The sequence below is a fragment of the Shinella zoogloeoides genome, from assembly GCF_033705735.1.
In the GTDB taxonomy this organism is placed as follows: Bacteria; Pseudomonadota; Alphaproteobacteria; order Rhizobiales; family Rhizobiaceae; genus Shinella; species Shinella zoogloeoides_A.
Genome location: NZ_CP131131.1, coordinates 1,671,424 through 1,726,927, shown reverse-complemented (window position 1 = coordinate 1,726,927; position 55,504 = coordinate 1,671,424). Strand labels below are relative to the sequence as shown.

The 55,504-nt window shown below is 66.6% G+C and carries 50 protein-coding genes and 1 pseudogene (2 of these 51 running past the window's edge); 32 read left to right on the top strand and 19 right to left on the bottom strand.

Translation table 11 applies throughout. The annotated features are described in order from the left end of the window. Positions 1–969 carry the end of a methyl-accepting chemotaxis protein gene (locus ShzoTeo12_RS25690; protein ID WP_318913041.1) on the top strand. 978 nt of this gene lie to the left of the window's left edge, so only the last 969 of its 1,947 coding nucleotides appear in the window; its start codon lies off the left edge, out of view; the stop codon is at positions 967–969. An 87-nt stretch (positions 970–1,056) separates the two neighbouring features. Here the strand turns inward: ShzoTeo12_RS25690 and ShzoTeo12_RS25685 are convergent, their stop codons facing one another. The 3 genes from ShzoTeo12_RS25685 to ShzoTeo12_RS25675 form a co-directional block, all read right to left on the bottom strand. Continuing rightward, on the bottom strand, positions 1,057–2,079 hold the full coding sequence (locus tag ShzoTeo12_RS25685) for an LLM class flavin-dependent oxidoreductase (protein WP_318913040.1): 1,023 nt from the start codon (positions 2,077–2,079) through the stop codon (positions 1,057–1,059). 278 nt (positions 2,080–2,357) lie between these two features. Beyond that, a complete protein-coding gene (locus tag ShzoTeo12_RS25680) occupies positions 2,358–4,451 on the bottom strand; it encodes an NAD(P)-binding protein (RefSeq protein ID WP_318913039.1) in 2,094 nt (697 codons plus the stop codon). Between the two features lie 181 nt (positions 4,452–4,632). Beyond that, a complete protein-coding gene (locus ShzoTeo12_RS25675; RefSeq protein ID WP_318913038.1) occupies positions 4,633–5,529 on the bottom strand; it encodes a bestrophin family protein in 897 nt (298 codons plus the stop codon). Positions 5,530–5,732: 203 nt separating this feature from the next. On the opposite strand from ShzoTeo12_RS25675, the gene ShzoTeo12_RS25670 reads away from it, so the two are divergent. From ShzoTeo12_RS25670 to ShzoTeo12_RS25660, 3 genes are all read left to right on the top strand, one after another. Further along, positions 5,733–6,635 carry a J domain-containing protein gene (locus ShzoTeo12_RS25670; protein ID WP_318913037.1) on the top strand — a complete coding sequence of 301 codons (903 nt, stop codon included), beginning with the start codon at positions 5,733–5,735 and terminating at the stop codon, positions 6,633–6,635. A gap of 2 nt (positions 6,636–6,637) precedes the next feature. Continuing rightward, positions 6,638–6,919 carry a chaperone modulator CbpM gene (locus ShzoTeo12_RS25665; protein ID WP_245424752.1) on the top strand — a complete coding sequence of 94 codons (282 nt, stop codon included), beginning with the start codon at positions 6,638–6,640 and terminating at the stop codon, positions 6,917–6,919. A 65-nt stretch (positions 6,920–6,984) separates the two neighbouring features. Then, complete coding sequence (locus tag ShzoTeo12_RS25660) at positions 6,985–7,839, top strand: LysR family transcriptional regulator (RefSeq protein ID WP_318913036.1); 855 nt, start codon at positions 6,985–6,987, stop codon at positions 7,837–7,839. Here ShzoTeo12_RS25660 and ShzoTeo12_RS25655 read toward each other — a convergent pair. Next, positions 7,836–9,182 carry an amidase gene (locus tag ShzoTeo12_RS25655; RefSeq protein WP_318913035.1) on the bottom strand — a complete coding sequence of 449 codons (1,347 nt, stop codon included), beginning with the start codon at positions 9,180–9,182 and terminating at the stop codon, positions 7,836–7,838. The genes ShzoTeo12_RS25660 and ShzoTeo12_RS25655 overlap by 4 nt on opposite strands. Before the next feature lie 159 nt (positions 9,183–9,341). Between ShzoTeo12_RS25655 and ShzoTeo12_RS25650 the strand changes: the two are divergent. The 7 genes and pseudogenes from ShzoTeo12_RS25650 to ShzoTeo12_RS25620 form a co-directional block, all read left to right on the top strand. Further along, positions 9,342–9,638 (top strand): annotated as a pseudogene (locus ShzoTeo12_RS25650) (hypothetical protein); the annotation flags it as partial. 639 nt (positions 9,639–10,277) lie between these two features. Continuing rightward, the gene (locus ShzoTeo12_RS25645; protein ID WP_318913034.1) at positions 10,278–11,042 is read left to right on the top strand and encodes an amino acid ABC transporter ATP-binding protein; all 765 of its coding nucleotides are present in this window, start codon (positions 10,278–10,280) and stop codon (positions 11,040–11,042) included. After that, positions 11,039–11,683, top strand: a complete 645-nt coding sequence (locus ShzoTeo12_RS25640) for an amino acid ABC transporter permease (RefSeq protein ID WP_119255265.1) — start codon at positions 11,039–11,041, stop codon at positions 11,681–11,683. Before ShzoTeo12_RS25645 ends, ShzoTeo12_RS25640 begins: the two co-directional genes overlap by 4 nt. Beyond that, on the top strand, positions 11,683–12,345 hold the full coding sequence (locus ShzoTeo12_RS25635; RefSeq protein WP_119255264.1) for an amino acid ABC transporter permease: 663 nt from the start codon (positions 11,683–11,685) through the stop codon (positions 12,343–12,345). The genes ShzoTeo12_RS25640 and ShzoTeo12_RS25635 overlap by 1 nt, the downstream gene beginning before the upstream one ends. Positions 12,346–12,368: 23 nt before the next feature. Beyond that, positions 12,369–13,208 carry a transporter substrate-binding domain-containing protein gene (locus ShzoTeo12_RS25630; protein WP_318913033.1) on the top strand — a complete coding sequence of 280 codons (840 nt, stop codon included), beginning with the start codon at positions 12,369–12,371 and terminating at the stop codon, positions 13,206–13,208. A gap of 64 nt (positions 13,209–13,272) precedes the next feature. Then, complete coding sequence (locus ShzoTeo12_RS25625) at positions 13,273–14,007, top strand: aspartate/glutamate racemase family protein (protein ID WP_318913032.1); 735 nt, start codon at positions 13,273–13,275, stop codon at positions 14,005–14,007. Between the two features lie 26 nt (positions 14,008–14,033). Beyond that, positions 14,034–15,173 (top strand): aldo/keto reductase, encoded by a 1,140-nt coding sequence (locus ShzoTeo12_RS25620; RefSeq protein ID WP_318913031.1) that lies wholly within the window; start codon positions 14,034–14,036, stop codon positions 15,171–15,173. Between the two features lie 3 nt (positions 15,174–15,176). Here the strand turns inward: ShzoTeo12_RS25620 and ShzoTeo12_RS25615 are convergent, their stop codons facing one another. Further along, positions 15,177–16,100, bottom strand: a complete 924-nt coding sequence (locus tag ShzoTeo12_RS25615) for a LysR substrate-binding domain-containing protein (RefSeq protein ID WP_318913030.1) — start codon at positions 16,098–16,100, stop codon at positions 15,177–15,179. Positions 16,101–16,194: 94 nt separating this feature from the next. On the opposite strand from ShzoTeo12_RS25615, the gene ShzoTeo12_RS25610 reads away from it, so the two are divergent. The 3 genes from ShzoTeo12_RS25610 to ShzoTeo12_RS25600 are packed head-to-tail and all read left to right on the top strand — an operon-like array spanning position 16,195 to position 20,361. Next, a complete protein-coding gene (locus ShzoTeo12_RS25610) occupies positions 16,195–18,636 on the top strand; it encodes an FAD-dependent oxidoreductase (protein ID WP_318913029.1) in 2,442 nt (813 codons plus the stop codon). Between the two features lie 22 nt (positions 18,637–18,658). Next, positions 18,659–19,408 (top strand): electron transfer flavoprotein subunit beta/FixA family protein, encoded by a 750-nt coding sequence (locus ShzoTeo12_RS25605; protein WP_318910125.1) that lies wholly within the window; start codon positions 18,659–18,661, stop codon positions 19,406–19,408. Between the two features lie 23 nt (positions 19,409–19,431). Next, positions 19,432–20,361 carry an electron transfer flavoprotein subunit alpha/FixB family protein gene (locus ShzoTeo12_RS25600; protein WP_318913028.1) on the top strand — a complete coding sequence of 310 codons (930 nt, stop codon included), beginning with the start codon at positions 19,432–19,434 and terminating at the stop codon, positions 20,359–20,361. A 210-nt stretch (positions 20,362–20,571) separates the two neighbouring features. Here the strand turns inward: ShzoTeo12_RS25600 and ShzoTeo12_RS25595 are convergent, their stop codons facing one another. Further along, positions 20,572–21,030 (bottom strand): Lrp/AsnC family transcriptional regulator, encoded by a 459-nt coding sequence (locus ShzoTeo12_RS25595; protein ID WP_318913027.1) that lies wholly within the window; start codon positions 21,028–21,030, stop codon positions 20,572–20,574. Positions 21,031–21,151: 121 nt separating this feature from the next. Here ShzoTeo12_RS25595 and ShzoTeo12_RS25590 point away from each other — a divergent pair, with 121 nt between their 5' ends. Next, on the top strand, positions 21,152–22,435 hold the full coding sequence (locus ShzoTeo12_RS25590; RefSeq protein ID WP_318913026.1) for a cystathionine gamma-synthase family protein: 1,284 nt from the start codon (positions 21,152–21,154) through the stop codon (positions 22,433–22,435). Between the two features lie 61 nt (positions 22,436–22,496). On the opposite strand, the gene ShzoTeo12_RS25585 is transcribed toward ShzoTeo12_RS25590, so the two are convergent. Further along, on the bottom strand, positions 22,497–23,537 hold the full coding sequence (locus ShzoTeo12_RS25585) for a glutamine synthetase beta-grasp domain-containing protein (RefSeq protein WP_119255259.1): 1,041 nt from the start codon (positions 23,535–23,537) through the stop codon (positions 22,497–22,499). Between the two features lie 234 nt (positions 23,538–23,771). Then, positions 23,772–24,593: a helix-turn-helix transcriptional regulator gene (locus tag ShzoTeo12_RS25580; RefSeq protein ID WP_318913025.1), complete on the bottom strand. Its 822-nt coding sequence runs from the start codon at positions 24,591–24,593 to the stop codon at positions 23,772–23,774. Positions 24,594–24,657: 64 nt separating this feature from the next. On the opposite strand from ShzoTeo12_RS25580, the gene ShzoTeo12_RS25575 reads away from it, so the two are divergent. After that, a complete protein-coding gene (locus ShzoTeo12_RS25575; protein WP_318913024.1) occupies positions 24,658–25,605 on the top strand; it encodes a DMT family transporter in 948 nt (315 codons plus the stop codon). Positions 25,606–25,617: 12 nt separating this feature from the next. Here ShzoTeo12_RS25575 and ShzoTeo12_RS25570 read toward each other — a convergent pair whose 3' ends face one another. Further along, on the bottom strand, positions 25,618–26,511 hold the full coding sequence (locus tag ShzoTeo12_RS25570) for an aminoglycoside phosphotransferase family protein (protein ID WP_318913023.1): 894 nt from the start codon (positions 26,509–26,511) through the stop codon (positions 25,618–25,620). Positions 26,512–26,519: 8 nt separating this feature from the next. Continuing rightward, positions 26,520–27,506, bottom strand: coding sequence for a bile acid:sodium symporter family protein (locus tag ShzoTeo12_RS25565; RefSeq protein ID WP_318913022.1), 987 nt, complete (start codon positions 27,504–27,506; stop codon positions 26,520–26,522). An 89-nt stretch (positions 27,507–27,595) separates the two neighbouring features. Between ShzoTeo12_RS25565 and ShzoTeo12_RS25560 the strand changes: the two genes are divergently transcribed. The 5 genes from ShzoTeo12_RS25560 to ShzoTeo12_RS25540 all read left to right on the top strand — a co-directional run bounded on the left by ShzoTeo12_RS25560 (position 27,596) and on the right by ShzoTeo12_RS25540 (position 32,799). Beyond that, positions 27,596–28,489: a LysR family transcriptional regulator gene (locus ShzoTeo12_RS25560; protein WP_318913021.1), complete on the top strand. Its 894-nt coding sequence runs from the start codon at positions 27,596–27,598 to the stop codon at positions 28,487–28,489. Positions 28,490–28,690: 201 nt separating this feature from the next. After that, positions 28,691–29,800: a phytanoyl-CoA dioxygenase family protein gene (locus ShzoTeo12_RS25555; protein ID WP_318913020.1), complete on the top strand. Its 1,110-nt coding sequence runs from the start codon at positions 28,691–28,693 to the stop codon at positions 29,798–29,800. An 85-nt stretch (positions 29,801–29,885) separates the two neighbouring features. After that, the gene (locus ShzoTeo12_RS25550; protein ID WP_119255253.1) at positions 29,886–30,830 is read left to right on the top strand and encodes a sugar ABC transporter substrate-binding protein; all 945 of its coding nucleotides are present in this window, start codon (positions 29,886–29,888) and stop codon (positions 30,828–30,830) included. 71 nt (positions 30,831–30,901) lie between these two features. Further along, positions 30,902–32,023, top strand: coding sequence for an ABC transporter permease (locus ShzoTeo12_RS25545; RefSeq protein ID WP_318913019.1), 1,122 nt, complete (start codon positions 30,902–30,904; stop codon positions 32,021–32,023). Then, entirely contained in the window at positions 32,023–32,799 is a 777-nt protein-coding gene (locus ShzoTeo12_RS25540; protein ID WP_119255251.1) for an ATP-binding cassette domain-containing protein, read from the top strand. Before ShzoTeo12_RS25545 ends, ShzoTeo12_RS25540 begins: the two co-directional genes overlap by 1 nt. 179 nt (positions 32,800–32,978) lie before the next feature. On the opposite strand, the gene iolE is transcribed toward ShzoTeo12_RS25540, so the two are convergent. Then, the gene (gene iolE, locus ShzoTeo12_RS25535) at positions 32,979–33,878 is read right to left on the bottom strand and encodes a myo-inosose-2 dehydratase (protein ID WP_318913018.1); all 900 of its coding nucleotides are present in this window, start codon (positions 33,876–33,878) and stop codon (positions 32,979–32,981) included. Between the two features lie 153 nt (positions 33,879–34,031). Here iolE and ShzoTeo12_RS25530 point away from each other — a divergent pair, with 153 nt between their 5' ends. From ShzoTeo12_RS25530 to ShzoTeo12_RS25490, 9 genes are all read left to right on the top strand, one after another. Further along, positions 34,032–35,147 (top strand): Gfo/Idh/MocA family oxidoreductase, encoded by a 1,116-nt coding sequence (locus ShzoTeo12_RS25530; RefSeq protein ID WP_318913016.1) that lies wholly within the window; start codon positions 34,032–34,034, stop codon positions 35,145–35,147. A gap of 17 nt (positions 35,148–35,164) precedes the next feature. Next, a complete protein-coding gene (locus tag ShzoTeo12_RS25525) occupies positions 35,165–36,139 on the top strand; it encodes a Gfo/Idh/MocA family oxidoreductase (RefSeq protein WP_318913015.1) in 975 nt (324 codons plus the stop codon). Between the two features lie 128 nt (positions 36,140–36,267). Beyond that, complete coding sequence (locus ShzoTeo12_RS25520; RefSeq protein ID WP_318913013.1) at positions 36,268–37,704, top strand: NAD-dependent succinate-semialdehyde dehydrogenase; 1,437 nt, start codon at positions 36,268–36,270, stop codon at positions 37,702–37,704. Positions 37,705–37,715: 11 nt separating this feature from the next. Then, entirely contained in the window at positions 37,716–38,531 is an 816-nt protein-coding gene (locus ShzoTeo12_RS25515; protein WP_318913012.1) for an HpcH/HpaI aldolase family protein, read from the top strand. Beyond that, complete coding sequence (locus ShzoTeo12_RS25510) at positions 38,532–39,521, top strand: hydroxyacid dehydrogenase (protein ID WP_318913011.1); 990 nt, start codon at positions 38,532–38,534, stop codon at positions 39,519–39,521. A gap of 2 nt (positions 39,522–39,523) precedes the next feature. Continuing rightward, positions 39,524–41,032 carry a sugar ABC transporter ATP-binding protein gene (locus tag ShzoTeo12_RS25505; protein WP_318913010.1) on the top strand — a complete coding sequence of 503 codons (1,509 nt, stop codon included), beginning with the start codon at positions 39,524–39,526 and terminating at the stop codon, positions 41,030–41,032. Between the two features lie 5 nt (positions 41,033–41,037). Beyond that, positions 41,038–42,045: an ABC transporter permease gene (locus tag ShzoTeo12_RS25500; protein ID WP_318914371.1), complete on the top strand. Its 1,008-nt coding sequence runs from the start codon at positions 41,038–41,040 to the stop codon at positions 42,043–42,045. A gap of 38 nt (positions 42,046–42,083) precedes the next feature. Further along, positions 42,084–43,031, top strand: a complete 948-nt coding sequence (locus ShzoTeo12_RS25495; protein ID WP_318913009.1) for a substrate-binding domain-containing protein — start codon at positions 42,084–42,086, stop codon at positions 43,029–43,031. A 312-nt stretch (positions 43,032–43,343) separates the two neighbouring features. Further along, on the top strand, positions 43,344–44,255 hold the full coding sequence (locus tag ShzoTeo12_RS25490; protein ID WP_119255241.1) for a MurR/RpiR family transcriptional regulator: 912 nt from the start codon (positions 43,344–43,346) through the stop codon (positions 44,253–44,255). Between the two features lie 9 nt (positions 44,256–44,264). On the opposite strand, the gene iolG is transcribed toward ShzoTeo12_RS25490, so the two are convergent. Beyond that, positions 44,265–45,266: an inositol 2-dehydrogenase gene (gene iolG / locus ShzoTeo12_RS25485; RefSeq protein ID WP_318913008.1), complete on the bottom strand. Its 1,002-nt coding sequence runs from the start codon at positions 45,264–45,266 to the stop codon at positions 44,265–44,267. A gap of 99 nt (positions 45,267–45,365) precedes the next feature. Between iolG and ShzoTeo12_RS25480 the strand changes: the two genes are divergently transcribed. After that, the gene (locus ShzoTeo12_RS25480; RefSeq protein ID WP_318913007.1) at positions 45,366–46,556 is read left to right on the top strand and encodes a Gfo/Idh/MocA family oxidoreductase; all 1,191 of its coding nucleotides are present in this window, start codon (positions 45,366–45,368) and stop codon (positions 46,554–46,556) included. Positions 46,557–46,646: 90 nt separating this feature from the next. After that, the gene (gene iolD / locus ShzoTeo12_RS25475) at positions 46,647–48,488 is read left to right on the top strand and encodes a 3D-(3,5/4)-trihydroxycyclohexane-1,2-dione acylhydrolase (decyclizing) (RefSeq protein WP_318913006.1); all 1,842 of its coding nucleotides are present in this window, start codon (positions 46,647–46,649) and stop codon (positions 48,486–48,488) included. Positions 48,489–48,522: 34 nt separating this feature from the next. On the opposite strand, the gene ShzoTeo12_RS25470 is transcribed toward iolD, so the two are convergent. The 7 genes in view from ShzoTeo12_RS25470 to ShzoTeo12_RS25440 are tightly spaced (at most 28 nt apart) and all read right to left on the bottom strand, a layout consistent with a single transcriptional unit that may run on beyond the window. After that, positions 48,523–49,521: an ABC transporter ATP-binding protein gene (locus tag ShzoTeo12_RS25470; RefSeq protein ID WP_413251174.1), complete on the bottom strand. Its 999-nt coding sequence runs from the start codon at positions 49,519–49,521 to the stop codon at positions 48,523–48,525. Continuing rightward, positions 49,518–50,477 (bottom strand): ABC transporter ATP-binding protein, encoded by a 960-nt coding sequence (locus ShzoTeo12_RS25465; protein ID WP_318913005.1) that lies wholly within the window; start codon positions 50,475–50,477, stop codon positions 49,518–49,520. The genes ShzoTeo12_RS25470 and ShzoTeo12_RS25465 overlap by 4 nt, the downstream gene beginning before the upstream one ends. After that, positions 50,474–51,445, bottom strand: coding sequence for an ABC transporter permease (locus tag ShzoTeo12_RS25460; protein ID WP_119255236.1), 972 nt, complete (start codon positions 51,443–51,445; stop codon positions 50,474–50,476). The genes ShzoTeo12_RS25465 and ShzoTeo12_RS25460 overlap by 4 nt, the downstream gene beginning before the upstream one ends. Next, positions 51,445–52,461: an ABC transporter permease gene (locus ShzoTeo12_RS25455; RefSeq protein ID WP_318913004.1), complete on the bottom strand. Its 1,017-nt coding sequence runs from the start codon at positions 52,459–52,461 to the stop codon at positions 51,445–51,447. Before ShzoTeo12_RS25455 ends, ShzoTeo12_RS25460 begins: the two co-directional genes overlap by 1 nt. Before the next feature lie 20 nt (positions 52,462–52,481). After that, complete coding sequence (locus ShzoTeo12_RS25450) at positions 52,482–54,143, bottom strand: ABC transporter substrate-binding protein (protein WP_119255234.1); 1,662 nt, start codon at positions 54,141–54,143, stop codon at positions 52,482–52,484. Positions 54,144–54,157: 14 nt separating this feature from the next. Next, entirely contained in the window at positions 54,158–55,063 is a 906-nt protein-coding gene (locus ShzoTeo12_RS25445) for a proline iminopeptidase-family hydrolase (RefSeq protein ID WP_318913003.1), read from the bottom strand. A 28-nt stretch (positions 55,064–55,091) separates the two neighbouring features. Continuing rightward, positions 55,092–55,504 carry the end of a leucyl aminopeptidase gene (locus tag ShzoTeo12_RS25440; protein WP_318913002.1) on the bottom strand. Its footprint extends 1,093 nt past the window's final position, so the window shows 413 of its 1,506 coding nt (coding positions 1,094–1,506); its start codon lies off the right edge, out of view — the gene reads right to left on this strand; it ends in the stop codon at positions 55,092–55,094.

The following is a 55,504-nucleotide window of genomic DNA, read 5'->3' as shown; positions in this document are numbered from 1 at the left end:
TTCGAAGGTCTTCGCCGCGATTTCAACGCGGCCGTCACGCAGCTTCGCGAGACGCTCGGCGCCGTTGCCGCCGCAACCGCCGCCATCGATTCCGGCTCGCGCGAACTTTCCGGCAGCGCCGACGACCTTTCCAAGCGCACCGAGCAGCAGGCCGCCTCGCTGGAGGAGACCGCCGCCGCGCTCGACCAGATCACCGTCAACGTCTCCAGCTCCTCCAGCCGCACGGAGGAAGCCCGCGCCATGGCGGTGGCCGCGAACGAATCCGCCCGCCAGTCGGCAGGGGTGATGACCAAGGCGGTCGACGCCATGCAGCGGATCGAGGAATCCTCCTCGCAGATTTCCAACATCATCGGCGTCATCGACGATATCGCCTTCCAGACCAATCTTCTCGCCCTCAACGCGGGCGTCGAGGCGGCGCGGGCCGGGGAAGCCGGCAAGGGCTTTGCCGTCGTCGCGCAGGAAGTGCGCGAGCTGGCGCAACGCTCGGCCAAGGCGGCGAAGGAGATCAAGGACCTCATCCGTCATTCGGAGGAAGAGGTGCAGAGCGGCGTGCGGCTCGTCAGCGCCACGGGCGAGGCGCTTGCCGGCATCGAGGAGCGTGTCGCCGCCATCAACAGCCAGCTTGACGCCATCGCCACCTCCGCCAGGGAGCAGTCGGTCGGCCTCTCGCAGGTCAATGTGGCGGTCAACCAGATGGACCAGGTCACGCAGCAGAACGCGGCCATGGTGGAGGAAGCCAATGCCGCGAGCAGCTCGCTGGCGACGGAAGCCGACCGCCTTCGCCACCTGATCGCCCGCTTCCAGCTCGGCGACACACGGGACGCCGCGCCATTGGCGGCCCGTCCCGCGCCGGTGGCCGCTTCCGCGCGCCCCGCGCCCTCGCCGGCCCGGCGCATGGTGAACAAGCTGATGTCCACCTTCGGCGGACAGGCGACGGCCAACAGGCAGGACGACTGGGAAGAGTTCTGAGGCCGGCTGGGAATAGAACGCGCTGAATGCTGAATTACCGAGGCATCGCCCCCTTCAAGGGGGCGATGCCATTTCGTCTGCGCGGGTTTAACGCCAGCCGAGGGCCGGGGCGACGTGCTTCAGGATGGCCTCGATGACATGTGCGTTGTATTCGACGCCGAGCTGGTTCGGCACGGTGAGGAGCAGCGTATCGGCCTCGCTGATCGCCTCGTCGGCGGCAAGCTGCTCGATCAGCCGGTCCGGCTCGTCGGCATAGGAACGGCCGAAGATCGCCCGCGTCTTGTCGTCGATGAAGCCGACGGAATCCTGCTCCTTGCCGCCGCGGCCGAAATAGGCCCGGTCCCGGTCGTCTACGAGGGCGAAGATGCTGCGGCTGACCGAAACGCGCGGGCTGCGCGCATGGCCGGCTTCTTTCCAGGCCTCGCGATAGGCGCGAATCTGCGCGGCCTGCTGGACATGGAAGGGCTCGCCCGTCTCGTCGTCCTTCAGCGTGGAGCTTTGCAGGTTCATGCCGAGCTTGGCGGCCCAGGCGGCGGTGGCGTTGGAGCCGGCGCCCCACCAGATGCGCTCGCGCAGCCCCTCGGAATGCGGTTCGAGGCGCAGCAGCCCCGGCGGGTTGGGGAACATCGGCCGCGGGTTCGGCTGGGCGAAGCCTTCGCCCTTCAGCACGTCGAGGAAGACTTCCGCATGGCGGCGGCCCATGTCGGCGTCGCTCATGCCCTCCTGCGGCTCGTAGCCGAAGTAGCGCCAGCCGTCGATGACCTGTTCAGGCGAGCCGCGGCTGATGCCGAGCTGCAGGCGACCCTGCGAGATGAGATCAGCCGCGCCGGCGTCCTCGGCCATGTAGAGCGGGTTCTCATAGCGCATGTCGATGACGGCCGTGCCGATCTCGATCTTCTTCGTGCGCGCGCCGACGGCTGCGAGCAGCGGGAAGGGCGAGGCGAGCTGGCGCGCGAAATGGTGCACCCGGAAATAAGCGCCGTCCGCGCCGAGCTCCTCGGCCGCCACGGCAAGGTCGATCGACTGCAGCAGCGTATCGCCGGCCGAGCGGGTTTCGGACTGGGGGGAAGGAGCCCAGTGGCCGAAGGAAAGGAAACCGATTTTCTTCATGGATAATCTGCCTCGACGCGAAGCGTCCGTTGGGAGGAAACGTTGTCCCGCAAGATGGGTGATCGTGCCACGGTTGAAAAGAGCGATGCAGAGAACGGTGCATTCACGGTTTGCGACCGCAATGGCAACACGGTAACCGCATGGGAGCGATTGAAGGGAAGCCGTTTTCCCAGCCCCTTCTCCCCGACGGGAGATGGGAAGGCGGAGATGTCGAATTCCATATGCGTTAGCCAGTCTCCCGAGGGAAAGGCCGCATGCCCGTGGATTTCGCCGAACGCCTACGATGCGTGGCGTTCGTAGAGCCGTGCGATGTCCTCGCGCCGGAACGGGACCGCGTCGCGGTCGGGCTCCGTCTGGTAGCTGCGGGCATATTGGTGGCCGGAATAGACGGCGGCGGCGATGAGGCCGGGGGCGAGACAGTCGCCGAGGCGGGTGACGCTGCGGATGCCGGCATCGGCCCATTCGGCCTCGCGGGCCTTCAATTCCAGCCAGAGCGTTTCGTCCGGCAGGCGGGCGGTGACGGGCACGAGCGTCGCGCAGTCGATGGTCTCGATCCGGTCGCTGTAGATGCAGGCAAGGTCCAGCCGGTCCTTTGAGCGGCCGGCGAGCGCCTTTGCCGTGACGATGCGAACGCCCACTTCGATGAGGCGCTTCTGTACCCGGCCCTGCTCCAGCGTGTGCTGGCTCCAGGGGGAGACCTGGGATTCGGGCGTGACGAACGTCACCGCGCGGCCGGCCCTGGCGAGCAGTTCCGCCAGCACGCTGGCCATGTAGAAACAGTCGTCGTCGAAGACCACCACGGGGCCATCGGCGGATACGGCCTCAGCGCCCGCCGAGAGGATGGCGTCGGGCGAGACGACGGCCCCTTCCGCAAGGAAGGCGAGCGGCCGGCGATGGGTGCGGCCCGCGCCGTCGGTGCGCCAGCGCGCGCCGGTCGCGATGGCGACATGGGGGATGCCGTATTGCAGCACGTCGTCGGCGGAAAGCGGGCTGTGCAGATAGAGTTCCGCATTGGGGCGGACGCTGAGCTGGCCGACGCGCCAGTCGCGCACGCGGCCCCAGGTGGCAAGGCCCGGCAGGCGGCATTCGCGCGCCACCCGGCCGCCCCATTCGCCGCCGCCTTCGGCCAGCAGCACATCGACGCCGCGCTGGGCGAGCGCCCGCGCCGCCTCCAGCCCCGCCGGCCCGCCGCCGATGACGAGGGCGGGCTCGGGCGTTGCCGCCGCGGGTATGATCTCCGGGTGCCAGCCCTTGCGCCATTCCTCGCCGATGGTCGGGTTCTGCGTGCAGCGCATCGGCACGTTGGTATTGTCGCCGGAGGTGCAGATATTGCAGCCGATGCATTCGCGGATGTCGTCGATACGCCCCTCCTCGATCTTTTTCGGCAGGTAGGGATCGGCGATGGAGGGGCGGGCCGCGCCGATGAAATCGAGAATGCCTTGGCGGATCGCCCGTACCATGCTGTCCGGCGAGGTATAGCGCCCGACGCCGACCACCGGCTTGGTGGTAACGGACTTGACGAAGCGGATATAGGGTTCCTGGAATCCCTCCTCGGAGAAGCGGGCCGTCTGGCTGTCGTTCGACCATCCGGAGAGGTTGACGTCCCAGAGGTCGGGAAGCTCGGCAAGCGCGGTGACGATATCCCTGCCCTCGCCTTCGCAGGTGATGCCGGAGGGGCCGAGCAGCTCGTCGACGGCAAGGCGGATGGCGAGCGCGCAACTGTCGCCGACGGCCTCGCGCGTGTCGTCGATGATTTCGCGAAAGAGCCGTAGCCGGTTCTCGAAGGAGCCGCCATATTCGTCCGTGCGGTCGTTGTGGCGGCGCGACAGGAAGTGCTGCAGCACGCTCATGTCGTGGCCGGCATAGAGATAGACGATGTCGAAGCCGGCCTTTTTCGCGCGCAGGGCCGCGTTGCGGTACCAGCGGCGCATGTCGGCGATGTCCGTCTTGTCCATGGCGCGCGCCTGAACGGGATCGAGACAGTCGCTGATGACATGGGACGGGGCGAGCGGGATCATCCGGCTGAAGCGGTTGGCGACATGCAGGCCGTTGTGCACGAGCTGGATAGCGGCAAGGCTGCCATGGGCGTGGATGCTGTCGGTGACGGCGGCAAGCGCGGGCAGGTCGCCCTCGTCCCACAGCCGCGCCTCGTTGGCCGGCGTCAGGTCGGAGGTCGGGTGGATCTCCGCCTCCTGCGTGGAGACGACCCCCCAGCCACCTTCCGCCTTCATGCCGCGCAACTCGGCTTCCGCATTGGGATAGCGGTAGCCCATGCCGGAACAGTGCGGCACCTGGTAGAAACGGTTGCGCGCCGTGACCGGGCCGATCCTGACGGGTTCGAAGAGAATATCGAAGCGGGGGTCTCGCGACATGTCATGCCATCCTGAAGCGATTTGCTCCGCGCGCCACGCGGATGAGGCCACCATATCGGGAATGCCGGGACAGGCAAGAGAATTGTTATACGGATGTATAATACAGGCGCGCGGTCAGGTGGCTCGTTGCAGGAGTGCCGTCCCTCTGGGTTAAGCGATTGGGATTTTACGCTTTTCCGGCTCAGTCCAGCACATGGTTCCGCGGCTGGACGGGCTCGGGCAGCTCCGTTTCGCCGAGCAGGGAAAGCATGTCGCGCTCCACCGTGCGCAGCATTGCGCCGAGCGGCAGGGCGTTCGGCTCGAGGCCGAACGGGTCCTCGAGTTGGTGGCCGAGCGCTTCGAGGCCGAAGAAGGTATAGGCGACGAGCAGCACGGGCAGCAGCGTCCACCAGTCCAGCGAACCGGCCAGCGCGAAGGGCAGGGTGATGCAGAAGATCAGCGCCGTGCGGTGCAGCAGCAGGGAATAGGCGAAGGGCACCGGCGTCATCGCGATCCGCTCGCAGCCGCCCTGCACCCGGGCGAGCGCCGAAAGCTGGGTTTCCAGCACCGAATAGTGGATCGCGTCGATGCGGTGCGTCTGCATCAGCGTGATGCAGTGCCGGCCGATGCGGTCGAGCACCTCGTTCGTCGGGTTGGGGCTGTTTTCGCTCGGGGCCGTGTCGGACCAGCGGGCGATCGCGGCGGCTTCGTCCTCGCTGCGCAGCCGCGCGGCAAGGCCGGCGGCGAAGGCGCAGACATGGGTGAGCAGGAAACGCCGGTCGTCCTCATTGAGAAGCGCGGTCTGCCGGGCGAAGGAACGGGCGGCGATGATCAGGTCGCCCCAGAGCATGCGACCCTCCCACCAGCGGGCATAGCAGGCGTTGTTGCGGAAGCTCATGAAGACGGAGAGCGCGATGCCCGTCAGCGTGAAGGGAATGGCGCTGATCTTGACGAAGATGCCTGGATGGTGCTGGGCAGCGAAGACGGCAACGATGCTCAGCACCGCGACGGCAACGAGATGCCAGGCGATCCGCGGCAGGATCGAGCCGTTGATGGTGAAGAGAATGTCTTTGAAGCTCGGCTTCGAGCGCAGGATCATGGGCTTCTCTGCTGCGGCGGGCGATGCGGGCCGATCCGGCTCGCCGGCCTTTTCTTTCACCTTGCCTGGCGGGTGGCAAGCCTTCGGGCAATGGTAGCGGCCGGGGGTAGTGAGAAAAAGGCCAGGAGGCGGGCGCGATGCGTTGCCGAGCGCGCATTGCGGCCCAATATAGAGAGCAAGTTCAATCCATTCCGGAGCCCGTCGTGAGAAATCCCTATGAGGTTCTCGGCGTGCCGTCGACGGCGACGGCGGCCGAGATACAGAGCGCCTATCGCAAGCTCGCCAAGAAGCTGCACCCGGACCTCAACCCGGGCGACAAGGCGGCCGAGGAGAAGTTCAAGGAGGTCGCCGCCGCCTATGACCTGCTGGGCGACGCCGACAAGCGCAAGCGCTTCGACGCCGGCGAGATCGACGCGTCCGGCGCCGAGCGCCCGCCGCGCCAGGACTATTACCGCAACTATGCCGGCGGGCAGGCGGAGCACCCCTACGCGGATGCCTCCGGCTTTGCCGACTTCATGGATGGCGACGACATCTTCGCCGATCTCCTGCGCCGCGGCCAGAAGGCGCGGGCGAACCGTCGCGGCGAGGATCGGCATTACCATCTGGAGATCGGTTTTGCCGATTCCATCGCCGGTGCCACGAGACGCATCACCCTGCCGGACGGTGGCACGCTGGACGTGAAGATCCCGCCGGGCCTCGTCAGCGGCCAGACGATCCGCCTCAAGGGCAAGGGCGCGCCGGGTCTCGGCACGGGCGGGCCGGGCGATGCCTTGATCGAGGTGGAGGTGCTGGCCGATCCGCGCTTTTCCCGCGAGGGCGACGACATTACCATCGAGCTGCCCGTTTCCCTGAGCGAGGCGGTCCTCGGTGGGCGTGTCCATGTTCCCACGGCGACCGGCGCGGTGACGATGACGGTGCCGAAGGGCTCCAACACCGGCACGACGCTGCGGCTGAAGGGCAAGGGCGCGCCGAAGCGCGGCGGCGGCTTCGGCGACCAGTTCGTCAAGCTGAAGGTGGTGCTGCCGAGCCCGCCCGATGCCGAGCTCGAGGCTTTCGTGGCCGGCTGGGCGAAGGGGCAGGCGTTCAATCCGCGTGAGGAGGCCTGATCATGGCGATGAGCAAGGACGAGTTCCTCAAGACCTCCGGCCTGAAGGTGACGGTGCTGGAACTGTGGATCGAGCAGGAATGGCTTCTGCCGGAAAGGACGCCGTCGGGCCTGAGCTTTTCGGAAATCGATGTCGCCCGGGCGCGGCTGATCGGTGAACTGCAATCCGGCATCGGGGCGAACGAGGCCGGCATCGACGTCATCCTTCATCTGATGGACCAGCTGCACGGCATGCGCCGGGCGCTTGCCGAACTGCGGCGGGAAATGCAGCGGCCGAAGGATTAAAGGGCAAGCCCTGCCGCGTCGAATGCGCTATAGCTGCAAGAAAATTGCATCGAGCGGGGCTTTCCATGGATATCGACCGGGCGCGCACCTTTCTTGAGATCGTCCATACGGGCAGTTTCCTCAAGGCCTCGGAACGGCTGTACATCACCCAGACCACGGTGAGCGCGCGTATCCGCACACTGGAGGAGGCGCTCGGGCGCAAACTCTTCGTCCGCACCCGCAACGGTGCCGCGCTGACGCCGGCGGGGCGGGAATTCGAACGCTTCGCGCAGTCCTTCGTGCAGGTGTGGGAGCGGGCGCGCCAGCAGCTCACCGTTCCGCCCGGCCGCACTTCGGTCGTCGCGGTCGGCGGCGAGGTCAGCCTGTGGAACCCGTTGCTGCTCGACTGGCTGGTCTGGATGAAGGGGAACTGTCCCGAGATCGCCATTCACGCGGCGGTCGGTATTCCCGACCAGCTGTTGGAACAGCTGCGTACCGGCGTGCTCGACATCGCTGTGCTCTATGCGCCCAAGCTGATGCCGGGCTTCAAGGTGGAGCTGATCGAGGAAGAGGAGCTTGTCCTCGTGCGCAAGGCCGGCGAGGAGCGCGAGCCGGACTATGTGCATGTCGACTGGGGATCGCAGTTCGCCGGGCAGGGTGGCTATGGGCTTGCCGGCTTTGCCGAGCCGGCGTTGCAGGTGGGCTTCGGGCCGCTCGCCCTTCATTACATCCTGCGCGCCGGCGGCATGGGCTATTTCCGCAAGGGAACGGTGGCGCGCCATCTTGCGTCCGGCGAGCTCGAACGCGTCGAGGGCGCGCCCGAATTCACCTATCCCGCCTATGCCGTCTATCCGGAAGCGGCGACGGGGCGGCGGGACGTGGAGGATGCGCTGCGCGGCCTCAAGCAGATCGCGCATCAGGGGGATGGGCCGCGGCTCTAGCGCCGCAATGCCGCCTCCACCGCCCGCGCGTTGGCAAGGAGCGCGGCGTCCCTGCCGCCGGCGGCGGCGAGCATAAGACCGACGGGGGCTTCCCCCTCGGCATGGGCCGGCAGCGAGATGGCGCAGCCGTCCAGCATGTTGATCAGCGCCGGGTTGCGCAGCAGGGTCAGGTTGGTCTTCACGAAGAGATCGTTGTCGGCTTCCAGCGTGCCGATGGCCGGGGCGACCATCGGCACGGTCGGCATGGCGAGGACGTCATAGGCCGAGATCGCGCGGTTCGTCGCCTCGATATAGGCGCGGCGCAGGTGCAGCATATCGATATAGTCCGCAGCCGTTTGCTCCCGGGCGCGCAGGATGCGGGCGCGCACGCGCTGGTCGTAGGCCTCGCCGTGTTCCTCGAGGAGGTCGCGGTGCCAGGCGAGCGCCTCCGGGGCCGGGAAGCCGCCCCTGGCGTTGATCTGGCCGACCATCTCGAATTCCTTCAGCGCGATCTCGCTCACCACCGCACCGGCTTCGGCAAGGCGCTTGAGGGCCGCCTCGAAGGTTCTCGCCACATGCGGCTCGATGCCGTCGAAGACGACGGATTGCGGCACGGCGATGCGCAGGCCCGCGACGCCGCACTGGCTTTCCTGATCAAGCGAGGTGCCGCTCAGGATCTCGTGGAGGCTGGCGCAGCAATCGACGCTGTTTGCCAGCGGGCCGATGGAATCGAGCGTGAAGGAGAGCGGAAGCGCACCGGCAAGCGGCACTGTGCTGGCCGTCGGCTTGTAGCCGACAATGCCGCAGAGCGCGGCGGGGATGCGGCAGGAGCCGCCGGTATCCGAGCCGATGGCGGCCGCCGCCATGCCGTCCGCCACGCTGACGGCGGCACCGGAGGAGGAGCCGCCTGGAATGCGGCCGGTTGCCCGGTCGTAGGGATTGGCGGGCGTGCCGTAATGCGGGTTGATGCCGACGCCGGAAAAGGCGAATTCGGTCATGTTGTTGCGGCCGACGACGATGAAGCCGGCGGCCTTGAGGCGGGCGATGGCGGGCGCATCGCTCGTCGCAGGCGCGGCATCGGCCAGCACCGTGGAACCTGCCGGAGTCGGCTCGCCGGCAAGGTCGAACAGATCCTTCACGGCGATGGGAATGCCGGCGAAGCGCGAGGGGGCGAGGCCGGCCCTGCGCAGTTCGTCGGCGGCCTTCGCCGCGACGCGGGCCTTTTCGGCATGGACCTTCACGAAGGCGCGTGCGCCTTCTCCCGCCGGTTCGGCGATGCGCGCCAGCGACTCCTCGATGAGCTGCGCGGCCGTGACCTTGCCCGCCGCAAGGTCCCTCGCAAGGTCGTTCAGTGTTGCGCGCATTGCTTTTCTCCCGCCATGGCCGAATCAGACCGGATCAAAATAGTGGATTTCACGCGGCGCGCAGCCCTTCTTGACGCGAAAGAGTCATCCATGCGCCGCCTCTTGCAATCGGTCTTGAAGGCGGCAAAGTATCCGGGCGAAACCCGGAGGGAGTTCTCCATGCACAAGCCGATTTTCACTGCCGTTCTCGTGGCCGCGGGAGCGTTGTTCGCCTCTGCCGCGGAGGCAAAGGTTCCTTTCTTCAACGCCGCGTGTCCGGGCCGGGTGAGCGTGCATGCCGATGAAGGCGGGCCGGTCTTCATCAACGGCCGGGAGGCCCGGCTGAAGCGCTTCAACAACAATTACTACGAGGCCCGCCTCGGCCGGCTGACCATTTCCGTCTCCGTCAATCGCGACGGCAGCCCCGATGTCTCCTATACGGGACCGGGCGGGGCGAACGGCGTGTGCCGCGTCAAGGGCGACCGCGCCGCGCAGATGCAGGACGAGGACGGTGGCGGCTATGGGGAAAGCCGGCCACGCCGCCGCTCCGATGGCGTCGCGCTCGGTATGATGCCGGCCTATTGCCGCGGCGAAGTCTCCGCGCAGTTCCGCGTCCGGCCATCGCGCATCACGACGAACCGGCCCTTCATGAGCGGCCGGGGCTATGTCGTGCAGGGCAATTATCCTGACGGCAAGGGCACGGCTTTCTTCAATTGCTGGTTCGACAAGGGCGGCAATTTCGTCTCGATCAACTGAGATCTGCCATTCGCGGTGCCGGAGGCCGGAGGCTTCCGGCAATCCGCTGCCTGACGCCATGCTTTGCCGGCGCCATTCCCCATGACCAACGGCATAACTTCAGGTTTGGCGGGTGTGCAATTTTTTCTGCCTGCTCAGCATGTGTCAGAGTGTTAACATCCGTTGAAATAACAAGGGAACACGGCCGAAACGGATCATCCGGCGGCCATTTGCACGAAAGAGCGGTTCGGAGGCGACCAGCCCGTCAGGCTGGCGCGCGGAGGCCGCTTTATGGGGGGACATGATGGTCTGCTTGAAGCCATCCTTTATCTTCGAAGCGAAGGTCGGCCGCGTCGCGGACGGAGCGGGGCATAACCTGAAATGATGCCAGCCTCCGACAACGTGCTCATTCGCCTCACATCCCTCAGCAAGCATTACGGCAGCCATACGGTTCTCGACGGCATCGATCTGGAGGTGCGTTCCGGTGAAGTGCTCGCCATCATCGGGCCGAGCGGCTCGGGCAAGAGCACGCTCCTGCGCTGCATCAACTATCTCGAGCCGCCGGACGGCGGCACGATCTCCATCGGCTCCATGACGATCGACGCCGCGCGGCCGGTGGGGCGGCCGGAACTGTCGGGCCTTCGCCGCCGCGTCGGCATGGTGTTCCAGTCCTTCAACCTCTTCCCGCACATGTCGGTGCTGCGCAATGTCAGCCTCGCGCAGGAGCGAACGCTCGGCCGCAGCCGGGCGGAAGCCGGTGAGCGCTCCATGCAGCTGCTCAAGCGCGTCGGCCTTGCCGACAAGGCGGGGCAGTTTCCCGTGCGGTGTTCCGGCGGCCAGCAGCAGCGCATCGCGATTGCCCGTGCGCTCGCCCTCGATCCGGAGATCATGCTGTTCGACGAACCGACCTCGGCGCTCGACCCGGAGCTTGGGCTGGAAGTCCTCGCCGTCATGCGGGAGCTTGCCGAAAGCGGCATGACGATGATCGTCGTCACCCACGAGATGGGCTTTGCCGAGAACGTCTCCGACACGGTCATGATCATGGCCGACGGCAACATCATCGAGAAGGGGCCGTCCAAGGACGTCATGCGCAATCCGCGGGAGGAGCGCACGAAGCGCTTCCTGCGCGCGGTGCACGACCGATGAACGCGGCGGACTTCGTGCCGCTGCTGCGGGGCCTCGTCTGGACCGTCGCGCTCACCGGTGGGGCGTTCCTCATCGGCGCCGTGCTCGGCGTTCCCCTGCTCGCCGCGCGGCAGAGCCGGCTCTGGCCGGTCCGCTTCCTCGCCATGACCGTCATCCAGATCGTGCGCGCCATCCCGCCGATCCTCTGGCTCTTCATCATCTTCTTCGGTCTCGGCATGAGCGTCATGCCGATCAATCCCTTCAATGCCGCGCTGATGGGCCTCGGCCTGATCGCGGCCGCGAACATGGCGGAAATCTACCGCGGCGCCGTCGCCTCCATCCATCACGGCCAGTGGGAGGCCTCCGCCGCGCTCGATCTCGGCCGCTGGTCGACCTTCCGCGACATCGTCGCGCCGCAGGCCTTCCGCGTCGCGCTGCCCTCCGCGGCAAGCTACCTCATCGGCCTCATGAAGGAGACCGCGGTTGCCTCCACCATCGGCGTGGCCGAGCTTGCCTATCAGGGCAACCAGCTGTCGCAGCTCACCTTCCGGGGGCTGGAGGTCTTCGCGCTGGTCGGCCTGTTCTACGTGCTGCTGAGCCTGCCCATCGCCTGGCTCTCGCGCGTTGCCGATGGTTATCTCCGGGCAAAGGTGGCACGCTGATGTTTCCGACCCAAGACGAAATTGCCGCCTGGCTGCCGGACCTTCTGGGCGGCCTTTCCATCAGCCTCCAGGTGACGGCGCTCAGCCTCGCTATCGGCATTCCCTTCGGCCTCGTTCTGGCGCTCGGGGTGCTGGCAAAGAGCCGCTTCCTGAAGGGGCTCAGCCTCTTCCTGGTCGAGGTCGGTCGCGGCGCGCCGGCGCTGGTGCTGCTGCAGTTCATTTATTTCGGCCTGCCGACGACCGGGCTGACGCTCGGCTCCTTCTCGGCCGCGGTGATCGCACTTGCCTGGAACACCGGCGCCTATACCAGCGAGATCATCCGCGCCAGCCTGCAATCGGTCGCCCACGGCCAGCGGGAGGCGGCCGAAGCGCTCGGCCTCAATCGGTTCGACGAGCTGCGCTACGTGCTGCTGCCGCAGGGCCTACGGGTCGCGCTGCCGGCGCTGCTCGGCTTCTCGATCCTGATCTTCCAGGGCACGTCGCTCTGCTTCACCATCGCACTGCCGGAACTGGTGAGCCGGGCCTACGAGATCGGCTCGACCACCTTCCGCTACTTCCCGGCGCTTCTCGCCGCGGGCGTGCTCTATGCCGCCATTTCCATTCCCGCCGCACTTCTCGTCAATCACGTCGAAAGGCGCGCCGGCCTCTACGCGCAACGTTGAAACCAAGCTGAAAGGACACCTGCATGCCGAAAATCACGACCACCACGCAGTTCCTCCTTGCCGGCATCGCCGGCCTGGCCCTTTCGGCCGGGATCGCCTCTGCCGAGGATTGCACGCCGAAGCACCAGTTCTCCACCATCGAGGCCGGCACGCTGACGGTCGCCGTCACCACCTTCGTTCCCCATTCCTTCGTCGACGACAGCGGCAACATGAAGGGCATCGACGGCGATATCGCCGCCGAATTCGCCAAGCGCGAATGCCTGAAGGTCAAGGCCATCGCGGTCGACCCGGCCGCGGCCATCCAGTATGTGCTCTCCGGTCAGGCCGACATCACCACCGGCGACTGGTACCGCACGGCCGAGCGCGCCAAGGTCATGAGCCTTTCCGCCCCGCTCTATACCGACCAGATGGGCATCTATTCGAAGGAAGGCTTCAAGAACGTCTCCGACCTCGAAGGCAAACAGGTCGGCACGGTGCAGGGCTATCTCTGGGTCGCCGACCTCAAGGCCATGCTGGGCGGCTCGCTGAAGCTCTACCCGAACTCGGTCAACATGCAGCAGGACCTGTCCTCCGGCCGCATCGATGTGGCGGTGGACGGCTATTCGACCGGCGTCGTCGCTGCGCAGAAGGGCGCGCTGGGTGACGTCAAGGTCAATGTCGCCGCGCCGGACGACCGCGTGAAGGCGACCAAGGAAGCCGCGCAGGCGGCCTTCCCCTATGCGCTGAGCGCCAAGGAATTCGGTGTCGCCCTCGACGCCGCGATCACCGACATGCATGCGGACGGCACGATCGTGACCATCCTCAAGTCCTACGGCCTTGACGGCACCGCCGCCGAGACCGGCGCGCCGCGCCTCGTTGAGTAGGCCATAAAGCGGGGGAGCGCGGCTCCCCCGTCCTCCCTGACATGATTATCTGGAGACACCAACGATGACTGTCTACACGGTCACGCGGCGGACGCAGTCGTGGTACGGCGAGCAGATCGGTATCCTCATCCTCGACGCGGCCTATCCTTGCGTGCCGGGAAATGTCGGCAATGCGACCACCTATGATTATCCGGTGCGGTTCCAGGAGGTGCGCGGCGCCTCGATCGACCGGCTGCTGAACCAGCGCGACCCGGCCCTCAAGGAGGTCTTCGTGGAGGCGGCGGTCGAATTGCAGAACCGCGGCGTCAAGGCGATCACCGGGGCTTGTGGCTTCATGGCCTATTTCCAGGAAGAGGTGGCGTCGGCCGTCGACATTCCCGTCTTCCTCTCCAGCCTCATGCAGATCCCCTTCATGCATGTGCTCTGCGGCGGGCGCGTCGGCGTCATCACCGCCAATGCCTCCAGGCTGACCCGCCGACACTTTTCCGCCTGCAATGTCGGGGATCACGTGCCGCTCGCCATTGCCGGCATGGAGGAGCAGACGGAGTTCCGTGAGGCGATCCTCGAAGAGCGCGGCACGCTGGATTCGGCGGCCATCGAGCGCGAGGTGACTGATGTCGCCCGGCGGCTCGTCGAGGAGAATCCCGATGTGCGGTCGATCCTGCTCGAATGCAGCGACCTGCCGCCCTATGCCCATGCGGTTCAGGCGGCGACCGGCCGGCCGGTCTTCGACTTCATCACCATGATCAATTATGTGCAGCAGAGCACGGTGCGCCGCCCCTATATGGGCAGCATGTAGCTCCACGTAAGACGATAGGACCGACAATGTCGCTCGACCATTATTATCTCCTCGGCCGCTCCGGATTGCGGGTCAGCCGCCTCGCGCTCGGCACCATGACCTTCGGCAATGCCGGTATCCGCGGCATCGGCGGCTCCTGGGGCAGCGACGAGGCGAGCGCCCGCGCCATCTTCCGGCGCTATGTCGAGGCCGGCGGCAATTTCATCGATACGGCCGATTCCTATGCGGGCGGCATGAGCGAGAGCCTTGTCGGCAGCTTCGTCGCCGAGGCGGGCCTGCGCGACCATGTCGTCATCGCCACCAAGTTTTCCAACAACTTGGCGCCCGGCAACCCGAATGCCGGCGGCAACGGGCGCAAGAACATCATGCGCGCGGTCGATGCCTCGCTGAAGCGGCTGAAGACGGACTATATCGACCTCTATCTGCTGCACACCTGGGACCGCATGACCCCGGTGGAGGAGGTGATGCGCACGCTCGACGATCTCGTGCGGGCGGGCAAGATACGCCACGCGGGTCTCTCCGACGTGCCCGGCTGGTATGCGGCGCGGGCCCAGACCTGGGCCGAGGCCCATGCGCTCTCCCAGCCCATAAGCCTGCAGCTTCCCTATTCGCTGGTGGAACGCAGCATCGAACATGAATTCGTGCCGCTGGCCGAAACGCTCGGCCTCGGCATCACTGCCTGGAGTCCGCTCGCCATGGGCCTGCTTTCGGGGAAATACCGCTCCGGCGCGAAGGAGGGGCGGCTCGCGCTCGATTCTTCCGGCAGCGGCCTCGGCCTCTTCACCGAGCGCAATGTGCGCATCGTCGCGGCTCTGGAGGCGGTGGCCGCCGAAGCGGGGCGCAGCATGGCGCAGGTGGCGCTCAACTGGGTGGTGAACCGTCCGGGTGTCGCCGCCGCCATCGTCGGCGCAAGCAGGCTCGAGCAGCTTGACGACAATCTCGCCGCGCTCGATTTCGACCTGACCGCCAGCCAGCGCGCCGCGCTCGATGCGGCCAGCGCCATCGAGGCACCCTATCCCTACAGCCTCTTTGCCGACGACTATCAGGCCGGCATCCTCAACACCGGCAGCGCGGTCGGCGAGAAGCCACGGAGCTATCGCTCCGACACGTTTCTGCCGAAGGTGACGGACTATGTGTTCGGCCAGCCGAAGGATCGCAAGGCCTGAAGTTCAGACCGGCACGTCCGCGTCGGCATCCTGCTCGATCAGCCAGTCGCGGAAGAGTTCCGTTCCCCGTTTCGGCGGGCGCTGGGCGGGCATGACGATGTGGATCGCGTGTCCTGAGCGGTAGGATTCCCGCAGCGGGAATACCAGCCGCCCGGCCTCTATGTGATCGCGCACCAGATGCTTCCAGCCGAGCGCGATGCCCTGGCCGAGCACCGCCGCCTCGATGGAACCGAGCGCGTCGGTGAAAACGAAATCCTGCTTCAGCCGCGCCACGGGAACCGCATGCCGTTCCAGCCATTCGCGCCAGGCGAGGCGGGTGCGATGCCGCTCCTCGAAATTCAACAGCGTATGCTGGAGGAGGTCGGCGGGCTCGCGGATCGGCGCGTGCTCCTTCAGGTAATCCGGGCTGCACACCGGCAGAACCTCTTCCGTCACGAAGCGCCAGGAATGGATGCCCGGCCACTTGCCGTTGCCGAGGCGGGCGGAAAGGTCGATATCCTCTTCCACTAGGTCCTGGTCGTCGCGGCTGCTTTCCTCGATGCGCAGCGATATGTCCGGGTGCTTGGCCTTGAAGTCCTTCAGCCGGGGCAGCAGCCATAGCTGCACGAAGGAGGCGGAGAAGGATACGCGCACCACATCGTTGGAATGCTTCTGCTGCAGCGACGAAATGACCATGTGCAGATGGTCGAAGGCCTCCTGCGTTTCCTTGTAGAGCCGCTGGCCTTCCGCCGTCAGTTCCAGCCGCGTGTGGTCGCGGCGGAAGAGCTTCAGCCCGGTCGCCTCCTCCAGCAGGCGGATCGTCTTGCTGACGGCCGGCTGGCTGACATTCAGCTCCTGCGCGGCCGCGGTGAAGCTGCGCCTGCGGGCGGCGGCCTCGAAGCAGAAGAGGTAGTTGGCGGACGGGACGAGGGAGCGGAGTCTGTGCATAATCTGAGGTTATGCCCCCTGGCAATTTTTAGCAAGATTACAGTGCGAAGGGGCGTTTGTAGGTTGGTGAAAACCAATTCGAGGGAACCTCTCCATGCAAACTCATGCTCGCGCCGTCGTCATCGGCGGCGGTTGCGTCGGCGCCGCCATTCTCTACGGTCTCACCAAGCGCGGCTGGACGGATGTCGCGCTTCTGGAGCGCACGCAGCTCACCGCCGGCTCCACCTGGCACGCTGCCGGCCTTATCCCCTCCTATGCGCGCAGCATCAATATCGGCCGAATGATCGCCAAGACCATCGAGATCTACGAGGGTCTCGAGGCCGAGACCGGCCAGCATGTCGGCTGGCACAAATGCGGGCAGCTGCGCATCGCCAACACGCGGGATCGCCTCGACGAATACAAGAGCTACATGAGCGTTGCCGCCGTGCAGGGCATCCGCGCCGAGCTCGTGACGCCGAAGGAGGCGCGCGAGCTCTGGCCGCTGCTCGAAAACAACAAGGATATGCTGGCCGCGCTCTACCATCCCGATGACGGCCACATCGCTCCGGCCGACGTCACCCAGGCCATGGCGAAAGGCGCGCGCGACCGCGGCGCGAAGATCTACCTCAACACCGAGGTGAAGGGCTTCGAGCGCCTTGCCGGCGGCGAATGGAAGATCATCACCAACAATGGCGAGATCATCTGCGAGCACATCATCTCGGCAACCGGCAACTATGCCCGCCAGACGGGCGCGATGCTCGGTCTCGAAATCCCGGCCATCCCGATCCTGCACCAGTACTGGATCACCGACGCCGTTCCCGAGATCATCGAGCGCAAGCGCCAGGGCCTGCCGGAAATGCCGATCCTGCGCGACGAGGGCTTCGAAGGCTATCTTCGCGAGGAGGGCGACGGGCTGATGTTCGGCCCCTACGAGAAGACCGAGCACCTCAAGCTCTTCGCCGAGAACGGCGTGCCGGAATGGTTCGGCGCCGATCTCGTGGAAGAGGACTTCGACGCGGTGGCCTGGAACTGGGAAGCCGCGATGGAGATGGTTCCGGCGCTCGGCCGCGTCGGCATCAAGGCCAATGTCCGTGGTCCCTTCCAGATGACCGCCGACGAGCTGCCGCTGGTCGGCCCCGCCTGGGGGCTGGAGAATGTGTGGATCGCCGAGGGCGTGCCCGGCGGCATCCTGTGGGGCGGCGCCATCGGCTACTACCTCTCCGAGCGCATCGTCGAGGGCGCCAACAGCCTCGATACGTCCGAGCTCGACCCGCGCCGCTTCGGCGACTACGCCAACAAGGAATGGACGCGCCAGAAGGTACGCGAAAGCTGGGGCACCCATGCCGAGCTGCATTTCCCCGGCCAGGACATGCCCGCCGCCCGCCCGCAGAAGACCGCCCCGTCCTACGATATCCTGTCGCAGCGCGGCGCCGTCTGGGGCGTCCTCAACGGCTGGGAGGTGCCGAACTGGTTCGCGCCGGAAGGCGTTGAGGCGAAGGACCAGTATAGCTGGCGCTGGACGCAGAAGGGCCATTACGTCGCCGAGGAGGTGAAGGCGGTGCGCAATGCCGTCGGCCTCGTCGAGATGACGCCGATGACCAAGTACGAGGTTTCCGGCCCCGGTGCCGAAGCCTGGCTCGACGGCATCCTCGCCAACCGCCTGCCGAAGGCGGGCCGCGTCAATCTCAGCCATCACCTGACGAAGAACGGCGGCGTGCAGGCCGAATATGTGGTGGCCCGCCTCGAAGACGGCAGCTTCTACCTGATCTCGACGCCGCGTGCGGAGCGCTGGAATTTCGACGACCTGTCGAAGCTGCTGCCGAAGGACGGCAGCGTGCAGCTTCGCAACGTCACCAACGAGCGCGGCTGCTTCACCGTCGTCGGCCCCAAGGCCCGAGAGGTGCTGCAGGGCCTTACCGAGATGGACCTTTCCAACGAGGCCTTCCCGTGGTTCGGCGTCAAGTCCGGCACGGTCGGCCTTGCCACCGACGTGCGCATGCTGCGCGTCAACTATGAAGGCGAGCTCGGCTGGGAACTCTACCATCCGCTGCCCTACCAGCGGCAGCTTCTGCAGGCGATTCTTGCTGCGGGCGAGCCGCACGGCCTGCGTCTCATCGGTTATCACGCGCTGGAATCCCTGCGCCTCGAAAAATCCTACCGCGCCATGTATCGCGACATGAACCCGGAACTGACGGCCTGGGAAAGCAGCCTCGACCGCTTCATCCGGCTCGACAAGGGCGATTTCATCGGCAAGGCGGCGCTGGTGCACCAGCAGCAGGAAGGCGTGAAGCAGCGCTCGGTGACGATCGCCATCGACACGGAGGATGCAAGCTCCCTGATCCACGAGGGTATCTATCACGAAGGCAAGCTCGTCGGGCGCATCACATCAGGCAGCTATGCCTATACGGTCGGCCACGACATCGCCTTCGCGCTGCTGCCGGTCGAACTCGGAACGCCCGGAACGGAGCTGGAAGTGCCGATCCTCGGCGAGCGGCGCAAGGCCCGCGTGATCGCGGAATCGCCCTACGATCCGGAAGCCCTGCGCGGCCGCATGTAACGAACCGAGGAGGAATTGCACCATGAAGATCCTGGTCCCAGTCAAGCGTGTTGTTGACTACAACGTAAAGATCCGTGTGAAGTCTGATGGCTCGGGTGTCGAGCTTGCCAATGTGAAGATGTCGATGAACCCGTTCGACGAGATTTCGGTCGAGGAGGCGCTGCGTCTGAAGGAGGCGGGCAAGGCCGAGGAAGTGGTGGTGGTGTCGATCGGCCCTGCCAAGGCCGAAGAGACGCTGCGCACCGCGCTCGCCATGGGCGCCGACCGCGCCGTGCTGGTCGAGACGGACGACGCCGTCGAACCGCTTGCCGTCGCCAAGATCCTCAAGGGTGTTGCCGAGGCAGAACAGCCCGGCCTCGTCATCGTCGGCAAGCAGGCGATCGACGACGACTCGAACCAGACCGGCCAGATGCTCTCGGCCCTGCTCGGCTGGGCGCAGGCCACCTTCGCCTCCAAGGTCGAGATCGGTTCCGGCTCGGCCCAGGTCACGCGCGAAGTCGACGGCGGTCTGCAGACCATCGAGGTCAAGCTTCCGGCAGTGGTCACCACCGACCTTCGCCTCAACGAGCCGCGTTATGCCTCACTGCCGAATATCATGAAGGCGAAGAAGAAGCCGCTCGACAAGAAGGCCCCGGCCGACTTCGGCGTCGATACGAGCCCGCGCCTGAAGGTGCTGAAGACCGAGGAGCCGTCGGGCCGCAAGGCGGGCGTCAAGGTCAAGTCGGTTGCCGAGCTGGTCGAAAAGCTCAAGACCGAAGCCGGCGTGCTCTAAAGCAGGAAAGGGAGAACTAAACCATGGCCATTCTTCTTCTGGCAGACCACGACAACGCCACCCTTTCCGACCAGACCGCCAAGGCGCTGACGGCAGCGAGCAAGATCGGCTCCGACGTGCATGTGCTCGTCGCCGGCTCGGGCGCTAAGGCTGCGGCCGATGCAGCCGCAAAGCTCTCGGGCGTCTCCAAGGTCCTGCTCGCCGACGACGCCAGCCTCGGCAACAATCTCGCAGAACCGCTGGCAGCGCTCATCGTGTCGCTCGCCGGCAATTACGATGCCATTGTCTCGGCTGCCACCTCGGTCGGCAAGAACGTGCTGCCGCGCGTTGCCGCCCTGCTCGATGTCGCGCAGGTCTCGGAGATCGTCGAGGTCGTGTCGGCCGACACGTTCAAGCGTCCGATCTATGCGGGCAATGCCATCCAGACGGTTCAGTCCACCGATGCGAAGAAAGTGATCACCGTGCGCACGGCGTCCTTCGCCGCGGCCGGCGAAGGCGGAAGCGCATCCATCGAGACCATCTCCGCTGCAGCGAACCCGGGCCTGTCCACCCATGTCAAGGACGCCCTGTCGTCGTCCGACCGTCCGGAGCTGACGTCTGCCAAGATCATCATCTCGGGCGGCCGCGCGCTGGGCTCGTCGGAGAAGTTCCAGGAAGTCATCCTTCCCGTCGCCGACAAGCTCGGCGCCGCCGTCGGCGCGTCCCGCGCGGCCGTCGATGCGGGCTATGCCCCGAACGACTGGCAGGTGGGGCAGACGGGCAAGGTGGTCGCGCCGCAGCTCTACATCGCCTGCGGCATCTCGGGCGCCATCCAGCACCTTGCCGGCATGAAGGACAGCAAGGTCATCGTCGCGATCAACAAGGACGAGGAGGCGCCGATCTTCCAGGTCGCAGACTACGGCCTCGTCGGCGATCTCTTCGAAATCCTCCCGGAGCTTGAGAAGGCGATGTAAACGACAAGGGGCGCTCCAACGCGCCCTCAGTTTGTTGACAAGCCTCGCTCCGCCACCGTCGTCATCCTCGGCCTTGAGCCGGGGGTCCATTCTCTTCAAAGGTTTATGGATGCCCGTGCCAGGCCCGGGCATGACGAAGGAGAGGCTTTCGGACTGTGCCACGAGACGCCTCGTTCTCCTTCCAATCGAATACCCTGCCGTCGGCCTTGCCTAGAACCGCCGCGCTTTGATCGTGTTCATCACGAAACTGGTCTCGATGGTGTCGACGCATTTCAGCTTGGCGATCTTGTCCTTGATGAAGCGCTCGTAATGGTCGAGGCCGGCGCTCATGACGGTCAGCACGTAGTCCCGCGCGCCTGTGACGAGCTGGCACTCGATCACCTCGTCCCAGCCCTTCACGGCCTCCTCGAACATGCGGATCTCGTCCTCGTGCTGGCGGCTGAGGCGGATCGAGGCGATGGCGGTCATCGTCCAGCCCTCGACTGCGGGATCGACGATGGCGGCATAGCCGCGGATGATGCCGGTCTCCTCCAGCCGCCGCAGCCGGCGCAGGCAGGCCGAGGCGGAAAGGCCGACCCGCTCGGCCAGCTCGTTGTTGGCGATGCGGGCGTCGGCCGCCAGTTCCCTGAGGATGCGGCGGTCGATGCCGTCGGCAATTTTCTGCGACATATTCCCGAAATCTCCGCAGGATATTGCTTTCAGAAACAGCAAAGCGCTGGAAATAGCAAGAATGCGCCACGGGATTTGATATAATTTGCCATCAAGACCTTCACCGCCAAGGGAGAGCTCCATGACCGCGCCGCATCCGCCCCGAACCCATATCGGCAACCACGCCCTGCATCCCGAGACGCAGATGCTGAACTACGGCTACGATCCCGAGCTCTCCGAGGGCGCGGTCAAGCCGCCGGTCTTCCTGACTTCCACCTTTGTCTTCCGCACGGCCGAGGACGGCCGCGATTTCTTCGACTACGTTTCCGGTCGCAAGGAGCCGCCGGAGGGCAGGGGCGCCGGCCTCGTCTATTCCCGCTTCAACCATCCCAACAGCGAGATCGTCGAGGACCGCCTTGCCGTCTACGAGCGCACGGAAAGCTGCGCGCTGTTCTCCTCGGGCATGTCGGCCATCGCAACGACGCTGCTCGCCTTCGTGCGGCCGGGCGATGCGGTGCTGCATTCGCAGCCACTCTACGGCGGCAGCGAGACGCTGCTCGGCCGGACCTTCCGCGATCTCGGCGTTACGGCGGTGGGTTTTGCCGACGGCGTCAGCGAGGCGTCGGTGACGGCTGCCGCCGAGGCGGCCATGCAGAAGGGCCGCGTTTCCGTCATCCTCGTCGAGACGCCGGCCAATCCCACCAACAGCCTCGTCGACATCCCGATGATCCGGCGCATTGCGGAGACGGTCGGCGAGCGGCAGGGCCACCGGCCCGTCGTCGCCTGCGACAACACGCTGCTCGGCCCGGTCTACCAGCGGCCCATCGAGCATGGCGCGGATATCTCGCTCTATTCGCTGACGAAATATGTCGGCGGCCATTCGGACCTCATCGCCGGCGCGGCGCTCGGGGGCAAGGCGGTCATGAAGCCGGTCAAGGCACTGCGCGGGGCCATCGGCACGCAGCTCGACCCGCATTCCTGCTGGATGCTCGGCCGCTCGCTGGAAACGCTGCAGATCCGCATGGAGCGGGCGAACGGCAATGCGGCGGCCGTCGCGGAGTTCCTGCGCGGCCATCCGAAGGTCGAGGGCATCCATTACCTGCCCTTCAACGATCCGGGCTCGGCGACGGCCCGCGTCTTCGCCGCCCAGTGCAGCGGCGCTGGCTCGACCTTCTCCTTCGACATCAAGGGCGGCCAGCCGGCCTCGTTCCGCTTCCTCAACGCGCTGAAGATCTTCAAGCTCGCCGTCAGCCTCGGCGGAACGGAATCGCTGGCCTCCCATCCCGCGACGATGACCCATTCGGGCATTCCCGCCGACGTGCGCGAGCGCATCGGCGTGCTCGAATCGACCATTCGCCTGTCCATCGGCATCGAGCATCCCGACGACCTGATCGCCGATCTGACCCTGGCTCTGGATCAGGCCTGATTAAAAAAAAGGCCGCCACGTCCGGAGACGGGGCGGCCACGGGAAGCGCAAGCCGGAAGGATCAGGCCGCTTCGCGGCTTTCCACGTCCGTCGGGACGGTGGAGATGGTCTTCAGGATCTGCGAGGCGATCTGGTAGGGGTCGCCCTGCGAGTTCGGGCGGCGGTCTTCGAGATAGCCGCGATAGCCGTTGTTGACGAAGCTGTGCGGCACGCGGATAGAGGCGCCGCGGTCGGCAATGCCGTAGCTGAACTGGTGGATCGAGGCCGTCTCGTGCTTGCCGGTCAGGCGCATATGGTTGTCCGGGCCGTAGACGGCGATGTGGTCGGCGCGCGCTTCGGCGAAGGCGGCCATCAGGTCCTCGAAATAGGCCTTGCCGCCGATCTCGCGCATGTAGCTGGTGGAGAAGTTGGCGTGCATGCCCGAGCCGTTCCAGTCGGTATCTCCGAGCGGCTTGCAGTGGTATTCGACGTCGATGCCGTATTTCTCGGTCAGGCGCTGGAGCAGGTAGCGGGCAAGCCAGATCTCGTCGGCGGCCTTGCGGGAGCCCTTGCCGAAGACCTGGAATTCCCACTGGCCCTTGGCGACTTCGGCATTGATGCCTTCATGGTTGATGCCGGCGGCAAGGCAGATGTCGAGATGCTCCTCGACGATCTTGCGGGCGATGTCGCCGACATTGCTGTAGCCGACGCCGGTATAGTAGGGGCCCTGCGGCGCGGGAAAGCCGGCATCCGGGAAGCCGAGCGGGCGGCCGTTCTTGAAGAAGAAATATTCCTGCTCGAAACCGAACCAGGCGCTTTCGTCGTCGAGGATCGGCGCGCGGGTGTTGGACGGATGCGGCGTCTTGCCATCCGGCATCATGACTTCGCAGAGAACGAGCACGCCATTCTTGCGCTCCGGATCGGGATAGACAGCGACGGGCTTGAGCACGCAATCGGAGCTGTTGCCTTCGGCCTGCATCGTCGAGGAACCGTCGAAGCCCCAGAGCGGAAGCTCTTCCAGCGTCGGGAAGGCGTCGAACGCCTTGACGAGGGTCTTGCCGCGCAGGTTCGGCGTGGGCTTGTAGCCATCGAGCCAGATATATTCGAGCTTGTACTTGGTCATTTCGTTCTCTCACGTCACGCTGGTTTGCCGGGACGCCGGGCCTTGGGATCGGCCCGGCAGCCGATGCCAATGAGAAAGCAGGAAGCGTGCCAGTTCGAAATTTGGTGATGGAGGGCCCGGAAAAAGCGCTTCTTTCCGCCCGCGCGAAGCCGCGATGGCGCGAGGACGCGCATGGAAGAAGCGGATTGCACAAAAAACAGGCGGACCGTGACGGGCTTTGAGGCAGGCGGCCGTTCAGCGGGCAGAGGCCCGGTAATCGTCCGGTGTCATCCCGGTCATGCGCTTGAACATGGCGATGAAGGAGGAGGCGTTGCTGTAGCCCAGAGCCGTTGAGATGCGCTCTACCGTCTCGCCCGCCTCCAGCATCGGCATGGCCTTGACGACGCGCAGCCGCTGCTTCCATTCGGCAAACGGCATGCCGAGGTCGCGCAGGCAGCGGCGGATCAGCGTCCGCTCGGCCGTGCCGGCCAGCCGTGCATGTTCGGCGAGGGAGCGGTTGTCGGCCGGGTCCTTCTGGAGATGGGCGAGCACCCGCTCGAGGACCGGGTCGGTGGACCAGGGCAGATAGGTGCCGACCTTCGGCGCGGCAGCCACCAGGTCGACGACCACTTCCAGGAAGCGCAGATGCGCGGGCGAGCCGTGGTCCGCATCGCGCTCCTCGCGCAGGTGTTCCAGCATCGCGCGCAGCAGGGGGCTGACCTCCAGTGCCGTGGTTTCCCGCGGCAGGGCGGCGCAGAGGGCCGGTGCGACATAGAGCGAGCAATGCACGGCAGCGTGCCGGTTGAGGCCGCGATGCTCGACATCGGGCGGCAGCCACACGGCATATTGCGGCGGGGCGAGGTAATGCGCGTCGTTGAGGCTCACCTCCATCATGCCGCTATAGGAATAGACGAACTCGCCCCAGGGATGGCTGTGCCGGGGATAGGTCGCGTTGTCCGGCATCTGCGCCGAGCGGAAGTAAAGCGGGTGGGGAAGCGCATCGCGGAAGGGCACGTCGCGGAAATGCGCGATGCCGTCCGGCTTGCCGCCTGTCAGGGTTCCGATACCGACTGTCATGAGATCGTTATATCATTCATTCCTGCCAGATGCTATTGCGGCGCGGACAATCGGAGCGACGATCTTGGACAGCCGCAAATCCATCGACATCACGGCCGTCGGCCTCATGGTCGGCATCTGCCTCATCTGGGCCCTGCAGCCGATCGGCCTGAAATCGACCGCCGTCTTCGCCGCGCCCGTGCTGCAGATCGGCCTTCGCTCCGGCATCGCGGCCCTTTGCGTCCTCGCCATCGTGAAGCTCAAGGGGCAGAGGATGGAGTTCTTCGGCGGGACGGCAGGGCTCGGGGCGCTCGCAGGGCTGCTGTTCGCCATGGAGTTCTTCATGGTCGGCGAGGCCCTGAAGCATACCTCCGCCTCCCATGTCGTCGTCTTCCTCTATACGGCCCCGATCTTCGCGGCCCTCGGCCTGCACTGGAAGCTGCCGTCCGAGCGGCTTGCGGCGGTGCAATGGGTTGGCATCGCGGTTGCGGCGGCGGGCATCGCCTTCGCCTTCCTCGCGCCGCAGGGCGGCGGGGAAGCGGCTGGCGGCCTCGGCGCCATGCTGTGGGGCGACGGTCTGGCACTTCTGGGCGGCGCGGCCTGGGGCCTGACGACGGTCCTCATCCGCACGACGCGCCTGAGCGCAATCCCGGCAACCCATGTGCTGTTCTACCAGCTGGCGACCGCCTTCGTCATCCTGACGGGCGCGGCCGTGGCCGGCGGCGAGGCGGCCTTCGTTCCTACGCGGCCGCTGCTGCTCAACATCGCCTTCCAGGCGCTTGCGGTATCCTTCCTCAGCTTCCTGACCTGGTTCTGGCTGCTGACGAAATACCGCGCCTCGCAGCTCGGCGTCTTCTCCTTCATGACGCCGGTCTTCGGCGTCGTCCTCGGCATCCTTTTGCTCGGCGAGCCGCTGACGCCGGAATTTTCCATCGGCACGGCGGGCGTGCTCGTCGGCATCATGATCGTCAGCGCCTATCCGTGGATCGGCCAGCGCCGTGCCGGCCGCAGCGCGCAAGCCGGATCGTCCTGATCGCGGAAGGTCTCAGAGGTCGGCGTCGTCGAGCAGGCGCGCAAGCGTGCTCCGGCCGAGCGCGGCCATCGCCGGATGGCTGAGGCGGTAATACCACACCAGCCCCATGGCCTGCTGGAAGGCCCAGGCCGCCCCGCGCTTCCATTCGACGTCGCCGGAGCCGAGGCGGGCTCGGATCAGTCCGCGACATTCCCGGTCGAAGAGATGCCAGGCCGCGACGAGGTCGAGCGCGGGATCGGCCGGCCCGAAGCCGCCGGTGTCGAGCACGCCGGCAAGAGCCTCGCCGCGCACCAGAAGGTTGGCGGGAATGAGGTCGCCATGCGTCATGCAGTCAGGGCCTGCGGCGGGCAGGAGGCGCAGCCGGTGCCACAGGGCGCGAAGGCGCGGCACGTCGAGAAGCCCCTCGCTTTTCTCGAAGCACGTTTCCATCCAGCCATCGTGGTCGGGCAGATGGCCGCCGCGTCCCGGACCGGCAAAGCGCCGGCCTTGCGTGTCCACGCGGCGAAGGCGTGCGATCAGGGTGGCGATGTCTCCGGCGAAGGCGGCGGAGGCGGCAAGTCCGTCGGGCGTCGCAACCTCGCCCTCCAGCCAGCTCTGCAGCGACCAGGGCAACGGGTAGTGCGACCCCGGCGCGCCGATGCCGAGCGGGCGCGGCGCGGGGAATGGCGAATGCGCGGCGAAGGCGGCCATGGCTTCCGCCTCGCGGCGCAGCATCGCCTCGCAGGCCGCCGGCTCGGCGGCGCGCAGCGGGAACCGCGCAGCCGCATGCGCCCCGACCCGGAAGATGGCATTCACCGTGCCGGTGGCGGCGAGCGGGATCACCGGCGCGTCGCGGTAGTGCGGGAACTGCGCCCGGATCATCGCGCCTGCGACGGTGGCGTCTATCTGGAGCTGGTCGTCATGCATCGTTTCGGTCAGGCCGCGGCCGCGCCGGCCTCGGCGGCCTTGCGCCGGTCGGCATAGAGGCGGGCGAGCCAGGCGCAGACCATGAGCTGGATCTGGTGGAACAGCATCAGCGGCAGGACGATGGCGCCGATGGACTGGCCGGCGAAGATGACACTCGCCATCGGCACGCCGCTGGCAAGGCTCTTCTTGGAGCCGCAGAAGACGGCGGTGATGCGGTCCTCGCGGCGGAAGCCGAGCAGCTTCCCGCCGATGCTGGTGATGACGAGCACGGCGGCGAGCAGCAGGCAGTCGACGAGGATGAGGAGCGCGAGGTCCTGCGCCGCCAGCCGGTGCCAGATGCCCTCCGTCACCGCCTCGGAGAAGGCGAGATAGACGACCATCAGGATCGAGCCGCGGTCAAAGGGGGTGAGCAGCGACTTCTTCGAGCGCACCCAGTTGCCGATGAAGGGCTGCAGAAGCTGGCCGGCGACGAAGGGCAGGAAGAGCTGCAGCATGATCTTCCAGACCATGTCGAAGGAGACGCCGACATGCCCGCCGGCCGAGAAGAGCAGGGCGACGAGGGCCGGCGTCAGGAAGATGCCGAGGATGTTGGAGGTCGAGGCGGCGCAGATCGCGGCCGGCACGTTGCCGCCGGCAATCGAGGTGAAGGCGATGGAGGACTGCACCGTCGAGGGCAGCACGCACAGGAAGAGGATGCCGAGATAGATCGGCTCGTCGATCAGCCAGGGCGAGAACAGCCCGAGCCCGAGGCCGAGCAGCGGGAAGACCGCGAAGGTCATGACGAGGATGAAGAGCTGGAGGCGCCAGTGCAGGAAGCCGGCGATCACCACATCCGTCGACAGGCGCGCGCCGTGCAGGAAGAACAGGAGCGCGATCGCCACATTGGTGGCGACGGAGAACCATTGCGCCGGCACGCCGGAGATCGGCAGCAGCGAAGCGAGGGCGACGGCCCCGATCAGGAGCCAGGTGAACGTATCGGGAAGAAGGCGCTTCATGTCTTTCGGCAATGTTGGTCTCGACAGGCCTTCCAGTTTAGCTATCCTGATTTGCGATGCAATCGATAACACTTATCGAGGTTCGTGATATGCTTGATCTCGTGCAGCTCCGCAGCTTCGTCATGGTGGCGCAGACGCGCAGTTTCACGCTCTCCGCCGAGCGGCTCGGCCTCGGCCAGTCGACCGTCAGCCAGCACCTGCAACGGCTGGAGCGCGGGCTCGGCCGGCGACTGATCGACCGCGACACCCACGCCGTCCGTCTCACCGCCGACGGCGAAGCCCTGCTTCCCCATGCCCGCCAGCTTCTGGCGCTGGAGCGCCAGGCATCCGCGCAGTTCGACACGTTCGCGCCGCGCGGCCCCTTCCGGCTCGGCATCTCGGAAGATCTCGTGAGCGGTCAGTTGCCGGGGCTTCTGGAGGATTTCATCGCGGACTATCCGTCGGTGGACCTCCAGCTTTCCGTCGCGCTCTCCAAGACGCTCGCCGAGATGCAGGATCGCGGCGAGCTCGACCTCGTCATGGCCAAGCGGCGGATCGGAGAACGGCGGGGCGATGCGATCCTGCGCGAGCCGCTGGTATGGCTTGCCGGCGACCCCGAGGCGATGCTTGCCAAGCCGGCGCTTCCGCTGATCGTCTTCCCGCCGCCGAGCCTCACGCGCCTCCTGCTGATGGAGGCGCTGGAGCGCAGCGGGATGCCCTGGCGGATCGTCTGTTCGTGCCAGAGCCTCAGCGGGCTGACGGCGGCGGCGCGCGCCGGCATGGGCGTGCTCGTCCAGCCGCGCAGCCTCGCGCCCGCGGGCCTTCGCGAGATCGCGCCGCCGCTTCTGCCGGCGCTGGAGGATGTGGAATTCGTGCTGGTCACCGCGCGCTCGGCCGACCATGCCACCGTCTCGGCCTTTTCCCGCAAGGTGCGCGAGCGTTTCGGCAAGGGGTTCGCCGGCCTCGCATCGGCGGAAGCAGGGCGGAAGGACGGGATTTTCTGACGCCGCCGTCGCTGGCGCGGAAACCTGCGCCGGTCATGCCTTATGTGTTGACACCGGCAAAATTTCACAATTAATATTGCAGACAGTTGATGGCTGCAATTTTTGATCTGTGCATGCGGCCCGCGCGGCCTTGGAGGGGCGGTGCGGGACCGATGGATGCTGCCATCGGACGATCTTCGGACATCGGACAGGAGGATTTCGATGAATGATATTGCAACGGTTGTCGACCTTGCGCAATTCCGGCGCCAGGTGGAAACCGAGACGACGATGGCGATGTGCCCGACGGCGATCGCCATCGAGAAGAACATCCCCATCTATGACGGCGCTGCCGTCAACGACGGCATCGCCGCGGAATGGGCCTCGGTCATCGGCGAGGGGCCGGGCGTCTTCGTCGTCAAGCGCGCTTTCACCGATCCCGGCGCCATCGACGCGGCGAGCGAGGTGTTCCGCGCAATCATCGCCGACGAGCGGGCGGCCGGCACGGCGGCGGGCGACCATTTCGCCAAGGCCGGTGCCAACGACCGCATCTGGAACAGCCTGCAGAAGCTGTGCCTGCGCGATCCCGCCGTCTATGCCCGCTACATGGCCAATCCGGTGATCGACATCGCCTGCCGCGCCTGGCTCGGCCCGGGCTACCAGATCGCCACCCAGGTCAATCAGGTGCGCCCCGGCGGCAAGGCGCAGGCCCCGCACCGCGACTATCATCTCGGCTTCATGAAGCCCGAGCAGATGGCGGAATATCCCGCCCATATCCACGCGACCGGCCCGACGCTGATCCTGCAGGGGGGCGTCGCCCATTGCGACATGCCGGTGGAGAGCGGCACGACGAAGCTGCTGCCGCATTCGCAGCGCTACCTGCCGGGCTATATCGCCGCCACGCGCCCGGAATTCCGTGACTATTTCGAGGAGCACTGCGTCCAGCTTCCGCTGGAAAAGGGCGATGCCATCTTCTTCAGCCCGGCGCTCTTCCACGCCGCCGGCGAGAACCGCACGAGCGACGTCGTGCGCATGGTCAACCTCATCCAGACGGCTTCTGCTTTCGCGCGCCACATGGAAAGCCTTGACCGCACGGCGATGGCGCGCGCAGTCTATCCGCACCTGGCGGCCCTTTCTCCGGCGGGGCGGCGGGCGGTGATCGCGGCGACGGCGGACGGTTATCCGTTCCCGACCAATCTCGACACCGACCCGCCGCTGGGCGGCCTTGCGCCGGAAAGCCAGCAGGATCTGCTCGCCCGCGCCGTCGCGGAGGGCTGGGACCAGGCGCGGCTCGATGCCGCTCTCGATGCACAGGGCGCCAAGCGCGCGGCCTGAGCGGACTTAATAAGAAACAGAGGGTTACCCGCAAAGGCTTCGGGCGGGGAGCGAACAGGAAGCCAACTTCGGGAGGAAGTCACATATGAAGAAGATTCTGCAATCGCTGGCGCTCGGCGCGCTTCTGGCCACGACCGCGCTTGCCGGCGCGGCCCATGCCGATGGCGAGAAGTTTGTCTGGATCAGCCATGGACCGGACAGCGACAGCTGGTTCAACGTCATCAAGAACGCCATCAAGGTCACGAACGAGCAGATGCATGTCGAGACCGAATACCGCAACCCGCCGACGGGCGACCTTGCCGACATGGCGCGCATCGTCCAGCAGAGCTCGGCGGCCGGCGTCGACGGCATCATCGTCACCATCGCCGACTACAACGTGCTCGAAGGGCCGATCAAGGACGCCGTCGCCAAGGGCATCCCGGTCGTCACCGTCAATTCCGGCACGGTCGAGGAAAGCCAGAAGCTCGGCGCGCTGCTGCATGTCGGCCAGCCGGAATACGAGGCGGGGCTCGGTGCCGGCAAGCGTGCCAAGGAAGCGGGCGTCAAGAGCTTCGTGTGCGTGAACCACTACATCACCAACCCGGCCTCCGTGGAGCGCTGCCGCGGCTTTGCCGACGGCATCGGCGTCGAACTCGGCAACCAGATGATCGATTCCGGCATCGACCCGTCGGAAGTGCAGAACAAGGTGAAAGCCTACTTGACGGCCAACAAGGACACCGGCGCGATCCTGACGCTCGGCCCGAACTCGGCCGAGCCCTCGATCCGCGCGGTCAAGGAGATGGGCCTCGACGGCGACATCTATTTCGGCACCTTCGACCTCTCCTCCGAGATCTCGGCGGCGATCAAGGACGGCACGATCAACTTCGCCATCGACCAGCAGCCCTTCCTCCAGGGCTCGATCCCGATCCAGGTGCTGACGAACTACGTCCGCTACGGCGTCGCCCCGGCCAACTCGATCTTCACGGGTCCGGGCTTCGTGACCAAGGACAACATCGCGCTCGTCGAGTCGCTGGCGGGCCAGTACCGCTGACCTGACGGTCCGTCGGGGCGCGCCGGTCGACGGCGCGCCCCGAACGATTTTCGAGGGAGGAGAATGCATTCATGACGGACGTCATTAACGGCGCGTCGAAGGACGAGCGCATCAAGCCCGTCTCGCCGCTTCGGCGCGCGCTGATCCGGCCCGAGCTCGGCGGCATCTGCGGCACCATCCTGGTCTTCCTGCTGTTCGCCATCGTCGCCGGCGACAGCGGCATGTTCGCCGCCGAGGGGGTGATGAACTGGACCGTGGTCTCGGCACAGTTCATGGTCATCGCGGTCGGCGCCTGCCTTCTGATGATCGCGGGCGAGTTCGACCTTTCCACCGGCTCGATGATCGGCTTTTCCGGTGTGATGATGGCGATCCTCTCCGTCCATCTCGGCGTGCCGCTGTGGCTTTCCATCATTGCCACCTTCGTCTTCTGCGTCTTCATCGGCGCGGTGAACGGCTGGCTGGTCATCCGCACGGGGCTGCCGTCCTTCATCGTCACGCTCGCCTTCCTCTATATCCTGCGCGGCCTGACGATCTGGGGCTCGGTCTACTTCACCCGCCAGACGATCATCGGCGGCGTCGGCGAAAAAGCGGCCGGCGACTGGCTGGCGCCGCTCTTCGGCGGCAAGATCCTGACCGGCCTCTTTTCCTGGATGGGCGAGGCGGGCTGGATCGCCACCTTCACCCGCGGCAACCGCGCCGGCCAGCCCGTCATCGACGGCGTCCCGATGCTCGTCGTCTGGGCCATCGTGCTCGTCGTCTTCGGCCACTGGCTGCTCACCCGCACCAAGTTCGGTAACTGGATCTTCGCCTCGGGCGGCGACCCGCTCGCCGCGCGCTATGTCGGCGTGCCGGTCAACCGGGTGAAGATCCTGATGTTCATGTTCTCGGCCTTCTGCGCCTGCGTCTTCGCCACCTGCCAGGTGATGGAGTTCGGCTCGGCGGCGGCCGACCGCGGCCTCCTCAAGGAGTTCGAGGCGATCATCTGCGTGGTCATCGGCGGGGCGCTCCTGACGGGCGGCTACGGCTCTGTCATCGGCGCGGCGCTCGGGGCCATCATCTTCGGCGTGGTGCAGCAGGGCCTGTTCTTCGCCAATGCCGAAAGCTCGCTGTTCCGCGTCTTCCTCGGCGTCATCCTGCTCACGGCGGTGATCATGAACACCTATATCCGCCGCATCATCACGGGAGAACGCTGATGACCGCCATCGTGGAGATGAGGAACATCCAGAAGCACTTCGGCCATGTCATCGCACTGGCCGGCGTCTCCTTCGACATCCGGCCGGGAGAGTGCCATTGCCTGCTCGGCGACAACGGGGCCGGCAAGTCGACCTTCATCAAGATCATGTCCGGCGTCTACAAGCCGAGCGACGGCGAAGTGCTGGTGGAGGGCACGCCGACACCCTTCCACAGCCCGCGCGACGCCATGGCTGCGGGCATCGCCACGGTCTACCAGGACCTTGCCATGATCCCGCTGATGAGCGTCAGCCGCAATTTCTGGATGGGGCGCGAGCCGGAGCGGGGCATCTGGCCGTTCAAGACCTTCGATACGTCGAAGGCAGACGAGATCACCGTGACGGAGATGCGCAAGATGGGCATCAACCTGCGCGGGCCGGACCAGGCCGTCGGCACGCTCTCGGGCGGCGAACGGCAGACCGTCGCCATCGCGCGGGCGGTCTATTTCGGCGCCAAGGTGCTGATCCTCGACGAGCCGACCTCGGCGCTCGGCGTGCGCCAGACGGCCAATGTCCTCAGCACCATCGACCGCGTGCGCAAGCAGGGCATCGGCGTCGTCTTCATCACGCACAACGTCCGCCACGCGCTCGCCGTCGGCGACCGCTTCACCGTGCTCAACCGGGGCCAGACGCTGGGCACGGCCGAGCGCGGCACGGTGGATGCAGCCGCCCTGCAGGACATGATGGCGGGCGGGCAGGAGCTCGCCTTGCTGGAAAGCTCGCTCGGCGGCACGATCTGAAACGAGGAAAGGCGTGGCGGACGTTTGCCCGGCACGCCTTGTCGAATGTTCGGGGGCTGCGGCCCCACCCCGTTCTCCCACGTCATCCCGGACCTGAGCCGGGATCCACGCGACACCTCCCGGCGTGGATGGCCGGCCCTCAGGTCAAACCAAGGGCCGGCCGTGACGGCGGAGGGAGCTTAGCGGACCACCTCGTAACCGGCGGCCGCCATGACGCGCAGGAGTTCCTTATGGCCGATCTTCGCCATGTCGAGCGGCGGGTTGTGGGCGGGGTCCTGCTCCGCCTCGACGACGAACCAGCCCTCGTAGCCGTGGGAGGCGAGGCGCTTGACGATGGCCTCGAAGTCGAGGCTGCCGTCGCCGGGAACCGTGAAGGCGCCCTTGATCACCGCGTCGAGGAAGCTTTCCTTCGTGCGGTCGAGGGCCGCGATGACGGGCAGGCGGACGTCCTTGGTGTGGACATGGCTGATGCGCTTGTGGTGTTTGTCGATGACGCGCAGCACGTCGCCGCCGGCAAAGGCCATGTGGCCGGCGTCGAAGAGCAGCGGCAGACCCTCGCCGGAATGCTTCATCAGGAGATCGAGCTCTTCCTCGGTCTCGATGGGCGCAGCCATGTGGTGGTGGTAGGAGATCGGCATGCCCTGATCGGCGCACCACTCGCCGAAGGCGGTCATCTTGCGGCCATAGGCGCGGATCTCGTCCTCGGAGAGCCGGCGCTTGGCGGAGAGCGGTGCGTTGCGGTCGCCCTGGATGGTGCCGGCCGTCTCGCCATAGACGATGCAGGGTGCGCCGACCGCCTTGAACAGCGCCATCTGCGCGGCGATCCGGTCCTTTTCCGCCTCGATGTCGCCGTCGAGCAGGAGGCCGGAGAACCAGCCGCCGCAGACCTGGATGCCATGTTTTTCGAGGATGGGGCGCAGCACGGCCGCGTCCAGCGGAAAGCGCCGGCCGGTCTCCATGCCGGTGAAGCCGGCCTCTGCGGCTTCGGCAAGGCAGCCTTCCAGCGAGATGTCGCTGCTGATTTCCGGCAGGTCGTCGTTCCACCATGCAATGGGGGCAATGCCAAGTCTGGCTTTCATGTTCGGGCTCCGGGCTCGCGGAAAACGGGAATGCCGGCCGCCTCCCGGCCCGGCGGGACGGTCATACAAAACAAATATTGACATTTCAATCATTCCGCAAAGATAATTGCATTCATCCGGCCCGAGGAGGCCGCATATCCGAGGATCAGCAGAATGAAGAAGACGCTCCGCCTTGGCCTCATCGGGTCGGGTTTCATGGGCAAGACGCATGTGTTCGGCTTTGCCGCCGCCGCGCGGGTGTTCGACCTGCCTTACGAGGTGGAACTGACCGCGATCGCCGACGTGACGATGGCGCAGGCCGAGGCCGCCCGCGCCGCGCTCGGCTTCCAGCGCGCCACCGACGACTGGCGCAGCCTCGTCGCCGATCCCGAGATCGACCTCATCGACATCACCGCGCCGAACGCGCTGCACAAGGAGATGGCGCTTGCCGCCATCGCCGCGGGCAAGCACGTCTATTGCGAAAAGCCGCTCGCCCCGCTTTCCACTGACGCGCGCGAGATGGCGGAGGCGGCCGAGAAGGCAGGCATCAAGACGCAGGTCGGCTTCAACTATCTGTGCAATCCCATGCTCGCCCTCGCGAGGGAGATGATCGCGGGCGGCGAGCTCGGCGAGATCCGCGGCTATCGCGGCCTCCATGCCGAGGACTACATGGCCGATGCCGGCGCGCCCTTCACCTTCCGGCACGATCCGGCGGGCGGCGGGGCGCTCGCCGATATCGGCAGCCATGCGCTGGCGACCGCCGAATATCTGCTCGGCCCGATCACCCGCGTCATGGGCGATTGCGTGACGATGATCCCGCAGCGGCCGGACGGCAGGGGCGGCACGCGCCCGGTCGAGACCGACGATGTCGGCCGCGCCTTCCTGCGCTTTGCGAATGGCGCCAGCGGCTCCGTCGAGGGCAACTGGATCGCCACCGGTCGCAAGATGCAGCACGATTTCGAGGTCTACGGCACGAAGGGCGCGCTCGCCTTCTCGCAGGAGCGCTTCAACGAGTTGCATTTCTACTCGACGGCGGATGCGAAGGGCCGGCAGGGCTTCCGCCGCATCGAGGCGGGGCCGGACCATGTGCCCTATGGCCGCTTCTGCGTGGCGCCCGGCCACCAGCTCGGCTTCAACGACCTGAAGGCCATCGAGGTTGCCGGTTATCTGGAAGCGATCGCCGGCCTCAGGCCTGAACCGTTCAATTTCCGCGCGGGCCTGCGCATCCAGACATTGGTGGAAACGATCCAGAAGTCCGCCCGCGCCGGAAGCTGGCTGGCGGTGGACTGAGCGAGGGAGGAAGAGCCATGAGAAGCATCGGTATCGGCGTCATTGGGGCGGGCGTGATGGGCGCGGAACATGCGCGCATCATCGCCCGCGAGGTCTCCGGCGCGCATCTTGCCGCCGTCGCCGACGCGGACCCGGCAAGGGCCGAGGCGGCGGCGCATGGCGGCCGGGCGATGACGGACCCCGAGGCGCTCATCGCCGATCCTTCGGTCGAGGCCGTGCTGATCGCCTCGCCGGATGCCACGCACCAGCGGCTCGTGCTGGCGGCGATTGCCGCCGGCAAGCCGGTGCTCTGTGAAAAGCCGCTCGCCGCCAGCACGCAGGAGTGCCTGGAGATCGTCGCGGCCGAGGCGCGCGCCGGCCGCCCGCTGGTGCAGACCGGCTTCATGCGCCGCTTCGATCCCGCCTATCGCGAGATGAAAGCGGCCATCGACGGCGGCGCGCTCGGGGGCGTGCGCATCCTCCATTGCCAGCATCGCAATCTCGCCGCGCCCGCCTGGTTCACCGGCGCGATGGCCGTCACCAATTCGCTGGTGCACGAGATCGACGTCTGCCGCTGGCTGCTGTCGACGGAATACAGCGCCGTCACCGTCATCCCGTCTCCCGAGGGCGATCCCGCGCTCTTCGTCTTCGAGACGGAGGCCGGCAGCATCGTCTCGGTCGAGGTCTTCATGAACGCCGCCTATGGCTACCACGTCCATGCGGAAGCCGTCTGCGCGAAGGGCACGGTCGGCATGGCGCATCCCGCACCGATCCGCGCCCGCCGCGACGGCGCGGAGGAGGGAGCCTTCCCGGAAAACTGGATCCCCCGCTTCCGCGACGCCTACCGCATCCAGGACCAGGCCTGGGTCGACGGCATCGGTGCCGGCACGCCGCCCGCGGACGGCTCGACCGCCTGGGACGGTCTCGTTGCCACCTGCCTTGCCGACCAGATCGTCGCCGCGATGGAAACGCGCCGGCGCACCCCGCTCACGCTGCCCGAAAAGCCGCGCTGAAAGGGCCGGCCGGCGCATGGTGCGTTGCGGATTGCTCTTGACTTGCAATAATAATTGCTATTCTTCTGATCATGGAAATATGAGTGCGGATGCGGCCTTGGGGCCGCGACCCGCATGGAGGAGATGACATGTACGGCTCATACGGTTTGTTCATTGACGGCGCCTGGTCGGGGCCGGCAGAGGGGGCTTCCACCGAAATCACCGATCCCGGCAACGGCGCGGTGCTGGGCACGGTGCCCGCCGCGAGCGTCGAGGATACGGAGCGCGCGATTTCCGTTGCGGACCGCGCCTTCCGGAGCTGGAAGGCGACGCCCGCCTGGACACGCGCCGACCTCCTGCACAAGGCCGCCGATGTCATGGCTGCCCGGGCGGCGGAAGCGGCCCGCCAGATCACGCTGGAGACCGGCAAGCCGCTCGCCCAGTCAGGCCGCGAATGGGGCCTCGCCGTCGACCAGTTCCGCTGGTATGCCGAGGAAGCCCGCCGCATCTATGGCCGTGTCGTCGAGAGCCGCGCGCCGGGCGGCCGGCTGGAGGTCTCGCACGAGCCGGTCGGCGTCGTTGCCGCCTTCACGGCCTGGAACTTTCCTGCCGCGCTGATCGCGCGCAAGGTCGCGCCGGCGCTCGCCGCCGGCTGCTCGGTTATCGTGCGGCCTTCCGTCGAGGTGCCGGGCGTGGCGATGATCCTGTTCGACTGCCTGCGCGAGGCGGGCCTTCCGGCCGGCGTCGCCAATCTCCTCACCGGCCCGACCGCCAATACCTACAAGCCGATCATGGCCTCGCCCCTGGTGCGCAAGGTCTCGCTGACCGGCTCCACCCGCGTCGGCCAGCAGATGATCCGCGACAGCGCCGAGACGGTGAAGCGCGTCAGCATGGAGCTCGGCGGCAATGCGCCGATGATCGTCTTCGACGATGCCGATCTCGACAGGGCGCTCGATCTCGCCGTGCCGACGAAATACGCCAATGCCGGCCAGGTCTGCGTCACGCCGGACCGCTTCTACGTGCACGAGGCGCTGCACGACCGTTTCGCCGAGGGCTTTGCCGCCCGCGCCCGGGCGCTGAAGCTCGGCCATGGCCTCGACGAGGCGACGCAGATGGGCCCGCTCATCAACGAGCGCCGCATCGCCGCCATCGAGGAAATCGTCGCCGATGCGCGCGACCGGGGTGGAAAGATCCTTGCCGGGGGTCGCCGCCCGGCGGAGATGAATGCCGGCTTCTACTTCGAGCCGACCGTCATCACCGGCCTTCCCGACGATGCCAAGGCCATCGCCGAGGAGAATTTCGGCCCCATCGCCGCGATAACGCCCTTCTCGAAGGTGGACGAGGTCTTCGAGCGCGCCAATGCCTCGGAAATGGGCCTGTCGGCCTATGTCTTCACCCGCGATGCGGGCCGCGCCCGCGAGGCGGCGGCGCGGCTGGAGGCCGGCATGGTCGGCGTGAACAGTTTTGCGCTGGCGGCGGCCGAGGCGCCCTTCGGCGGCATCAAGGCGAGCGGCATGGGCCGCGAGGGCGGCACCGAGGGCATTCTCGACTATTCCAACGTCAAGCTCGCGCAGATGACGGTCTGAGGGAGGCATCCATGATCAGGAACGGTGTCAAGCAGCGCTGGGCGGAAGGCAGGCCGGTGCTCAACGGCTGGCTCTCCATCGCCAATTCCTTCAGCGCGGAGATCATGGCCGCGCAGGGCTACGACAGCGTCACCATCGATATGCAGCACGGCATCGTCGGCTATGACGGTGCGGTGCCGATGCTGCAAGCGATGCGGGCGAGCGGCGTCACGCCGCTGGTGCGCGTGCCCTGGCTCGATCCCGCCGACATCATGAAGGCGCTGGATGCCGGGGCCTACGGCGTCATCTGCCCGATGATCAACACCCGCGCCGAGGCCGAGCGGCTGGTCTCCTATGTGCGCTATCCGCCCGCCGGCGTGCGCAGCTTCGGCCCGAGCCGGGCACTCTTTTCCGCCGGCCCCGGCTATGCGGCGGAAGCCGACGACGAGATCATCTGCCTCGCCATGATCGAGACGGCGCAGGCCTATGAGAACCTTGAGGATATCCTCGCGACCCCAGGCCTCGACGGCGTCTATATCGGCCCCGCCGACCTGACGCTCGGGTTGCAGGGCAAGAAATATGCGCCGGGCTTCGACCGCCGCGAGCCCGAGATGATCGAGGCGATCAAGACCATCCTCCACGCCGCCCACAAGGCGGGCAAGCGCGCCGCGCTGCACAACGGCACGCCCGACTATGCCGCCGAGGCGGTGAGCTGGGGCTTCGATTTCGTGACCGTTTCCAACGACGTGCGCCTGCTTGCCGGCGCGGCCGAATCCAGCGTTCGAAAGTTCCGCGAGCTGACGCAGGAAGTCGTTCCGGCAAACAAGATCGACACGGGAGGATACTGAATGCCGAGGGTTCTCGTTGCGGGCAAGATCCACGCCGACGGCCTCGCCGTCCTTCATGCCGCGCCCGAGGTGACGGTGGATTATGTCGAGGAGGTCTCGGCGGCGAGCTACGAGCCGTTCCTGCCGGCCGCCGATGCGCTGCTCATCCGCACCCAGCCGCTGCCGGCCGCCTTCGTCGAGAAGGCGCCCCGGCTCGGCATCGTCTCCCGCCATGGCGTCGGCTACGATTCCGTCGATGTCGCGGCGCTGAATGCCCGGGGCATTCCGCTCGCCGTCGTCGGCGACGTCAATTCGCGCGCCGTCGCCGAGCATGCCGTCATGCTGATGCTGGCGGCCGCGCGGCGCACCGTGCTCTTCGACCGCAAGATGCGCGCCGGCGACTGGAACTACCGCAACAGCCTCGACGCGGACGAACTCGACGGGAGCACGCTCCTCATCGTCGGCTTCGGGCGCATCGGCCGGCGGTTGGCGCAGATCGCGGCGGCGCTCGGCATGGCGGTCATCGCCTATGACAGGTTCCAGGACGCCGCCGAGATCGCGGCGGCAGGCGTCACCCCGGTCGGCGACCTCATGGACGGGCTGAAGCGCGCCGACGTCGTCTCGCTGCACGTGCCGAAATCCGGCGCCGAGCCGCTGATCGGCGCGGCGGAGCTTGCCGCCATGAAGCGCTCGGCCGTCCTCGTCAACACGGCGCGCGGCGGGCTGATCGACGAGGCGGCGCTGCTTGCCGCGCTGAACGAGGGCCGTCTTGCCGCCGCCGGCCTCGACGTGTTCGATGCCGAGCCGCCGGCCGCGGGCGACCCGATGCTCGCCTGCGAGCGCGTCGTGCTCTCGCCGCACAATGCGGGCCTGACGGAAGCCTGCGCGCGCCGCATGGCGATTTCGGCGGCGACGAACATCGTCGACTATTTCAAGGGCACGCTCGATCCGGCGCTGGTCGTCAACCGCTCCGAGATCGCCGCGCAGCGCCTTTCGGCCGTCGGGGCCTGACCATGGCGCTCCTGACCTTTCGCCAGATCGAGAAATCCTACGGCGTCGTGCCGGTGCTCAAGGGCATCGAGCTTGCCGTCGAGCCGGGCGAGGTGCTCGCCCTCGTCGGGGAGAACGGCGCGGGCAAGTCGACGCTCATGCGCATCGCCGCCGGCCTTGCCGCCCCTTCGGCCGGCACCATGCTGCTCGACGGCGCGCCCGCGCCTACGACGCTGCATGAGGCCGAGCGCGCCGGCATCGTCATGGTGCACCAGGAATTCTGCCTCGCCCCGCACCTGACGGTGGCGGAGAACGTCTTCCTCGGCCGCGAGCTGACGCGCGGCCTCTTTACCGACCGCAAGGCGATGGAGGTGAAGGCGCGTGCGCTTCTCGCCGAACTCGGCTCGGCCGCTCCCGTGCGGGCACGGCTTCGCGACCTGCCGGTCTCCGACTGGCAGATGATCGAGCTTGCGAAAGCCTTCGCCCGCCAGCCGAAGCTCATCCTGATGGACGAGCCGACCGCCGTCCTCTCCGCCACCGAGGCCGGCAATCTCTTTACCCGCATCCGCGCCTTCCGTAAGAGCGGCGGCTCGGTGATCTTCACCTCGCACCGCCTCGACGAGGTCAAGGCCATTGCCGACCGCGTCGCGGTGCTGCGCGACGGCCAGATCGTGCGGGTGGAGAAGACGAGCGCCATTTCCGAGAACGAGATGGCCGAGGCCATGGTCGGCCGTCCGCTGGCGGAGATCTATCCGCCCCGCCGCGGCGCTGCGCCGCACAAGGCGTTCCTCAGCGTTGCCGGCCTGTCCGCGCCGGGCGCCGTCGAGGATGCCTCGCTCGATATCCGCGAGGGCGAGGTGCTCGGCATTTCCGGCCTCGTCGGCTCGGGCCGCACGGAACTCTTCGAGGCGCTGCTCGGCCTTCGCCCGGCGAAATGCCGCTCCTTCGTGCTGCGCGGCAGGGAACGCCGGCTGCCGGCGGCGCGCGAGGCCTGGGCGCTGAAGCTCGCCTATCTGACGGAAGACCGCAAGGGCAAGGGCCTGCTGCTGGCCAAGCCGCTCGACCAGAACGTCGCGCTGACGAGAGGCGCCATCGCCGGGGCCGCATGGATCGACCGGCGGGCCGAGCGGCGCGATCTGGAGGCGGCGGTCGGGCGCTACGACATCCGCGCCGGCCGGCTGGACGTGACGGCGGGGGCGCTCAGCGGCGGCAACCAGCAGAAGGTGCTGATCGCCAAGACGCTCGGTGTCGAGCCGGACCTCGTCGTCTTCGACGAACCGACGCGCGGCGTCGACATCGGCGCCAAGCAGCAGATCTACGAGATCATCGCGGGGCTCGCCGCCGAGGGCAAGGCCATCGTCGTCATCTCCTCGGAGATGCAGGAGATCGTCGGCCTTTCCGACCGGGTGCTCGTCATGCGCCGCGGGCGCATTGCCGGCGAGCTTTCGGGCGAGGCCATCACCGAGAACGACATCATCCGATTTGCCATGGGCCTTGAAGAGGCAAGTCCACAGGAGGAGGCAAGCCATTGACTGACATGACCGCAACGACCGCGGGCGTCGCCGCTGCGTCGCCCGGGCGCTCCCTCGTGCGCCTTCTGGAGGCCGCCGGCCCGCTTCTCGCCCTCATCCTCTTGATGATCGTCGGCTCGCTGATGAGCGACAGCTTCCTCGGCGCGGAGAACCTTTCCAACGTCTTCACCCGCAGCGCCATCATCGGCATCATCGCGGTCGGGGCGACCTTCGTCATCACGGCGGGCGGGCTCGACCTTTCCGTCGGCTCGCTCTCGGCGCTCGTCGCGGGCATGACGATCATGTTCATGAACGCGGCCGCCGCCACGCTCGGCGACGGCTGGCTGCTCGTTGCCGCCGGCATCGCCTTCTCGCTCGCCATCGGCGCCTTCGCGGGCTTCATCAACGGTTTCATGATCGTCAAGGGCCGGGTGGAGGCCTTCATCGTCACGCTCGGCGCCATGGGCATCTTCCGCTCGGTCATCACATGGCTTGCGGACGGCGGCTCGATCTCGCTCGACTTCTCGCTGCGCGATGCAGCCCGGCCGATCTATTACGGCCAGGTCCTCGGCATCGCCGTGCCGATCATCGTGCTCGCGGTCATCGCCGTCATCGGCGAACTGACGCTGCGGCGCATGCGCTTCGGCCGGCATGTCGCGGCCATCGGCTCGAACCGGCACGTCGCCTTCTATTCGGCGATCCCCGTCAGCCGCGTGCGCATTCTCACCTATGTCATCCAGGGCCTCTGCGTATCCGTCGCCACGGTCATCTACGTGCCGCGGCTCGGCGCGGCCACGCCCTCGACGGGCCTCATGTGGGAGCTGGAGGCGATCGCCGCGGTCATCATCGGCGGCACGGCGCTTTCCGGCGGCTTCGGGCGCATCTGGGGCACCATCGTCGGCGTGCTGATCCTCGGCTTCATCAGCAACATCCTCAACCTCACGGGCTTCATCAGCCCCTATCTCAACGGCGCATTCCAGGGCGCGATCATCATCATCGCCGTCCTCCTGCAGCGCGACCGCGCGCAGGGCTGACGCCACGACCTTTTTCACTTCAACAGGGAGACGAGTGAATGTTCAACAGACTGAAAACCTTCATCGCCGCGGGTGCGGTCGCCGTCGCGGGCCTTGCCTCGCCGGCGCTTGCCGCCGACGCCGTTATCGGCATCTCCATTCCGGCCGCCACGCACGGCTGGACGGGCGGCCTCAACTACCACACCAAGCGCACCATCGACCGGATGAAGGAAGCCTTCCCGAACATCGATTTCGTGCTGGCGACATCGTCGAGCGCCACCCAGCAGGTCAACGACATCGAGGACCTGATGGCGCGCAACATCAACGCGCTCGTCGTGCTGCCCTTCGAATCCGACCCGCTGACCGAGCCGGTCAAGGCCGCCAAGGCCAAGGGCGTCTTCATCGCCACCGTCGACCGCGGCCTTGCGGAAGAGGGCATCGAGGACCTCTATGTCGGCGGCGACAACCCGCAATACGGCAAGGCGGCGGCCGAATACTTCAAGAAGAAGTTCCCCGACGGCGGCAAGATCGTCGTGATGCGCGGCATCCCGACGGCCATCGACAATATCCGCATCGAGGCCTTCAACGAGGCGCTGAAGGGCACCAAGATCGAGGTGCTCGACATGCAATACGCCAACTGGAACCCGGACAAGGGTTTTGAAGTCATGCAGGATTATCTCCAGCGCTTCCCGCAGATCGACGGCGTCTGGGCCGGCGACGACGACGCGGCGCTCGGCGCCATCGAGGCGATCAAGCAGGCCGACCGCAAGAATGTCGCCGTGCTCGGCGGCTCGGGCATGAACAAGGTCATCAAGCTGGTGCAGGACGGTCACGACATGGTCGATGCCGACATCTTCTACCCGCCGACGCTGATCATTCCGGCCATCGAGCTCGTTACGATGAAATATGCGACGCAGGCCCCGATCAACGGCCGCTACGTGCTCGGCAGCCCGCTGATCACCAAGGACAACGCCGCGGAATATTACTTCCCCGACGCGCCTTACTGACCGGGGTGGGGCGCTGCCCCTCATCCGGCCTGCCGGCCACCTTCTCCCCGCAAGCGGGGAGAAGGAGATGTGCCGGACCGTTTTCCCCATCAACGACCGTTGGTGGGGCAAGTCCCCTCTCCCCGCTTGCGGGGAGAGGGTTAGGGTGAGGGGCAACCGCGCATGAACGGCCGCCCTCTTCGAGCCGGTAGGCCGAAGCGCGCCCGCACCGTCCGCAGACCGAACGTTGCAGACTTTGCTTTTATGCAATACTGCACATGAAACCGGCGCCGGAGCCTTCCGGCCGGCAAGAGGATATTCGGGAGTAGGCGCATGCCGAGGGTAAAGCAGTCCGACCAGCCGCCGCCGAAGACGGCGAATTACGAGACCTTCGTCAACCTCGTCACGCAAGCCTATCCGAACCTTTCCGACCGCTTCCAGCAGGTCGCCCGCTTCGTCACGCAGAATCCGAACATCGTCGCCATGCAGTCGATCAATGCGATTGCCGAACAGTGCGGCGCCCATCCCTCCATCCTCGTGCGCTTCGCGCAGCATTTCGGCTTTTCCGGCTTCAAGCAGCTCCAGTCGGTGTTCCAGAGCCGGCTCTCGACGGCGGCGCCCGGCTATCGCGAGCGCATCAGCGCGCTCGACGTCGACCTCGAGAAGACCAAGCGCAAGGGCAATCTCGGTTTCCTGCACGATCTCGTGGTGCGCGACATCGCGACCCTGCAGGAGCTTCTCAACACCACGACGGAAGAGAACCTGACGCGGACGGCCCGCACGCTGAAGAACGCCGACACGATCTTCATCGCCGGCCAGCTCCGCTCCGAGCCCATCGCCAAGTTCCTGCGCTACGTGCTCTCCATGCTGCAATGCCGCGTCATCCTGCTCGATCCGGCCGGCGGGCTCGCCTCCGAGATGGCGAAGGTCATGGGCAAGAAGGACGTGCTCGTCGCCATCGCCTTCCGGCACTATGCGAAGGAGGTGGTGACCATCGCCGATGTCGCGGCGGAGAACGGCACGCCCATCGTGGCGATCACCGACAGCCAGCTCTCGCCGCTCGCCAAGAATGCCACGGTGCTCTTCACCATTCCCGAGGACGAATATTCCTTCTCGCGCTCGCTCGCCGCGCCCATGTGCCTGACGCAGGCCATCGCCGTCGCGCTCGCCGCGCTGCTGCAGGAGGACAAGAAGGGCTCGCCCGAGATCCCGACGGTCACGGGCAAGCAGCGGCGCAAGGGCTGAGGGGTCGCCTCAGCCCGTGATCTCCGCGACGTTGACGAAGCGCCCCTCGGCGCGCGAGCGGATGGCGGCCTCGGCGAGAACCAGCGCCTTCTCGCCGTCGTCGAAGGTGACGTCCGGCGTGCGGCTCTCCGCGACGCAGCGCAGGAAGGATTGCAGGCCGAGCTCGAAGGCCTCGACATAGCGCTCGATGAAGAAGTCGAGATAGGGTTCGCCCGCACCGGTCGCGGATGCATTGAAGCGCTCGACCTGGTGGGCGCGGCGGTTGCCGGAGATCAGCATGCCCTTCGAGCCGAACAGCTCGACGCGCTGGTCGTAGCCATAGGCGGCCGCGCGGGAATTGTTGATGTGGCAGAGCCTGCCGCTCGCCGTGCGCATGACGATCATCGTGGAATCGACGTCGTTCAGTTCCGCGAGTGTCGGATCGACCAGCGCGCTGCCGGTGGCGAAGACCTCGACCGGCTCCTCGCCCAGCATGAAGCGGGCAAGGTCGAAGTCGTGGATCGTCATGTCGCGGAAGATGCCGCCGGAGACCTTGAGATAGCCGCGCGGAGCAAGGCCGGGATCGCGCGAGGTGATGATGACCTGCTGGAGGTCGCCGATCTCGCCCGCCCGGGCGGCATCGCGGGCGGCGCGGTGGCCGGGATCGAAGCGGCGGTTGAAGCCGATCTGCACGGGGCGCGTAAAGCCGGCGAGCGCCTTGCGGCAGGCAACGACACGGGCGAGCGAGAGGTCGATGGGCTTTTCGCAGAACATCGCCTTGCCGGCCCTGGCGGAGGCCTCGATGAGGTCGGCATGGGTCGGCGTCGAGGTGGCGATCAACACGGCGTCGGCAAGCGCGATGGCTTCCTCCGCGCTCGCGGCGACGGTGCAGCCGTGGCGGCGGCCCGTCTCCTCGGCGGCGGCGGTCACGGGGTCGTAGACCGCGGCCAGTTCCGCGCCCTCGGCGCGCACGATGGTTGCCGCATGCATCTTGCCGATGCGTCCGCAGCCGAGCAGTGCAATCCTCGTCATCGGTTCTCCTCCATTTGCAAAATTCGTTGCGTTTTTGATATTCTCTCAATATTAATTCTGCAAGCCCGTTTTCGGGCAGAGGAGACGAGGGAGGCGATCATGGCAGGAAATTCGGACAAGGCGGCGTTTCCGCAGGCGGAGCGGCGCTTGCGGCTGGGTGTCGTCGGCGGCGGGCAGGGCAGTTTCATCGGCAAGGTGCATGCGCGGGGCGCGCGGCTTTCCAACCGCTGGGACGTGGTGGCGGGGGCGCTGTCGTCGCGCCCGCAGGTCGCGAAGGAATCGGGCCGCGAATGGCTGTTCGACGAGGACCGCGCCTATACCGACTACTGCGTGATGGCCGAGCGCGAGGCGGCGCGACCGGACGGCATCGACGCCGTCGCCATCGCCACGCCGAACAATTCGCACCACGCCATCGCCGTCGCCTTCATGGAAAAGGGCATCGACGTCATCAGCGACAAGCCGCTGACGACGACGCTTGACGACGCGCTCGACCTCGTGCGCCGGCAGAAGGAGACAGGCCTCGTCTTCGCCGTCACTTATGCCTATGCCTCCTCCGCCATGGTGCGGCAGGCGCGGCAGATGATCCGCGAGGGCGCGCTCGGGACGCTCAAGCAGGTTCATGTCGAATATTTCCAGGAATGGGCGCTGACGCCGTCGAAGGACGGCGGGGCGGGCGCGCAATGGCGCGTCGATCCCGCCATCGTCGGCCCCACCTTCACGACGGGCGATATCGGCACCCATTGCCATCATCTCGGCGCCTTCGTCTGCGGCCGGCCGGTGACGTCGGTGCGGGCGGAGTTCCACACGCTCGGCCCGGAAAAGCCGCTGGAGGACACCGCCTTCATGCATGTGCGCTACGAGGGCGACATTCCCGGCACCATCATGATCTCGCAGGTCGCGCCCGGCGCCCATTGCGGCCTGCGCATCCGCGCCTTCGGCGACAAGGCGAGTCTCGAATGGAACCAGGAGGAGCCGGAAGTGCTGCATTTTCGCCGCTTCGGCGAGCCGGCCCGCCTGCTGACGCGCGGCGCGGGCGCGGGCATCGGCATCCATGCCGCCCGCTTCGTGCACATGCCGCGCGGCCATCCCGAGGCGCTGAGCGACGCCTGGGGCAACCTCTACGAGGAATTCGCCATCGCCGTCGAGGCGCGCCGGCTCGGCCGGACGCTGCCCGATGGGCTGCTGGACTATCCGACGGTGACGGACGGCGCGCTCGGCGTTAAGTTCATCGAGGCCGCGCTGGCGTCCAGCCAATCCGGCGACTGGACGGATTGCCGGCTCCCGGCGTGAATTGCAACAAGTATTGCAAAATAAATTCGTATGAAATAAAAGTTTCTCGATAGGAGCCGGCGCCGGAAGGCCGGCTCAGGGAGGTTTACCATGTCCACCATCCGCCTGACCATGGCGCAAGCCCTGGTGCGTTATCTCTGCAACCAGTTCACCGAGATCGACGGCAAGCGCGAGCCGCTGTTTCCCGGCGTCTTCGCCATTTTCGGCCACGGCAACGTTACCTGCCTTTCCGAGGCGCTGGAAGCGGTGAAGGATACGCTGCCGACCTGGCGCGGCCAGAACGAGCAGTCCATGGCGCTCGCCGCCATCGGCTTCGCCAAGGCGACGCGCCGCCGCCAGATCATGGTGGCGACCAGCTCCATCGGCCCCGGCGCGCTGAACATGGTGACGGCGGCGGGCGTGGCGCACACCAATCGCCTGCCCGTGCTGCTTCTGGCCGGCGACAGCTTCGTCAACCGCCGGCCCGACCCGGTCATGCAGCAGGTCGAGCATTTCGGCAATCCGACGATCACCGTCAACGACGCCTTCAAGGCCGTGACGCGCTACTGGGACCGCATCACCCATCCCGAGCAGATCATCGCCTCGCTGCCGCAGGCGCTCGCCGTCATGCTGGACCCGGCCGATTGCGGCCCGGCCTTCATCGGCCTGCCGCAGGACGTGCAGGAGATCGCCTGGGACTATCCGGAAAGCTTCTTTGCGCCGACCGTCCACAAGGCCCCGCGCCCGCGGCCGGATCGCGACAGCCTCGCCGAGGCCGTTCGCGTGCTGAAAGCCGCCAAGCGTCCGCTGATCATCTCCGGCGGCGGCGTGCGCTATTCCGGCGCCGAGGCGGCGCTCGCGGCCTTCGCGGAAGAGCACGGCATCCCGCTCTGCGAGACCATTGCCGGCAAGGGCACCGTCACCCATGACCATCCGGCCCATGTCGGCCCCATCGGCATCGTCGGCTCGACCTCGGCCAATGCGCTGGCCGGCGAGGCCGATGTCGTGCTGGCCGTCGGCACGCGCCTCATGGACTTCACCACCGGCTCGTGGACGGCGTTTTCGCCGGATGCCCGCTTCGTCTCGATCAATGCGGCGCGCTGGGATGCGAACAAGCACCGCGCCGTCGCCGTCGTCGGCGATGCGCTGGAGACGGTGAGCGAACTCGAAGCCGCCATCGGCGACTACAGGGCGGATACCGGCTGGACGGAAAAGGGCCGGCAGGAATTCGCCAAGTGGAACGCGGCGCTCGACGGCTACCAGAAGCCGACCAACGCGCCGGTGCCGACCTATGCCCAGGTCGTCGGCATCGTCAATTCCAGGGCGAAGGAGCGCGATCTCCTCATCACCGCTGCCGGCGGCCTGCCGGGCGAGGTGATGAAGAACTGGCGCGTCAAGGCGCCCAACACTTTCGACTGCGAGTTCGGCTTCTCCTGCATGGGCTACGAGATCGCCGCCGGCTGGGGTGCGGCCATGGCCGACCCGACCCGCACGCCCATCGTCATGATCGGCGACGGCACCTACATGATGATGAATTCGGACATCTACTCGACCGTGCTTTCCGGCCACAAGATGATCCTCATCGTCTGCGACAATGGGGGCTATGCCGTCATCAACCGCCTGCAGAACGCCAAGGGCACGCCGGGCTTCAACAACCTGATCAAGGATTGCCGCGTCAAGGAGCCCTTCGCCGTCGACTTCGCCAAGCATGCCGAGGCGATGGGCGCGCTGACGCGCCATGTCGAGAGCCTTGCCGATCTCGGCGATGCGGTCGAATGGGCGCAGACCACGGATCGCACCACGGTCATCACCATCGTTTCCGACGCCTTCACCTGGACGCCGGGCGATGCCTGGTGGGATGTCGGCGTGCCGCAGGTGAGCGCAAGGTCCGAAGTCAACGCCGCCGCCGCCGACCAGCAGGCCGGCCGCAGGAAGCAGCGCGTCGGCGTCTGACGCCGACACGGCCGCCGGCGCAAGCCCGGCGGCCTCAGATCGTCGGGAAGTGGCAGGCGACCTTGCGGCCGCCATCATAGGCCGTCGGCTCGGGCCGCTCCGTGCGGCAGCGGTCCTGCGCGATCGGGCAGCGCGGGTGGAAGCGGCAGCCGGAGGGCGGGTTGAGCGGGCTCGGCACGTCGCCGGTCAGGAGAATGCGCCGGCGCGATCCGCCGGGCGTCGTCTCCACCACCGGCACGGCCGAGATCAGCGCCTGGCTGTAGGGGTGGGCGGGCGTAGAAAACACCGCTTCCGCCGGACCTTCCTCGACCACGGACCCCAGATACATCACCGCGATGCGCGTCGAGACCTGCCGCACCACGGACAGGTCGTGGGCGATGAAGATATAGGTGAGGTTCAGCTTCTCCTGCAGGTCGGCGAGCAGGTTGACGATCTGCGCCTGCACCGACACGTCGAGCGCCGAGACGGGCTCGTCCAGCACCACGAGGTCCGGATTGAGCGCGATGGCCCGCGCGATGCCGACGCGCTGGCGCTGGCCGCCGGAAAATTCGTGCGGATAGCGCGTGACATGATCCGGCAGGAGGCCGACGATGTCGAAGAGTTCGGCGACGCGCCGGTTGATCTCGGCGGCCGAGAGCTTCGTGTGGATGCGCAGCGGCTCGGCGACGAGGTCGCCGACGCGGCGGCGTGGATTGAGCGAAGCGGACGGGTCCTGGAACACCATCTGCAGGCGGCGGCGCATCGGCCGCAGCGCGTTCAGCGACCTGCCCGTGATGTCCTCGCCCTCGAAGAACAGCTTGCCGTCGGTGATGTCGTAGAGCCGCACCAGACAGCGCGCGAGCGTGGATTTGCCGCATCCCGATTCGCCGACGAGCCCCAGCGTCTCGCCGCGCCGCACCGTCAGAGACACATTGTCGACGGCATGGACGGTGCGCCGGCCTTCCGCCGAAAAGCGGCTGCCGATCGAAAAGCGCTTCATCAGCGCGCGGGTTTCGAGGATGGGGCCTTCGGTTTTCGTCATCGTGTCGCTCATGCTTGCGCCTCGCGGAGGCAGGCGGCGGCGTGGGGGCCGTTTCCAAGGGCCGGCTTTTCCGCCGCGCAGGCTTCGAAGCGCACCGGACAGCGCGGCCCGAAGGCACAGCCCTGCGGCAGGCGCAGCAGCGAGGGCGGCGAGCCCGGAATGGCCGGCAGGCGATGGGGCTTGTCGCCGGTGAGCGGCGGGATCGAGCCGAGCAGCGCGCGGGTATAGGGATGGCGCGGATCGGAGAACAGCGCCGCGCGGCTGCCGCGCTCCACCACCCGGCCCGCATACATGACCATCACCCGGTCGGCGAGCTCGGAGACCACGCCCATGTCGTGCGTGATGAAGACGACCGCCGAATTGTGCGTGGACCGCAGCTTGCGCACGAGGTCGAGGATGCCGGCCTGCACGGTGACGTCGAGCGCCGTCGTCGGCTCGTCCGCCACCAGCAGCGCCGGATTGCAGGAAAGCGCCATGGCGATGACCGCGCGTTGGCGCATGCCGCCGGAAAGCTGGTGCGGATAGCGCGACATGGCCTCGCGCGGATTGGGGAAGTTCACTTCCGCCAGCAGTTCCTCCACCTGGGCCAAGGCCTTCGCCTTGCTGATATTCCGGTGGGCGCGGATCTGCTCGGCGATCTGCCAGCCGATCGTGTAGACGGGCGTCAGCGCCGTCATCGGATCCTGGAAGATCATGGCGATCTCGTTGCCGCGCAGGCGCCGGAGCTCGCGGGCGGGAAGGCCGATCAGCTCGCGGCCCTTGTAGCGGATCGAGCCTTCGATCGTGGCGTTGGGGTCGGTAATGAGGCCCATCACCGCGAGCAGCGAGACGGTCTTGCCGGAGCCGGATTCGCCGACGACGCCGAGGATCTCGCCCTCGTCGAGGTCGAAGGAGACGCCGTCGATGGCCCGCACCAGGCCGTCTTCGGTGCGGAACGATACCCTGAGGTCGCGCACGGAGAGCATCATGACGTCCTCACACGGGGATCGAGAAGGATATAGACGAAGTCGACCACCGCATTGGCAATGACGACGAACATCGAGGCATACATCACCGTCGCCATGATCATCGGCAGGTCGAGGTTCTGCATCGCGTCATAGGTGAGCTTGCCGATGCCGTTGAGGCCGAAGACCACCTCGGTCAGCAGCGCCGAGCCGCCGACGAGCGCGCCGAAATCGAGGCCGAACAGGGTGACGAAGGCGATCAGCGAGGTGCGCAGGGCATGACGCAGCAGGATGCGCGTCTCCGACAGGCCCTTGGCCCGCGCGGTGCGGATGAAGTCCTCCTGCATGGATTCGATGATCGCGGCACGCAGCACGCGGCCATAGATGCCGATATAGAGCACGGCGAGCGTGATCCATGGAATGACCAGCGTCAGGAACCAGCCCTTCGGGTCGCTCATCAGCGGCTTGTAGCCGAGCGGCGGCACCCAGGAGAACAGCCAGGTATCGTGATAGCGGCTCTGGGTGATGAGGTTCATCACCTCGCCGAGCCAGTAGACGGGCATGGAGATGCCGATGAGGCCGAGCGCCATCAGGAGCTTGTCCAGCCAGCTGTCGCGCGTGGCGGCCGCCACGATGCCGATGATGACGGAGATCACCACCCACAGGATCGCCGCGCCGAAGACCAGCGACAGCGTGACGGGGATGGCATCGAGCACGGCCGGCACGACCTTCCAGCCGCGGTTGACGAAGGAGGTGAGGTCGCCGGTGACGAAGATCTTCTGCATCATCAGCCCGTACTGGACATAGAGCGGACGGTCGAAGCCGAAGGAATGACGCACGGCCTCCAGTACTTCGGGCGAGGCGTTGCGGCCCGCGATGCGTGCGGCGGGATCGGAGCCGGGCGTTGCGAAGAAGATCAGGAAGACGATCACGGAAATGCCGAACATCACGAACAGCATCTGACCGAAGCGGCGCAGGATGGCGTAGATCATCACGTGCGCCCCAGCTGGACCTTCGAGCGTGGGTCGAGCGCATCGCGCAGACCGTCGCCGAAGACGTTGAGGACCATGACGGACAGCGCGATGGCGATGCCCGGCGCGAGCGCCACGAGCGGGCGCGTATAGAGCAGCGCCTGTCCGTCCTGGATGATCGTGCCCCAGCTTGCCGCCGGCGGCTGCACGCCGATGGACAGGAAGGACAGCGCCGATTCCGTCAGCATGTTCAGCGCCATCATCAGCGGCACGAAGACGATGAGGGTCGTCGTGATGTTCGGCTGGATGTCGCGCAGGAGAATGCGCCAGCCGGGAACGCCGAGATTGATGGCGGCGAGCACGAATTCGCTGTTGCGCAGCGAGAGCACCTGGCCACGAATCGGCCGGGCCACATAGGGCACGTAGACGATGCCGATGATGATGACCGGCAGCCAGAGGCTGCCGGATTCGATAAGGATCGGCCCGATGGAAATGCCCTGCGCGATCGTCACGATGGAGAGCGAGATCGCGAGCAGGTAGATCGGAAACGCCCAGAGGACGTCGAGCAGGCGCGACAGCACCGTGTCGGTGAGCCCGCCGAAATAGCCGGCCGTCAGGCCCGCCGCCGTGCCGATGATCAGCGTGAAGATGGTCGCGGCCCCCGCGATCATCAGGGAGTTGAGTCCGCCGTAGAGCAGGCGGGCCATGACGTCGCGGCCCTGGTTGTCCGAGCCGAGGAAGTAGTTGCCGGGTTCCCAGGTCGGGCCGATCGGCGTGTAGCCGAGCCCGAGGCCTTCCGTCGAAGGCTCCATCACCGGAACCTCCACGCCGTCGACGTGGATGACCGCGTCGAGCGTCGACGTGAACGGATCGACGCCCGCCCAGCGCGCATAGAGCGGCGCGCTGAGACAGGCGAGGACGATGATGAGGAAGACGCTAAGGGACGCCATCGCGGCCCTGTTGCGCCTCAGCCGCGCGAAAGCGAGGGCCCATGGCCCCCGCGTCCGGCGCTGCACGGCAACGGCTTCATTCGACACGCAAACCCCTCCGCCGGGTCTTACTGTACCCAGGACTGGGTGATCATCCAGTTGAACTGGGGGTTGAACTGGAAGTTGCCGAGGCGCTTGCTGACGAAGTCGAGGCGCTTGGGCGTGAAGAGGCCGACGGCCGGCGCCTGGTCGGTGACTTCATGGTCGATCTCGGCCCAGAGCGCGTCTGCCGCGGCCTGGTCGGTCACGCCGAGGTCGAGCGCCTTCTGCATCTTGGCATCGATCGCCTCGTCGCAGAAGCCTGCAATGTTGATCGAGGCGTCCGAACCTTCGCGGAACGAGGCACAGCCGAACAGGATGTGCAGGAAGTCGGAAGCGGCCGGATAGTCCTTGTACCACTGGGTCACCGACATCTGCACCTTGTTGTTGGTGTTCTGGATATAGGTGAACTGGATGTTGGCGGAGATCGGCTTGACGTCGGCGACATAGCCGATGCTCGTCAGGACGCTCTGCAGGTAGACGCCGATCGAACGCGAGACCGCGGTATCCTCGACGATGATCGTGACCTTCTGGCCCTTGGTGCCGGATTCCTCGACAAGCTGCTTGGCCTTTTCGAGATCGGGAGCCGACCACTTGGCGCCCGGGTCCTTCGTATAGGGGCAATAGTCGACATGGCCGGGGAAGTCCGGCGGCAGGACCTGGCAGACCGGGGAGGCGAGAACCTTGCCGCCGAAGAGCTTGACCAGCGTGTTGCGGTCGATTGCGAAGGCCACCGCCTGGCGGGCCTTGATGTTGTCAAAGGGCGCAAGGCGCGTGTTGAGCGGCGCATACCACCAGGCCGAAAGCGGCGCGATGTGGAGCTGGTCCTTGTACTTGGTGCCGAGTTCGCCAAGGCGGTCGCTCGGCAGCGCGTCGAACATCCAGTCCGCCTCGCCGTTCTGGATCGCCGTCACGGCGGCTTCTTCCGAAAGGCCGAAGTCGTACTGCACCACGTCCGGGTAGCCGTCCGGCTGGGCTTCCTCGCTCCACTGCTTGAAGTGCGGGTTGCGCGAGACGGTCATGCCCTTGTTGGGGTCGAAGGCCGAGATCATGTAGGGGCCGGTGCTCGGGATCGGCACGGAGCCGGCATCCTCGGCGGGCGTGTCGGCCGGCAGCGTCACGGCGTGGGGAAGGGCGAGCTTGTAGAGGAATTCGGCATCCGGCTTGACGATGTTGATCGTCACCGTGCCGGCGGCCTCGTCACCCACGACGCCGCCTTCCAGCGTGCAGGTCTTCGTCTCGGCAAGGCACTTGTCCGCGCCGACGATGCCGGCATAGAAGGTGCCCGAGGTCGGGCCGGAAATCTTGAAGATACGCTGGAACGAGGCGACCACGTCCTTCACGCCGACCTCCTGGCCGGTGGAGAACTTGATGCCCTTGCGCAGCTTGAAGGTGAAGGTCTTGCCGTCGTTGGTGACCTCCGGCAGCGCCTCGGCGAGGTCCGGGACGATGGTGAAGCCGTCCGTGCCCTCGGCCTTGCGGAAGGCGACGAGGCCGTCATAGATCGGCTGATACATCTGCCAGCCCTGGTCGGTGTAGTTGATATGCGGGTCGAGCGTGCCGGCCGCCGAGCGGGCGAGAAGGCGCATCGTGCCGCCGCGGTGGTCCTGCTGGTATTCGGCTTGCGCCGGAGCCAGCCATCCGCCGGCCAGGAGCGCGACGGTCGAGGCCGTCAAAAGCAGTTTCTTCATGTCTGTCCCCTTTTCTATCGATCGTGCTGATTGAGGAAGTCCCCGACCACCCGCATGCAGTTTTCCTGTTCCTCGACATGCGGCATGTGGCTGGAATGCTCGAATATTTCCCAGCGCGCGCCTTTGATGCCGTCCTTGAAGGGCTGCACCGTGGCGGGCGTGGCTTCGTCGTATCGTCCGGAAATGATGAGCGTCGGCACGTCGACGGCCGGAAGGCGGTCGATGACGCTCCAGGTCTTCAGCGTGCCGATGACGTGGAATTCGTTCGGCCCGTTCATCAGCGTGTAGACGGTGGGATTGCGCGCCGCCTGCTCGAAGCTCGCCGTCACCTCCGGCGGGAAGGGCACGACGCGGCAGACATGCCGCTCGTAGAAGACGTTCGTCGCCTGCTGGTAATCCGCATGGTCCGTCGTGCCGGCCGTCTCGTGCCGCGTCAGCGTGTCCTGCACGTCCTGCGGCAAGTCGGCGCGCAGCCGGTTGGCTTCCTCGACCCAGAGCTTCATGGAGGCGGGTGAATTGGCGATGGTCAGGGAGACGAGGCCTTCGGGCTGCAGCACGGCATATTCGGCGCCCAGCATGCCGCCCCAGCTCTGGCCGAGCACATGGAAACCGCCACGGATGCCGAGGTGGTCGACGAGGCTTTCCAGCTCGTCGATGAAGATCTGCGGCGTCCAGAAGTCCGCGCCCTTTTCCGGCAGCAGGGTGGAGTTGCCGCAGCCGAGCTGATCGTAATGGATGACCGTCCGGCCGTCGCGGGCCAGCAGCTTGTAGGCGTCGACATAATTGTGCGCGACGCCCGGTCCGCCATGCAGGATGACCACCGGCAGCTTGCCGCTGCGAAGGTCGCCGCTGACGCGGTACCAGGTCTCGTAGCCCCGGAACGGTGCCCGTCCCTCCGTGCTGTTGATCCGATCCGACATGTTTCCCCCTCCCAAGGCCGAAGTCGCGTCAAGCGCTCTTTCTATTCATCTGCACCCATTCCTCCAGCATCTGAACGCCGAAGGCCGTGGCGCCTTCCCGGCCGAGCGGGCGATCCTCGCCAGCCAGCTCCTTGCCGGCGATGTCGAGATGCACCCAGGGACGGTCTTCCGTGAAATGGCGGAGGAAGGCGGCGGCATAGGGCGCATCGCCGTCCTCCATGTCCTTGGCATGGTGGCGCAGATCCGCCAGCGGCGATTTCAACCCTTCGTCATAGGCGCGGTCAAGCGGCAGCTGCCAGAAGCGCTCGCCGACCGTCTCGCCGGCCGCGATCATCTGCGCGGCGATCGCGTCGTCCGTGCTGAAGATGCCGGCGAAGATCGAGCCGAGGCCGCGCATCACGGAATAGGTGAGCGTCGCAAGATCGACGATGGCGGAAGGTT

What these genes read in the sequence shown, in the direction of transcription:
- ShzoTeo12_RS25685 (WP_318913040.1), bottom strand. Translation starts at nt 2,079, where the DNA reads ATGAAGAAAATCGGTTTCCTTTCCTTCGGCCACTGGGCTCCTTCCCCC.
- ShzoTeo12_RS25680 (WP_318913039.1), bottom strand. Translation starts at nt 4,451, where the DNA reads ATGTCGCGAGACCCCCGCTTCGATATTCTCTTCGAACCCGTCAGGATC.
- ShzoTeo12_RS25675 (WP_318913038.1), bottom strand. Translation starts at nt 5,529, where the DNA reads ATGATCCTGCGCTCGAAGCCGAGCTTCAAAGACATTCTCTTCACCATC.
- ShzoTeo12_RS25665 (WP_245424752.1), top strand. Translation starts at nt 6,638, where the DNA reads ATGGCGATGAGCAAGGACGAGTTCCTCAAGACCTCCGGCCTGAAGGTG.
- ShzoTeo12_RS25660 (WP_318913036.1), top strand. Translation starts at nt 6,985, where the DNA reads ATGGATATCGACCGGGCGCGCACCTTTCTTGAGATCGTCCATACGGGC.
- ShzoTeo12_RS25655 (WP_318913035.1), bottom strand. Translation starts at nt 9,182, where the DNA reads ATGCGCGCAACACTGAACGACCTTGCGAGGGACCTTGCGGCGGGCAAG.
- ShzoTeo12_RS25645 (WP_318913034.1), top strand. Translation starts at nt 10,278, where the DNA reads ATGATGCCAGCCTCCGACAACGTGCTCATTCGCCTCACATCCCTCAGC.
- ShzoTeo12_RS25640 (WP_119255265.1), top strand. Translation starts at nt 11,039, where the DNA reads ATGAACGCGGCGGACTTCGTGCCGCTGCTGCGGGGCCTCGTCTGGACC.
- ShzoTeo12_RS25635 (WP_119255264.1), top strand. Translation starts at nt 11,683, where the DNA reads ATGTTTCCGACCCAAGACGAAATTGCCGCCTGGCTGCCGGACCTTCTG.
- ShzoTeo12_RS25630 (WP_318913033.1), top strand. Translation starts at nt 12,369, where the DNA reads ATGCCGAAAATCACGACCACCACGCAGTTCCTCCTTGCCGGCATCGCC.
- ShzoTeo12_RS25625 (WP_318913032.1), top strand. Translation starts at nt 13,273, where the DNA reads ATGACTGTCTACACGGTCACGCGGCGGACGCAGTCGTGGTACGGCGAG.
- ShzoTeo12_RS25620 (WP_318913031.1), top strand. Translation starts at nt 14,034, where the DNA reads ATGTCGCTCGACCATTATTATCTCCTCGGCCGCTCCGGATTGCGGGTC.
- ShzoTeo12_RS25615 (WP_318913030.1), bottom strand. Translation starts at nt 16,100, where the DNA reads ATGCACAGACTCCGCTCCCTCGTCCCGTCCGCCAACTACCTCTTCTGC.
- ShzoTeo12_RS25610 (WP_318913029.1), top strand. Translation starts at nt 16,195, where the DNA reads ATGCAAACTCATGCTCGCGCCGTCGTCATCGGCGGCGGTTGCGTCGGC.
- ShzoTeo12_RS25605 (WP_318910125.1), top strand. Translation starts at nt 18,659, where the DNA reads ATGAAGATCCTGGTCCCAGTCAAGCGTGTTGTTGACTACAACGTAAAG.
- ShzoTeo12_RS25600 (WP_318913028.1), top strand. Translation starts at nt 19,432, where the DNA reads ATGGCCATTCTTCTTCTGGCAGACCACGACAACGCCACCCTTTCCGAC.
- ShzoTeo12_RS25595 (WP_318913027.1), bottom strand. Translation starts at nt 21,030, where the DNA reads ATGTCGCAGAAAATTGCCGACGGCATCGACCGCCGCATCCTCAGGGAA.
- ShzoTeo12_RS25590 (WP_318913026.1), top strand. Translation starts at nt 21,152, where the DNA reads ATGACCGCGCCGCATCCGCCCCGAACCCATATCGGCAACCACGCCCTG.
- ShzoTeo12_RS25585 (WP_119255259.1), bottom strand. Translation starts at nt 23,537, where the DNA reads ATGACCAAGTACAAGCTCGAATATATCTGGCTCGATGGCTACAAGCCC.
- ShzoTeo12_RS25580 (WP_318913025.1), bottom strand. Translation starts at nt 24,593, where the DNA reads ATGACAGTCGGTATCGGAACCCTGACAGGCGGCAAGCCGGACGGCATC.
- ShzoTeo12_RS25570 (WP_318913023.1), bottom strand. Translation starts at nt 26,511, where the DNA reads ATGCATGACGACCAGCTCCAGATAGACGCCACCGTCGCAGGCGCGATG.
- ShzoTeo12_RS25565 (WP_318913022.1), bottom strand. Translation starts at nt 27,506, where the DNA reads ATGAAGCGCCTTCTTCCCGATACGTTCACCTGGCTCCTGATCGGGGCC.
- ShzoTeo12_RS25560 (WP_318913021.1), top strand. Translation starts at nt 27,596, where the DNA reads ATGCTTGATCTCGTGCAGCTCCGCAGCTTCGTCATGGTGGCGCAGACG.
- ShzoTeo12_RS25555 (WP_318913020.1), top strand. Translation starts at nt 28,691, where the DNA reads ATGAATGATATTGCAACGGTTGTCGACCTTGCGCAATTCCGGCGCCAG.
- ShzoTeo12_RS25550 (WP_119255253.1), top strand. Translation starts at nt 29,886, where the DNA reads ATGAAGAAGATTCTGCAATCGCTGGCGCTCGGCGCGCTTCTGGCCACG.
- ShzoTeo12_RS25545 (WP_318913019.1), top strand. Translation starts at nt 30,902, where the DNA reads ATGACGGACGTCATTAACGGCGCGTCGAAGGACGAGCGCATCAAGCCC.
- ShzoTeo12_RS25540 (WP_119255251.1), top strand. Translation starts at nt 32,023, where the DNA reads ATGACCGCCATCGTGGAGATGAGGAACATCCAGAAGCACTTCGGCCAT.
- iolE (WP_318913018.1), bottom strand. Translation starts at nt 33,878, where the DNA reads ATGAAAGCCAGACTTGGCATTGCCCCCATTGCATGGTGGAACGACGAC.
- ShzoTeo12_RS25530 (WP_318913016.1), top strand. Translation starts at nt 34,032, where the DNA reads ATGAAGAAGACGCTCCGCCTTGGCCTCATCGGGTCGGGTTTCATGGGC.
- ShzoTeo12_RS25525 (WP_318913015.1), top strand. Translation starts at nt 35,165, where the DNA reads ATGAGAAGCATCGGTATCGGCGTCATTGGGGCGGGCGTGATGGGCGCG.
- ShzoTeo12_RS25520 (WP_318913013.1), top strand. Translation starts at nt 36,268, where the DNA reads ATGTACGGCTCATACGGTTTGTTCATTGACGGCGCCTGGTCGGGGCCG.
- ShzoTeo12_RS25515 (WP_318913012.1), top strand. Translation starts at nt 37,716, where the DNA reads ATGATCAGGAACGGTGTCAAGCAGCGCTGGGCGGAAGGCAGGCCGGTG.
- ShzoTeo12_RS25510 (WP_318913011.1), top strand. Translation starts at nt 38,532, where the DNA reads ATGCCGAGGGTTCTCGTTGCGGGCAAGATCCACGCCGACGGCCTCGCC.
- ShzoTeo12_RS25505 (WP_318913010.1), top strand. Translation starts at nt 39,524, where the DNA reads ATGGCGCTCCTGACCTTTCGCCAGATCGAGAAATCCTACGGCGTCGTG.
- ShzoTeo12_RS25500 (WP_318914371.1), top strand. Translation starts at nt 41,038, where the DNA reads ATGACCGCAACGACCGCGGGCGTCGCCGCTGCGTCGCCCGGGCGCTCC.
- ShzoTeo12_RS25495 (WP_318913009.1), top strand. Translation starts at nt 42,084, where the DNA reads ATGTTCAACAGACTGAAAACCTTCATCGCCGCGGGTGCGGTCGCCGTC.
- ShzoTeo12_RS25490 (WP_119255241.1), top strand. Translation starts at nt 43,344, where the DNA reads ATGCCGAGGGTAAAGCAGTCCGACCAGCCGCCGCCGAAGACGGCGAAT.
- iolG (WP_318913008.1), bottom strand. Translation starts at nt 45,266, where the DNA reads ATGACGAGGATTGCACTGCTCGGCTGCGGACGCATCGGCAAGATGCAT.
- ShzoTeo12_RS25480 (WP_318913007.1), top strand. Translation starts at nt 45,366, where the DNA reads ATGGCAGGAAATTCGGACAAGGCGGCGTTTCCGCAGGCGGAGCGGCGC.
- iolD (WP_318913006.1), top strand. Translation starts at nt 46,647, where the DNA reads ATGTCCACCATCCGCCTGACCATGGCGCAAGCCCTGGTGCGTTATCTC.
- ShzoTeo12_RS25470 (WP_413251174.1), bottom strand. Translation starts at nt 49,521, where the DNA reads ATGAGCGACACGATGACGAAAACCGAAGGCCCCATCCTCGAAACCCGC.
- ShzoTeo12_RS25465 (WP_318913005.1), bottom strand. Translation starts at nt 50,477, where the DNA reads ATGATGCTCTCCGTGCGCGACCTCAGGGTATCGTTCCGCACCGAAGAC.
- ShzoTeo12_RS25460 (WP_119255236.1), bottom strand. Translation starts at nt 51,445, where the DNA reads ATGATCTACGCCATCCTGCGCCGCTTCGGTCAGATGCTGTTCGTGATG.
- ShzoTeo12_RS25450 (WP_119255234.1), bottom strand. Translation starts at nt 54,143, where the DNA reads ATGAAGAAACTGCTTTTGACGGCCTCGACCGTCGCGCTCCTGGCCGGC.
- ShzoTeo12_RS25445 (WP_318913003.1), bottom strand. Translation starts at nt 55,063, where the DNA reads ATGTCGGATCGGATCAACAGCACGGAGGGACGGGCACCGTTCCGGGGC.